General features: G+C 58.4%; 52 protein-coding genes, 1 tRNA gene and 1 pseudogene (2 of these 54 cut by a window edge). 33 read left to right on the top strand and 21 right to left on the bottom strand.

Annotated features, from left to right (window positions below; all coding sequences use genetic code 11):
- Together tpiA and secG are read left to right on the top strand one after the other, a co-directional pair.
- A protein-coding gene (gene tpiA, locus ACKFRX_RS07050) for a triose-phosphate isomerase (RefSeq protein ID WP_204608978.1) crosses the window boundary here: on the top strand, positions 1-149 show its end. It extends 634 nt beyond the left edge of the window; only the last 149 of its 783 coding nucleotides appear in the window; its start codon lies beyond the left edge, outside the window; the stop codon is at positions 147-149.
- Positions 150-333: 184 nt separating this feature from the next.
- On the top strand, positions 334-567 hold the full coding sequence (secG, locus tag ACKFRX_RS07045; RefSeq protein WP_005324856.1) for a preprotein translocase subunit SecG: 234 nt from the start codon (positions 334-336) through the stop codon (positions 565-567).
- Between the two features lie 145 nt (positions 568-712).
- Here secG and pgl read toward each other — a convergent pair whose 3' ends face one another.
- The 5 genes from pgl to tkt all read right to left on the bottom strand — a co-directional run bounded on the left by pgl (position 713) and on the right by tkt (position 7,284).
- Positions 713-1,474 carry a 6-phosphogluconolactonase gene (pgl, locus tag ACKFRX_RS07040; RefSeq protein WP_408927579.1) on the bottom strand — a complete coding sequence of 254 codons (762 nt, stop codon included), beginning with the start codon at positions 1,472-1,474 and terminating at the stop codon, positions 713-715.
- A 42-nt stretch (positions 1,475-1,516) separates the two neighbouring features.
- Positions 1,517-2,452 (bottom strand): glucose-6-phosphate dehydrogenase assembly protein OpcA, encoded by a 936-nt coding sequence (locus ACKFRX_RS07035; protein ID WP_179386532.1) that lies wholly within the window; start codon positions 2,450-2,452, stop codon positions 1,517-1,519.
- Positions 2,453-2,466: 14 nt separating this feature from the next.
- Positions 2,467-3,999, bottom strand: a complete 1,533-nt coding sequence (zwf, locus tag ACKFRX_RS07030) for a glucose-6-phosphate dehydrogenase (protein WP_005328410.1) — start codon at positions 3,997-3,999, stop codon at positions 2,467-2,469.
- A gap of 99 nt (positions 4,000-4,098) precedes the next feature.
- Complete coding sequence (gene tal, locus ACKFRX_RS07025) at positions 4,099-5,184, bottom strand: transaldolase (RefSeq protein WP_408927578.1); 1,086 nt, start codon at positions 5,182-5,184, stop codon at positions 4,099-4,101.
- 27 nt (positions 5,185-5,211) lie between these two features.
- Positions 5,212-7,284, bottom strand: a complete 2,073-nt coding sequence (tkt, locus tag ACKFRX_RS07020; RefSeq protein WP_408928273.1) for a transketolase — start codon at positions 7,282-7,284, stop codon at positions 5,212-5,214.
- Between the two features lie 348 nt (positions 7,285-7,632).
- Here tkt and ACKFRX_RS07015 point away from each other — a divergent pair, with 348 nt between their 5' ends.
- On the top strand, positions 7,633-8,577 hold the full coding sequence (locus ACKFRX_RS07015) for a heme o synthase (RefSeq protein WP_316980696.1): 945 nt from the start codon (positions 7,633-7,635) through the stop codon (positions 8,575-8,577).
- 87 nt (positions 8,578-8,664) lie between these two features.
- Here ACKFRX_RS07015 and ACKFRX_RS07010 read toward each other — a convergent pair whose 3' ends face one another.
- The 5 genes from ACKFRX_RS07010 to mptB form a co-directional block, all read right to left on the bottom strand.
- Positions 8,665-9,642 carry a quinone oxidoreductase gene (locus ACKFRX_RS07010; RefSeq protein WP_005328406.1) on the bottom strand — a complete coding sequence of 326 codons (978 nt, stop codon included), beginning with the start codon at positions 9,640-9,642 and terminating at the stop codon, positions 8,665-8,667.
- 64 nt (positions 9,643-9,706) lie between these two features.
- Positions 9,707-10,735, bottom strand: coding sequence for a heme A synthase (locus ACKFRX_RS07005; RefSeq protein WP_034668402.1), 1,029 nt, complete (start codon positions 10,733-10,735; stop codon positions 9,707-9,709).
- A gap of 69 nt (positions 10,736-10,804) precedes the next feature.
- Complete coding sequence (locus ACKFRX_RS07000; protein WP_200435645.1) at positions 10,805-11,569, bottom strand: ABC transporter permease; 765 nt, start codon at positions 11,567-11,569, stop codon at positions 10,805-10,807.
- Between the two features lie 57 nt (positions 11,570-11,626).
- Positions 11,627-12,556 (bottom strand): ABC transporter ATP-binding protein, encoded by a 930-nt coding sequence (locus tag ACKFRX_RS06995; protein WP_408922186.1) that lies wholly within the window; start codon positions 12,554-12,556, stop codon positions 11,627-11,629.
- A gap of 6 nt (positions 12,557-12,562) precedes the next feature.
- Positions 12,563-14,287 (bottom strand): polyprenol phosphomannose-dependent alpha 1,6 mannosyltransferase MptB, encoded by a 1,725-nt coding sequence (mptB, locus tag ACKFRX_RS06990; RefSeq protein ID WP_408922187.1) that lies wholly within the window; start codon positions 14,285-14,287, stop codon positions 12,563-12,565.
- 269 nt (positions 14,288-14,556) lie between these two features.
- On the opposite strand from mptB, the pseudogene ACKFRX_RS06985 reads away from it, so the two are divergent.
- The 9 genes and pseudogenes from ACKFRX_RS06985 (at position 14,557) to ACKFRX_RS06945 (ending at position 23,905) form a co-directional block, all read left to right on the top strand.
- Positions 14,557-15,295: pseudogene (locus tag ACKFRX_RS06985) on the top strand (helix-turn-helix transcriptional regulator).
- Complete coding sequence (gene sufB, locus ACKFRX_RS06980; protein ID WP_005324837.1) at positions 15,292-16,731, top strand: Fe-S cluster assembly protein SufB; 1,440 nt, start codon at positions 15,292-15,294, stop codon at positions 16,729-16,731. The pseudogene ACKFRX_RS06985 and the gene sufB overlap by 4 nt, the downstream one beginning before the upstream one ends.
- 5 nt (positions 16,732-16,736) lie before the next feature.
- Positions 16,737-17,891, top strand: coding sequence for a Fe-S cluster assembly protein SufD (gene sufD, locus ACKFRX_RS06975; protein WP_005328395.1), 1,155 nt, complete (start codon positions 16,737-16,739; stop codon positions 17,889-17,891).
- A 30-nt stretch (positions 17,892-17,921) separates the two neighbouring features.
- Positions 17,922-18,680 carry a Fe-S cluster assembly ATPase SufC gene (gene sufC, locus ACKFRX_RS06970; RefSeq protein WP_005324834.1) on the top strand — a complete coding sequence of 253 codons (759 nt, stop codon included), beginning with the start codon at positions 17,922-17,924 and terminating at the stop codon, positions 18,678-18,680.
- 45 nt (positions 18,681-18,725) lie between these two features.
- Positions 18,726-19,973, top strand: a complete 1,248-nt coding sequence (locus tag ACKFRX_RS06965; RefSeq protein WP_250412714.1) for a cysteine desulfurase — start codon at positions 18,726-18,728, stop codon at positions 19,971-19,973.
- Entirely contained in the window at positions 19,970-20,422 is a 453-nt protein-coding gene (gene sufU, locus ACKFRX_RS06960; protein ID WP_005324831.1) for a Fe-S cluster assembly sulfur transfer protein SufU, read from the top strand. Before ACKFRX_RS06965 ends, sufU begins: the two co-directional genes overlap by 4 nt.
- Positions 20,423-20,830, top strand: a complete 408-nt coding sequence (locus ACKFRX_RS06955) for a metal-sulfur cluster assembly factor (protein WP_005324830.1) — start codon at positions 20,423-20,425, stop codon at positions 20,828-20,830.
- A gap of 114 nt (positions 20,831-20,944) precedes the next feature.
- Positions 20,945-22,576, top strand: coding sequence for an ABC-F family ATP-binding cassette domain-containing protein (locus ACKFRX_RS06950; protein WP_005328391.1), 1,632 nt, complete (start codon positions 20,945-20,947; stop codon positions 22,574-22,576).
- Between the two features lie 6 nt (positions 22,577-22,582).
- On the top strand, positions 22,583-23,905 hold the full coding sequence (locus tag ACKFRX_RS06945; RefSeq protein WP_408927577.1) for a DUF2254 domain-containing protein: 1,323 nt from the start codon (positions 22,583-22,585) through the stop codon (positions 23,903-23,905).
- A 24-nt stretch (positions 23,906-23,929) separates the two neighbouring features.
- On the opposite strand, the gene ACKFRX_RS06940 is transcribed toward ACKFRX_RS06945, so the two are convergent.
- A complete protein-coding gene (locus ACKFRX_RS06940; RefSeq protein ID WP_408927576.1) occupies positions 23,930-25,294 on the bottom strand; it encodes a PFL family protein in 1,365 nt (454 codons plus the stop codon).
- Between the two features lies 1 nt (position 25,295).
- Positions 25,296-25,565, bottom strand: coding sequence for an ACT domain-containing protein (locus ACKFRX_RS06935; protein ID WP_179386521.1), 270 nt, complete (start codon positions 25,563-25,565; stop codon positions 25,296-25,298).
- Between the two features lie 104 nt (positions 25,566-25,669).
- Here ACKFRX_RS06935 and ACKFRX_RS06930 point away from each other — a divergent pair, with 104 nt between their 5' ends.
- The 5 genes from ACKFRX_RS06930 to ACKFRX_RS06910 all read left to right on the top strand — a co-directional run bounded on the left by ACKFRX_RS06930 (position 25,670) and on the right by ACKFRX_RS06910 (position 30,049).
- Positions 25,670-26,344, top strand: a complete 675-nt coding sequence (locus tag ACKFRX_RS06930) for an NAD(P)H-binding protein (RefSeq protein ID WP_005324825.1) — start codon at positions 25,670-25,672, stop codon at positions 26,342-26,344.
- Between the two features lie 21 nt (positions 26,345-26,365).
- Positions 26,366-27,337: a nucleoside hydrolase gene (locus ACKFRX_RS06925; RefSeq protein WP_200435642.1), complete on the top strand. Its 972-nt coding sequence runs from the start codon at positions 26,366-26,368 to the stop codon at positions 27,335-27,337.
- Positions 27,338-27,519: 182 nt separating this feature from the next.
- On the top strand, positions 27,520-28,230 hold the full coding sequence (locus ACKFRX_RS06920; RefSeq protein WP_179387566.1) for an ECF transporter S component: 711 nt from the start codon (positions 27,520-27,522) through the stop codon (positions 28,228-28,230).
- A complete protein-coding gene (locus ACKFRX_RS06915) occupies positions 28,230-28,922 on the top strand; it encodes an energy-coupling factor transporter transmembrane protein EcfT (protein WP_200435641.1) in 693 nt (230 codons plus the stop codon). Before ACKFRX_RS06920 ends, ACKFRX_RS06915 begins: the two co-directional genes overlap by 1 nt.
- Positions 28,913-30,049 carry an ATP-binding cassette domain-containing protein gene (locus ACKFRX_RS06910; RefSeq protein WP_408927575.1) on the top strand — a complete coding sequence of 379 codons (1,137 nt, stop codon included), beginning with the start codon at positions 28,913-28,915 and terminating at the stop codon, positions 30,047-30,049. The genes ACKFRX_RS06915 and ACKFRX_RS06910 overlap by 10 nt, the downstream gene beginning before the upstream one ends.
- A 77-nt stretch (positions 30,050-30,126) precedes the next feature.
- On the opposite strand, the gene ACKFRX_RS06905 is transcribed toward ACKFRX_RS06910, so the two are convergent.
- Together ACKFRX_RS06905 and can are read right to left on the bottom strand one after the other, a co-directional pair.
- Positions 30,127-30,702 carry a TetR/AcrR family transcriptional regulator gene (locus ACKFRX_RS06905; protein ID WP_005324819.1) on the bottom strand — a complete coding sequence of 192 codons (576 nt, stop codon included), beginning with the start codon at positions 30,700-30,702 and terminating at the stop codon, positions 30,127-30,129.
- Between the two features lie 191 nt (positions 30,703-30,893).
- Complete coding sequence (can, locus tag ACKFRX_RS06900) at positions 30,894-33,707, bottom strand: aconitate hydratase (RefSeq protein ID WP_005328384.1); 2,814 nt, start codon at positions 33,705-33,707, stop codon at positions 30,894-30,896.
- A gap of 328 nt (positions 33,708-34,035) precedes the next feature.
- On the opposite strand from can, the gene ACKFRX_RS06895 reads away from it, so the two are divergent.
- The 3 genes from ACKFRX_RS06895 (at position 34,036) to ACKFRX_RS06885 (ending at position 38,777) form a co-directional block, all read left to right on the top strand.
- The gene (locus ACKFRX_RS06895; protein ID WP_040425242.1) at positions 34,036-34,500 is read left to right on the top strand and encodes a DUF6676 family protein; all 465 of its coding nucleotides are present in this window, start codon (positions 34,036-34,038) and stop codon (positions 34,498-34,500) included.
- 1,717 nt (positions 34,501-36,217) lie between these two features.
- A complete protein-coding gene (locus tag ACKFRX_RS06890; RefSeq protein ID WP_408927574.1) occupies positions 36,218-37,672 on the top strand; it encodes an NlpC/P60 family protein in 1,455 nt (484 codons plus the stop codon).
- Positions 37,673-37,703: 31 nt separating this feature from the next.
- On the top strand, positions 37,704-38,777 hold the full coding sequence (locus ACKFRX_RS06885) for a ferrochelatase (protein WP_408927573.1): 1,074 nt from the start codon (positions 37,704-37,706) through the stop codon (positions 38,775-38,777).
- On the opposite strand, the gene ACKFRX_RS06880 is transcribed toward ACKFRX_RS06885, so the two are convergent.
- A complete protein-coding gene (locus tag ACKFRX_RS06880) occupies positions 38,774-39,547 on the bottom strand; it encodes a hypothetical protein (RefSeq protein ID WP_200435637.1) in 774 nt (257 codons plus the stop codon). The genes ACKFRX_RS06885 and ACKFRX_RS06880 overlap by 4 nt on opposite strands.
- A 33-nt stretch (positions 39,548-39,580) precedes the next feature.
- On the opposite strand from ACKFRX_RS06880, the gene ACKFRX_RS06875 reads away from it, so the two are divergent.
- A complete protein-coding gene (locus ACKFRX_RS06875; RefSeq protein ID WP_200435636.1) occupies positions 39,581-40,420 on the top strand; it encodes a DUF3097 domain-containing protein in 840 nt (279 codons plus the stop codon).
- Here the strand turns inward: ACKFRX_RS06875 and ACKFRX_RS06870 are convergent.
- Positions 40,417-40,995, bottom strand: a complete 579-nt coding sequence (locus ACKFRX_RS06870) for a MarR family transcriptional regulator (protein WP_198493063.1) — start codon at positions 40,993-40,995, stop codon at positions 40,417-40,419. The two genes, ACKFRX_RS06875 and ACKFRX_RS06870, sit on opposite strands and share 4 nt — an antisense overlap.
- Before the next feature lie 53 nt (positions 40,996-41,048).
- The gene (locus tag ACKFRX_RS06865; RefSeq protein WP_005324807.1) at positions 41,049-41,765 is read right to left on the bottom strand and encodes a TVP38/TMEM64 family protein; all 717 of its coding nucleotides are present in this window, start codon (positions 41,763-41,765) and stop codon (positions 41,049-41,051) included.
- Between the two features lie 252 nt (positions 41,766-42,017).
- On the opposite strand from ACKFRX_RS06865, the gene ACKFRX_RS06860 reads away from it, so the two are divergent.
- Positions 42,018-43,220 (top strand): IS481 family transposase, encoded by a 1,203-nt coding sequence (locus ACKFRX_RS06860; RefSeq protein ID WP_408921372.1) that lies wholly within the window; start codon positions 42,018-42,020, stop codon positions 43,218-43,220.
- 995 nt (positions 43,221-44,215) lie between these two features.
- On the opposite strand, the gene ACKFRX_RS06855 is transcribed toward ACKFRX_RS06860, so the two are convergent.
- Positions 44,216-44,301, bottom strand: a tRNA-Leu gene (locus tag ACKFRX_RS06855).
- Positions 44,302-44,528: 227 nt separating this feature from the next.
- Between ACKFRX_RS06855 and ACKFRX_RS06850 the strand changes: the two genes are divergently transcribed.
- Positions 44,529-45,068, top strand: coding sequence for a YbhB/YbcL family Raf kinase inhibitor-like protein (locus ACKFRX_RS06850; protein WP_005324806.1), 540 nt, complete (start codon positions 44,529-44,531; stop codon positions 45,066-45,068).
- Positions 45,068-45,460, top strand: a complete 393-nt coding sequence (locus ACKFRX_RS06845) for a hypothetical protein (RefSeq protein ID WP_408927572.1) — start codon at positions 45,068-45,070, stop codon at positions 45,458-45,460. Before ACKFRX_RS06850 ends, ACKFRX_RS06845 begins: the two co-directional genes overlap by 1 nt.
- Positions 45,461-45,550: 90 nt before the next feature.
- Here ACKFRX_RS06845 and ACKFRX_RS06840 read toward each other — a convergent pair whose 3' ends face one another.
- Together ACKFRX_RS06840 and ACKFRX_RS06835 are read right to left on the bottom strand one after the other, a co-directional pair.
- On the bottom strand, positions 45,551-46,666 hold the full coding sequence (locus ACKFRX_RS06840; protein ID WP_200436120.1) for a quinone-dependent dihydroorotate dehydrogenase: 1,116 nt from the start codon (positions 46,664-46,666) through the stop codon (positions 45,551-45,553).
- A gap of 4 nt (positions 46,667-46,670) precedes the next feature.
- Positions 46,671-47,717: a hypothetical protein gene (locus tag ACKFRX_RS06835; RefSeq protein WP_200436121.1), complete on the bottom strand. Its 1,047-nt coding sequence runs from the start codon at positions 47,715-47,717 to the stop codon at positions 46,671-46,673.
- A gap of 66 nt (positions 47,718-47,783) precedes the next feature.
- Between ACKFRX_RS06835 and ACKFRX_RS06830 the strand changes: the two genes are divergently transcribed.
- From ACKFRX_RS06830 to ACKFRX_RS06790, 9 genes are all read left to right on the top strand, one after another.
- On the top strand, positions 47,784-48,638 hold the full coding sequence (locus ACKFRX_RS06830; RefSeq protein WP_200436122.1) for an undecaprenyl-diphosphate phosphatase: 855 nt from the start codon (positions 47,784-47,786) through the stop codon (positions 48,636-48,638).
- A 25-nt stretch (positions 48,639-48,663) separates the two neighbouring features.
- Positions 48,664-49,902, top strand: a complete 1,239-nt coding sequence (gene mshC, locus ACKFRX_RS06825) for a cysteine--1-D-myo-inosityl 2-amino-2-deoxy-alpha-D-glucopyranoside ligase (protein ID WP_408927571.1) — start codon at positions 48,664-48,666, stop codon at positions 49,900-49,902.
- A 24-nt stretch (positions 49,903-49,926) separates the two neighbouring features.
- Complete coding sequence (locus ACKFRX_RS06820) at positions 49,927-50,310, top strand: hypothetical protein (protein WP_408927570.1); 384 nt, start codon at positions 49,927-49,929, stop codon at positions 50,308-50,310.
- 124 nt (positions 50,311-50,434) lie between these two features.
- A complete protein-coding gene (locus ACKFRX_RS06815; RefSeq protein WP_408927569.1) occupies positions 50,435-51,157 on the top strand; it encodes an HAD family hydrolase in 723 nt (240 codons plus the stop codon).
- A gap of 52 nt (positions 51,158-51,209) precedes the next feature.
- Entirely contained in the window at positions 51,210-51,473 is a 264-nt protein-coding gene (locus ACKFRX_RS06810; protein WP_005324793.1) for a phosphoribosyl-ATP diphosphatase, read from the top strand.
- A gap of 29 nt (positions 51,474-51,502) precedes the next feature.
- Entirely contained in the window at positions 51,503-52,348 is an 846-nt protein-coding gene (gene hisG, locus ACKFRX_RS06805; RefSeq protein WP_408927568.1) for an ATP phosphoribosyltransferase, read from the top strand.
- A gap of 110 nt (positions 52,349-52,458) precedes the next feature.
- Positions 52,459-54,018, top strand: a complete 1,560-nt coding sequence (aspA, locus tag ACKFRX_RS06800; protein WP_005329649.1) for an aspartate ammonia-lyase — start codon at positions 52,459-52,461, stop codon at positions 54,016-54,018.
- Positions 54,019-54,371: 353 nt separating this feature from the next.
- On the top strand, positions 54,372-55,679 hold the full coding sequence (locus ACKFRX_RS06795) for an anaerobic C4-dicarboxylate transporter (protein WP_408927567.1): 1,308 nt from the start codon (positions 54,372-54,374) through the stop codon (positions 55,677-55,679).
- 138 nt (positions 55,680-55,817) lie between these two features.
- The gene (locus ACKFRX_RS06790) at positions 55,818-57,485 is read left to right on the top strand and encodes a formate--tetrahydrofolate ligase (protein ID WP_408927566.1); all 1,668 of its coding nucleotides are present in this window, start codon (positions 55,818-55,820) and stop codon (positions 57,483-57,485) included.
- Positions 57,486-57,497: 12 nt separating this feature from the next.
- Here the strand turns inward: ACKFRX_RS06790 and ACKFRX_RS06785 are convergent, their stop codons facing one another.
- On the bottom strand, positions 57,498-57,671 hold the end of the coding sequence (locus ACKFRX_RS06785) for a RecB family exonuclease (RefSeq protein ID WP_408927565.1). 657 nt of this gene lie beyond the right edge of the window; the window shows 174 of its 831 coding nt (coding positions 658-831); the start codon falls outside the window, past its right edge; the stop codon is at positions 57,498-57,500.

Below are 57,671 nucleotides of genomic sequence, written 5' to 3'. Positions count from 1 at the left end.
GTATTCTCTACGGCGGTTCCGTCAAGGTTGATTCCGTTGCAGAGATCGTCAGCAAGCCTGACGTCGACGGCGGCCTTATCGGTGGCGCTTCCTTGGTCGGCGAGGAGTTTGCCAAGTTGGCTGCCAACGCAGCTAATGCCCTGAGCTAACAGGAGTTATCACCTATCACAGGTTCGCGCAAAGGCGCGGGTTGGAATGGTTCCAGCCCGCGCCATCGTGTACAGTGGGCCGATGTGATTGCTTTGCTGTACGCGAAGTCTAAAAGTACGATTCCGCGCTAGCGGGTGGCGAGAGTTACCCACAGGGCGCACGTTAGAAATAAGGATTATCCTCATGGTCTTGGCACTGGAAATCATCTTGGTCATCGCAGCTATTTTGATGTCCATCTTCGTGCTGCTGCACAAGGGCAAAGGTGGCGGCCTGTCCAGCCTCTTCGGCGGCGGCGTGCAGTCTAACCTTTCCGGCTCGACCGTCGTGGAAAAGAACCTGGACCGTTACACCGTGGTCATGGTAATTATCTGGCTTGCGTGCATCGTAGGCCTCAACCTCATCCAGGCATTCGCTTAAGCTACCAGCTGGAATAGCGAAAGCGCCGGTATCGGCTTCCAACTTCCTGGTTCCCTGTGGGAACTGGGGTGGGGAAGCGGTACCGGCGCTTTTTGCGTGGCGCCGAGCCACAAGTTCAGCTCGGCTGCGCGTTAGGCAGCCGTGCCTAGAGCTCGGAGGCAGCGTCATCGGCAAGGAAGAGGATGGTCTCTTCCTTCCCGTGCACGCCTGCAGCCGGCCATTCTTCGGGCTCAGCGCCTTCAACGACATGCTTGGCAGCTTCCGCCTTGGCCTCGCCTGCAACAAGAAGCCAAATACGAGCAGACTTGTTTACCGCGGGAAGAGTAAGGGTAATGCGCTCGCTCGGCGGCTTGGGAGAGTCATGGACGGGAACAGCTAGCTCTTCTTGTTCCCGAACCGCCTCAGAATGGGGGAACAAGGAATTGATATGGCCCTCTTCGCCCATGCCCAGCAGATGCAGGTCGAATCCGTTCGGGGCGAATTCCTTTAGCTCTGGCTCATACGCACTCGCTGCGGCTTCCATGGACACCGCGCCCAGATCAAAGCCGTGAATATTCTGGTCCGGAATATCTACGTGATTGAGCAGGGCACTGCGTGCTTGACCTTCATTAGAATCTGCGTCAGAGACGGGCACATTACGCTCGTCGCCGAAAAAGACGTGAACGCGCGACCAATCGATGCGCTGGGCTGGAAAATTCTCGCCTTGCTGCTGTGCCGCGAAATCCAAACGAGCCAGCTCGTGAAGAACGCCAATTCCAGCGCCACCGCCGGTTAGGACAACTCGCGCGACCCCATCGTGGTGGAGCCCGCCACCGGCGGCCTGGATACGCGCTACGGTATCCACGAATTTCAGCGCGGCCTGGGAGATAAGGTCATCCACATCGCTTACGCGGTGAAGAGTTACCATGAGGTATCGCTATCCTTTGCAAAGAATCAGAGTTAAGCCGTTTTACTGCTTACTGTAGTCTACTTGCGCGAGTGCACGGAGTGCTTGCGCATAAGTCTTATCGGCATCTAGATGGCGCAATTCTTCAGAGAGAACCTCAGCTTGGGAGCGCTTGCTAAGGCTCACCAGGGAATCCGGGGAACCTGGAACGCATACACGCACCGTGCGCTCGTCGATGACATCAACGTCGACGTGGCTCGTTTCCCGATTAAACCGCAAGTGGGTCACCGGGAAGTGCGGCTCCTGAGAGTCGGTCACGGTGCGGTGGACGGGGACTGCAAGGCGATCGAGGAGCCATCCGGCCGCGAAGTCTGGGGCTGGGTGGCCCGCAGGTCCCGCCACTTCGACGGACTGCACGGGCTCGTGAGGATGGCGGTCCAATGCGGAGGCCACGACGCCGCGCCACAAAGTGATGGCGGCCCAGGACATATCGGAATCGCCCGGCGTGTAGCCGGCGGATAATGTGCGCAGATCTTCGCCAGTGACGCGTCCGTCATGGGCAACGTTGGTAATGCGGCGTTGAGCCAGCTTGCCCACCGAGCTGGAAGCTGGGTCGGGCGGGCACAAGGTAGGCCACCAAGCGACCAAGGGGGTATCGGGAAGCAGCAGTGGGGTAACGACCGCCTCGTCTTGGTTTGCCAAAGCGCCGTGCAACTTCATGATGACCATCTCAGAAGCACCCGCTTCACCGCCCACGCGCAGCTGCGCGTCCAGGTGGGTATCTGCCTGCGGGTCACCCGTCACGACGACCAGAACGCGCGACGGGTGCTCGTGGGAGGCATCACGCACGGAGGCCAGGATGTTTTCCAGATCATCGTCCTCGCGGGCAGCCACGATTAGGGTGAGTACTCGGCCGGTAGTAAGGGTGTAATGCTCCTGGGCCTCTACTAGCTTTTTGGAGATTTCACGCGTAGTGGTGTTGGGCAATGGAATAATCATTGTCTGCGTCCCTCCTATGGGCGGCGCCAGGAGTGGCCCCGGCGGCGCAACATTCTATCGGCGGATTCAGGGCCCCATGTGCCGGCGCGGTATTCCTCCGGCTGACCAGCTTCGGCCCAGTAATCGATGATGGGATCCAAAATCGACCAGGAAAGTTCCACCTCTTCGTTGGTGGGGAAGAGCGAGGATTCATCGAGGAGGGCATCCAAAATCAAGCGCTCGTATGCTTCCGGAGATTCCTCGGTAAAGGCCTCGGCATAAGCAAAGTCCATATTGACGTCGCGAACCTCCATGGTGGAGCCGGGAACCTTGGAACCAAAGCGCATGGTGACACCTTCATCCGGCTGTACGCGGATGACGACGGCGTTTCGGCCCAGCGCATCGGTCTGGCCGTCAACGAATGGTTGATTTGGCGCAGCCTTGAATACCAGCGCAATCTCGGTCACGCGGCGGCCCAAGCGCTTGCCCGTGCGCAGGTAGAAGGGTACTCCTCCCCAGCGGCGGGAGTTTACTTCCAAGGTGCAGGCTGCATAGGTCTCCGTCGTGGACTCCGGATCGAAGCCTTCTTCTTCGCGCAGGCCCTTGACAAACTCGGAGCCTTGCCAGCCGGCGGAGTACTGGCCGCGAGCAGTCGTCTTATTGAGTGGGTGCACGGCGTGGGTAGCGCGTAACACCTTGACCTTTTCTGCCTGCAGGGCCTCGGGCTCAAAGGAGGACGGTTCTTCCATCGCAACCAGAGCCAAAAGCTGCAGCAGGTGGTTCTGGATGACGTCGCGAGCCGCACCGATGCCGTCATAGTATCCGGCACGGCCGCCCAAGCCAATATCTTCGGCCATGGTGATTTGGACGTGATCGATGTAGTGGGCGTTCCACATGGGCTCAAAAATTTGATTGGCAAAGCGCAAAGCCATGATGTTTTGCACCGTTTCCTTGCCCAAGTAATGGTCGATGCGGAAGACCGCGGACTCGGGGAAGACGGCGTTGACAATCTCATTGAGCTTGCGGGCAGACTCTTGATCGTGGCCGAAAGGCTTCTCAATGATTACTCGGCGCCACGAGTCCTCGACGGAGTTGGCCATGCCCACCCGCTCCAGCTGGTGGCAGATATTGGAGAAGAACTCCGGTGGAACCGAAAGGTAGTATGCCCAGTTGCTGCCGGTGCCGCGCTCGCGATCTAGCTCGCCCAAACGCGCCGAGAGGCGATCGAATCCAGCATCGTCGAAAGAGCCTTGGACAAATTCGATGCCCTGGGATAAATGCTGCCAGACATCTTCATTGAACTCGGTACGTGAGCCAGCGATGACGGCTGAGCGAACGTAGTCACAGAATGCGACCTTGTCCCAGTCACGGCGACCATAACCCACAAGGGTAAAGCCAGCGGGGAGGAGACCACGGCTCGCTAGGTCGTAGATGGCGGGCAGTAGCTTTTTATATGCTAGGTCACCGGTAACGCCGAAGATGACCATGCCCGCGGGTCCTGCGATTCGCGGCAATCGCTTGTCGCTGGCATTGCGCAAGGGGTTGACCCAAGCGGCTGAGTCGGTCACGAAGAATCCTTCCTGAGTTTATGGGCTTTAAGCTCGCTAATATTCTAGCGGCAGAATGCCCCGCCGAATTCTCGGCGGGGCACAAGTCACACGGCTAGTTTACGCGAGTCGCTCCTCAATGGAGGCAAGCAGTTCCTCCCACGCGGAGACAAACTTATCTACGCCCTCGCGCTCCAGCACTGCAAAGACATCATCGAAATCAATGCCGACCTCTTCTAGCTGGGCAAAGACGCCTTCTGCGGCCTCGCGGCTATCAGACAGGGCATCGCCGTGGAGGTTGCCCTCGGAGAGAACCGCATCGATGGTCTTTTCCGGCATGGTGTTGACCGTATGCGGGCCAGCCAGCTCCGATACGTACAAGGTGGCTGGGTACTCCGGATTCTTTACGCCGGTAGAAGCCCACAGTGGACGCTGGAGGTGGGCGCCTTCGGGCAAGTCGGCGTCGTCAAGCAAGGCGTCCTGGAAGAGGGCATAGGCGCGCTGCGCATTGGCGACGCCCGCCTTGCCCCGCAGTGCCAGAGCAATCTCGCTGCCAATGGCTTCCAAGCGCTTATCTACTTCGGTATCCAAACGGGAAACAAAGAAGGAAGCCACGGAGTGAATGGTAGAGACGTCCTTGCCTGCTTCGGCGGCACGCTTGAGGCCAGTACGGAAAGCCTCAATGACATCGCGGTAGCGATCCACGGAGAAAATAAGAGTGACGTTGACGCTGATTCCCTCTGCTAGGGCATCTTCGATGGCTGGGAGGGATGCGGTGGTGGCCGGAATCTTGATCATGACATTGGGACGATCAACCTTGGACCAGAGCTCACGCGCCTGTTCAAGGGTGGCGTTAGCGTCATCAGAAATGCGCGGGTCGACCTCGATGGACACGCGGCCATCTGCGCCGTTGGTAGAGGAGTAGATATCTGCAAAGAGGTCGCAGGCATTCTTGACGTCCTCAATAGCCAATGCGTACACCGCCTCATCCGCGGAAGCCTTGGCTTCCTTCAACGTGGAAAGCTCGGCGTCGTAGGCGGTGCCGTTGGTCATCGCTGCGGCGAAAATAGCCGGGTTGGTGGTAACTCCCACGATGGACTTCGTGGAAATTATCTCCTCGAGATTGCCCGATACTAGGCGCTCGCGAGAAAGGTCATCGAGCCAGGTTGAGGTTCCCAGCTGGGCAAGTTCGGAAATGTGGTTCATGATTACTCCTTATCCAGTCCTGGAGGTTTACTTCTTCGCGGCGGCGAGCGATTCCTGCGCCGCTTCAACAACCGCTGCGGTGGTGAAGCCAAAGTTCTCAAAGAGCTCGCCCGCAGGAGCGGAGGCGCCGTAGTGCTCGATGGAGATGGTCCGGCCGAAGGAACCGGTGTATTTGTGCCACGGCATAGCGATGCCGGCTTCGATGGACACGCGGGCCTGTACTTCGCTAGGCAGCACGGACTCGCGGTATGCGTCATCCTGCTCATCAAACCACTCGAGGCACGGTGCGGAGACAACGCGGGTGGCTGTTCCGGCGGCCTCCAGTTCCTTAGCAGCGGCGACGGCAAGCTGCACCTCAGAGCCGGTAGCGAGGAGGATTACGTCTGGCGTTTCCTTGGATGCTTCCACCAGAACATAAGCGCCGCGGCGCACGCCATCATGTGCCTTTTCCTTGGTGCCTTCCAGTACCGGCAGTCCCTGGCGGCTCAGTGCCAGGCCCTTTGGTGCGGCCTTGTACTCGAGCGCTGCGGCCCAAGCCTGAGCGGTTTCGTTGGCATCGGCCGGGCGAATAACGGACAGGTTCGGGATAGCGCGAAGGGCGGAAAGGGTCTCTACCGGCTGGTGGGTCGGGCCATCCTCGCCCAAGCCGATGGAGTCGTGGGTCCAGACATAGTAGGTATCGGTAGACATCAACGAGCCCAGGCGGACAGCGGGGTACTGGTACTCGGAGAAAATAAGGAAGGTGCCGCCGTAAACGCGGGTGTTGCCGTGCAGAGCAATACCGTTCATGATCGCAGACATCGCGTGCTCGCGAATGCCGAAGTGGAGGTTGCGGCCATACGGCTGAGCCGACCACATATCGGTGGTAATGGCCGCAGGTCCGAAGGAGTCCGCGCCCTTAATCACGGTGTTATTGGAGCCGGCAAGGTCAGCAGAGCCACCCCACATCTCAGGAAGGGAAGCGGCCAAGGCTTGGATGGTGGCCTCAGAAGCCTTGCGGGTGGCCAAGGACTTACCCGGTTCCCAGACCGGCAATTCAGCGTCGAAATCTTGCGGCAGTTCGCGCGCGTGCATGCGGTCAAAGAGTGCCTTGTTCTCCGGATTAGCCGCAGCCCACTTGTCGAACTTCTTCTGCCACGCGGCGTGCTTCTCGGCGCCGCGCTCGCGCAGCTTGCGGGTGTGTGCAATGACCTCCTCGTCGATGTGGAAACTGCGCTCCGGATCGAAGCCTAAGACCTCCTTGGTGGCAGCAACTTCGTCATCGCCCAGTGCAGCGCCATGAACGCCGCCGGTGTTCATCTTATTCGGGGCCGGGTAGCCGATGACGGTCTTCACGCGGATGAAGGACGGGCGCTCGGTCTCTGCCTGAGCGGCCTTAACAGCCTCCTCAATGGCTACGACGTCTTCGCCGGATTCGACCGTTTGGACATGCCAGCCGTAGGCCTCGTAGCGGGCGACCACGTTTTCGTTGAAAGCAATATTCGTATCGTCCTCAATAGAGACGCGGTTATCGTCCCAGAAGACAATCAAGTTGCCGAGCTTTTGCGTACCCGCCAGGGAAGAAGCCTCAGCGGTAACGCCCTCCTGCAGGTCACCATCGGAAGCGATGGTGTAGACGTAGTGGTCGAAGGGAGACTCGCCGGCCGGTGCCTTAGGATCGAAAAGGCCGCGCTCCTTCCGTGCCGCCATGGCCATGCCAACGGAGGAAGCAAGGCCTTGGCCAAGGGGGCCAGTGGTGATTTCCACGCCATCGGTGTGGTGCACCTCAGGGTGGCCGGGCGTGCGCGATCCCCATGTGCGCAGCTGCTTGAGGTCGTCCATCTCCAAGCCAAAGCCGCCCAGGTAGAGCTGGATGTACTGGGTGAGGGAGGAGTGACCAACCGAAAGAACAAACCGGTCGCGGCCGGCCCAGTGCACATCGGCGGGATCATGGTTAATGACGCGCTGATACAAGGTGTAGGCGAGGGGAGCGAGGGACATTGCCGTGCCTGGGTGGCCGGAACCGCACTTTTGTACAGCATCTGCGGCTAGTACTCGCACGGTGTCGACGGCGCGGGTGTCAAACTCCGACCAATCCTCCGGGTAACGGCGCTCGACCATAGTTTGGAGTTCTGGGGACAACTTATCTTTCGACACTGGAAAGCCTCGCTTACGTCTAGGCAAAAAGTACTTAACTTTATTCAGTCTAGTAATTTTTTAACCGGCGGTGCGCAATTATAGAAAGCTAGGCATAAACGGTATGCTGGCATGGCTAAGTGGAGTGCGCGTAGGCGCTAGAGCGCGCACTGAATCTAGCGGCCATAGGTCTGTAGTCTTTCGCCCCGGCGCCGAAAACTGTGAGTGAGAGAACTGGAACTTTTTCACGGGCATGTGCGACCGCTAGGGGTGACCGCGCGCAGTAAGTGCGCGGGGCACAGTTCACCAACGTTCAGATAGTGGAGGAATCCCTTGGAGACCATCAAGGCCTATTTTGCGCTAACGAAACCGAGGATCATTGAACTCCTCCTCGTGGCCGCAATCCCGGCGATGCTCCAAGCGCAACGCGGCGTGGAGGCCGTTTCAGACAATATCTGGCTTATCGTGTCGACCATTTTCGGCGGTTGGATGGGCGCTGCCGCTGCCCACACGTTTAATAACGTCGTGGACTACGAGCTGGATCAAAAAATGCAGCGCACGAGGGCCCGACCGCTGGTAAGGGCCAAGATTGCCAAGCGTAATGCAGCAATTTTTGCCTGGGTAATGCTCATCATCTCCGTGCTGTGGTTGGGCGTCCTTGCCCATTCCTGGCTGGCGGCCTTCTTCGTGGTTTTGACGAACTTCTTCTACGTCTTCGTCTACACCAAGTTTTTGAAGATGCGCAATGCCCAAAATATCGTCTGGGGCGGTTTGGCAGGCTGCATGCCGGCGATGGTCGGCTGGGCGGTTATCCGGGATAACGCTCCTGCTGGAGAGCCTGACCGCTGGTGGCAGGCAATCGTGCTCTTCCTCATCATCTTCTTCTGGACTCCGCCACACACGTGGGCGCTGGCCATGAAGTACAAGGAAGACTACCGCAAGGCCGGCGTGCCGATGCTGCCCGTAGTGGCTGATGAGAAGGAAGTCACTCGACAGATCGTGTGGTATACCGTGGGCACGGTTATCGTGACCCTACTTATCGTCCCCGCTGCCTCGTGGATCTACTTGGTCGCAGCGCTTGCCTCCGGAGCGGTATTCCTGTGGATGGCTATCCGCCTGCATAAAGGAGTCAAGAACGGCGCCAAGGTTAAGCCGATGCGCCTGTTCATTTACTCAAATAACTATCTGTCGGTGCTCTTTATCGGGTTGTCCATCGACGCAGTATTGGGCTGGGAGCCACTAGGCCGGATGCTCGGCTGGTCGGCCACGTTATTTTAACTGTGTCCAAATACCTAGGATAGGAACCAGAAAGCGCGGGAAGGCAAGGCAAATGCTTTCCTGCGCTTTTGGTGTTTGTGGGTGGGTTTAGGCTTTATCGCCAGCTTGGACGCGCAGCACGATGGAACCGGTAGTCTTGCGCTCTTGGAGATCGCGGTGGGCTGCAGCGGCATCTTCCAGTGGATAAGACGCCGTGACGTTGAAGCTCAGATCGCCGTCGATAACAGCTTGGACGACCGCCTGGGCACGCATTTGGAATTCGCCTTCCTGGGCTGTCCATGCGCCGAGGGAAGGCCGGGTGAGGAAGATAGACCCATGCTTGTTCAGTAGCTGCGGGTCGATAGGCTCAACTGGGCCAGAGGCGGCGCCGAAGAGCGCGACGGTGCCACGGGGGCGCACCGCTTCGAGTGACTCGTGGAAGGTCGCCTTGCCGACGCCGTCGTAAACCACGTCAACACCCCTATCACCGTTGTAGCGACGAACCTGCTCGGCGAGTCCGTCGCCATAGCGAAATACCTTATCCGCACCGGCCGCGTAGGAGAGTTCTTCCTTTTCGTCCGTGGAAACCACCGTATAGACGGTAGCGCCGAGCGACGATGCCATTTGGGTGAGGATCTGGCCGACACCGCCGGCGCCGGCGGTAATCAGGCAGGAAGCGCCTTCACCTAGTTGATAGACGCCATGCGCCAAATAGTGTGCAGTAATGCCTTGCAGCAACATGGAAGCAGCGACTTCTGGCTGGAAATCATCCGGGACCGCCACTAGTCCCTCGCGTGGGACGCACACCTGCTCGGCGTAGGAGCCGAAAGCCTGGTTCCAGGCCACCATCGTGCCCTCGGCAATTTCCCCCTTGGGGTCGTGGACTACGCGTCCGGTGCCTTCGAATCCGGGAATGAACGGGGTGGCCGCGTTATAGATACCCTCACGATAATAGGTATCGATGTAGTTGACGCCAGCCATGATGACGTCCACCAAAACCTCGTCGTCATTAGGGGTGGGGGCGGGTACTTCGGTATAGCGAAGTACTTCTGGTCCGCCGGTTTCTGTGACCTGAATTGCGTGCATATAGCCAGGCTAGCGCAAAAAGCCGGCCGAGTGCAGTACCTCGGCCGGCCGTGAGCGTTATGGGTTAAGCGTTCGCGCGCTCCCGTTCGAGAGAGGCTTGGCGCGCGGCGTACTTTTCATCGCCGCTGGGAGAGCCGGTGATGAGATCTGCGGTGCCGTCGGTGCGGCGTACACCGTGCGCCCACAGCAGGGCGGTATACGCGGTGACGAAGGAGGAGAGCGCAATGTGGAAAGGGACAGTCCAGCGCGGAATGCTCATGTAGAACTGGTAAACGCCTACTGCCCACTGAATGAGGATGCATACAACGAGGACCCAGCCAGCCTTCTTGGCATCTTGTGGCGCCCGGTTCTTGTAAAGCAGGAAGACGGTAACAACCGTTAGCGTCAGGTAGACGTACATGCACATGGCGTGGGTGACGGCCATGGCTTCGGTATCTACCTGCAGGCGGCCTTCCATTCCCACCCCGGAATCGCCAGAGTGAACGCCCGAACCGGTAACCATCGTGCCGGTGATGAGCACAATGCTCAGGGCAACGGTAGCGACCGCTGCAAGGAGGCGGATCGCCTGAGGGAAGCGAGCGCGCGGCGTCCCGTCATCGGGTTCCAGAATGCGGGAATAAAGCATTGCCGCCAGCCATACCAAGAGCATGGAAGGCAGGAAGTGCAGAGCCACGGACCACCAGCGAAGGTCCAGATGGACAGAAATGCCGCCAATGACCGCCTGCAGGACGATGCCGGCGACGTTGAGCCATGCGTACACCTTGAGCTCTGCGCGGCGACGCGCCATACGCATAGCAATGACAGCGGCGACTGCCGCTGCGGATACGACGAAAGTAAGCAGGCGGTTACCAAACTCGATGGCCTGGTGAAGAGCAGGCGCAGCGCCTTCCATAGGGACAAGGGAGCCTGGTTGGCATTCCGGCCAGGTGGGACAGCCCAATCCCGAGCCGGTCACGCGGACAATGGAACCAGACACGGTGATGCCACCCTGGCACAAGAGGAGGATGAGCGCGATGAGGCGCTGCTGTTGCAGTGTAGGGGCGGCTTCCTTAAAGAAGCGCTTGATCTTCGTCCAGTAATTCACGCATTGCATCCTACTAGTCGGGAGATTTTGGGCATAAAAATTCCTCTCGTTTCGAAAGGAACCGGACAAAAGTCACATTTAGCCATCGAAGCGGAACCAACGGACCGCAGCGAACGACGCCACCGCTAGCCACGCCAACAAGGATAGGAGCTCGAGGCCGGGAAAGGTGGAATTAGAGGCGTCGGTAAGCGCGCCTGCTAGGGCGACGGTCGGCACCGCGTTGAGGATGCCATTATCGCCAAGGCCCTGGGAGTAGAGGGTCCAGCCGACTACGCCGAGGAGCAGAAACCAGATGAGGTTGGCCAGCGCGAGCACTACCTCAGAACTGAGGGTGCCGCCGAGCAACAGCCCCATGGCGGTAAAAGCCGCAACGCCAAAAAATAGCGAAAGAATCATGAGCAGCACCCCGCCCAGGCTGATGCGGAGGCCCAGAATATAGGCCGCTATACCCAGGACGAGGATTTGGAATACCACCATGGTGAGTACGCCGAGGATCTTGCCGCCAATAATGGCCCAAGCCGGCACGCCGGACGCGCCAGTGCGTTTAAGGGCCCCGTAGCGCCGGTCAAAGGCAAGTGAAATGGCCTGACCGGTAAAGCCTGCGGAGGTGGCCGCTACTGCAAGTACCATGGGAAATACCTCGTGCAAGCCATGTCCGGTGAGTGACTCCAGGTGGGCCGCGCCTATGAGCAGGGCCAGCGGAATGATGACGCTGAGCAATTGCTGCTCGCCGTGGCGCAGCATGAGTTTTGCTTCCATCTTTCCTTGCGCAAGCAACATGGCGCCGGCGCTGGCCCGTTTGGGGGCGGGGGTAAAGGTTCCAGTGTTAAAGGTAGTGCTCATGTGGTGGCTTCTTTCCGCAACGCAGTTGATTGAATTCGATCTTGGCGGAGGGCGCAGCTAGCTGCGCAAATGTCGCCCGGTGAGGTCAAGGAAGACCTCCTCCAAGTTGCGGTGGGCTGCGTCTAAGCGCCGCAGCAGAACTCCTTGGCGGGCAAGTTCGGCGGTAAGCGTAGCGATGGTCTCGGGCATGCCGGCCTGGGTCAAGCGGTAATGCAGCGGACGGGATTTGGTCGCTTGAATGCCAGCCTTGGCTAAAGCCTCCACATCAACGTCGATATCGGTGCTGAAGCTAAGGCCTGCCGAGTCTGACCGCGCGGTAAGTTCCGCGGGGGTGCCGTGGGCTACCAGCTGACCATGATCCATGATGGCCACTCGGTCCGCTAGTGACTCCGCTTCATCCATGAGGTGGGTAGTAAGAACAATGGTGACGCCATCGCGCCGGAGGGCTCGAACCAGGTCCCAGACCGCCAGACGGGACTGTGCATCCATTCCAGCGGTGGGCTCATCCAGGAAAACTAGCTCGGGCCGACCGATGATTGCTAGGGCTAGGGAAAGGCGTTGCTGCTGCCCGCCGGAGAGTCTGCGATAGGGAGTCCGGGCTACTCCTTCCAGCCCGAGCGTTTCCAGTAGCCAATGCGGGGAGAGGGGATGGGCACTGTAGCTAGCGGAAAGTTCAAGCATTTCCAGAACACGGATACCGGAATAGGAACCACCACCCTGCAACATGATGCCGACCTTTTCGCGCACCTTGTCCGGTGCGGAACTCGGGTCTAGCCCGAGGACGTCGATTGTGCCGCTGGTGGGGTGGATAAACCCCTCTGACATCTCAATCGTCGTGGACTTTCCGGCGCCATTGGGACCAAGGAGGCAAAAGACCTCACCTGTGGCAACGCTAAGGCTTAGACCGTTAACGGCGGTGGTGGCGCCATATTTTTTCACCACGTTGTCCACGGTGAGGGCTGGGCGATCGGCTGAAATGGAATTCACGTGGGATTAGTTTAGGACACGGATTCCGCTGCGCCGCACTGCAACCCACCACAGGGTGGCGATGACTGCGAAAGTGCAGGCTGCCGACACATAGATGACGATGATGGTGCTGGGCGGTAACCCGAGCCCGCGCGGCAGCACAAAGAAGCTCATAGCTGCCGAATAAGCCACGACGCAGAACCGGAAGATAAGCCGGTTGGCCCATGCAGCCAAAGGCAGTACCGCCCACAGGATGTACCACGGATGGACCACGGGAAAGAAGATAACCAGCACTAAGGAGGCGGTGCCGAGTCCTCCCACAGGGTGGATGCGGCCGCGCAACGTTGCAAAGAGCATGCGGGCCATGAAAGCTACTGCCACCAGCACGCCAAAGGTGCGGGTTACGGTGAGAATAGCTTCGGTGTGGTCACCTAGACCCAGCAGCATTCCGATGAAGCCGGTGCCCACGCCTACGGCGGTGGAGGTAGAAAGCCACGAGCGGATGGAGGCCGCCCCGCCTTGTCCTGTGATCCACCCCAGGCCAATGCCGGTCAGGGCGCTAATAAGGGCGATGGTTGCAATTAAAATAACTAGCTGCAGGGCAATGGCGTAGGCTAAGGCCTTCCAGCGTGTTGCACCGTCCTTGTCTATCAGGTGGCGAGCATATGCCATCCCTACAAAGCCGAGTCCAATAAAGCCGGTAACCTTGACCATTCCGGCGCAGGACAGGAAAACTCCAGAAGCAATGAGTGCTAGGTAGGCGCTGCGCGTGGACTTTTCTAGCTTGTCGACGCCCCGCAGGCCCAGCTCCATACCCACTAGGAGCAGGCCCAACATGATGGACTCATTATGGATTCCGCCCACCAGGTGCAAGATGGTCAGTGGGTTGAGAATGCCGAGCCATAGGGCAGATTCTGGAGATACCCGGCAGCGCCGCGCGAGGCAGCTAATTGCCCACCCAGCAACCATGATGCCGGCGATGGATAAGAGCCGGTGGGCGATTACTCCCAAGAGGATGGAGTTTGAGGTAACTGCGCTCACCACTCCAGCGAGCCCGAGTGCTACGGGGCCATAAGGGGAGGGGGAGTTGGCCCAGATAAACGGTACGGATCGGGCGAGCTCATCACCCGCGCCAAGCAATTGCACCGGTCCTGCAGAATAGGGATCCATGCCTTGCATCACGATGGAACCGTTGGCCAAGTAGGAGTAGATGTCCTGGGTAAAGAGCGGGGCTGTAAATATCAGCGGGATGACCCAGCCGGCCCACGTGCGCCACAGTTGGTGGGTGGTGACGAGCCGGCGGGCGCGCTTAGGGGTGAGGGCACCTTCCTGGGGTTGGCGCAGCGGAGTGCCTACAAAAGGGGCCAGGAAAACCCAGGCGGCCACCAACAGGCCTACTCCCACCATGACTATGGCAGAAGAGGTCTGCAGCATGCGGGACATGAGGGAGCCAAAAGGCACGTTGTCATAAGGGTTTCCCACTACTGGGAGGGCACCGGCGCCCAACGCGCCGAAGGCGATAAGCAGGGATCCAACTGTGCCCACCCAGCGCAGGATAAAAAATGTCCGCCACTGTGCGGTGGTGGTGCGCTTTAGGCCATCTTCTTTGGCGGGGACAAAATCAAAACGAGAATCAGGCTCCGCGGCTCCGGTGTCCTCGGCGTGTAGTCGCGCAGACCGAGAACCAGCGGTGCCCAGCTGCGGCAGCTCGGCCTTGACGCCGGAAAGGAAGCCGCGGAATTTGCCTGTCATGGGTTAAGACCTTACGCGAATCCTCCGCCCCAACCCCAGCAGGCCCGCCCTTTTAACGCGCGCAGCACCGCCAGTTGTGGCGATGAGGGGAGTTAGCCACCCCCGTGCCACGCCGAAGAAAGGCCAATGGTGGCATTCCGGAATGAATTAAGGAACACTAGTGTTGTCTAATAAAGGAGGCGCAGTTGGACTGCGGCGCGACTCTCGGAATTACGGGAGCCGGCTGCAGGGCGGCTGTAAGTGAGCGAAGCACGAAGGGAGGTCCCGGCATGAGCACACCTCAGCGCGTAGAAACTACGCACAAGGCGGCTAAGGAATCCCGCACTACGGATGGCGATACCCGCCGGCAAGTGATGCTGTTGCTGCTGAAGGACGGGCCCGTTACCGCTTCCCACTTGGGTGAACGCCTTGGCCTTTCTGCTGCCGGAATCCGCCGGCACTTAGACAATTTGGTGGAAGAGGAATTGACGGAGGTTGTGCGCCGCCGCCCAGTTACCCGCGGTTCAGCGGGTAGCGGCTCTGGTCGCGGGCGACCAGCCAAACATTTCCGCCTCACCGATCGTGGCCGAGCGCAATTCGGCCACGCCTACGATGATTTGGCCTCTGATGCCTTGACGGCGCTTCGCGACGTCGGCGGGTCTGAGGCCGTTAAGCGCTTTGCTAAGGTCCGCTTCGAGCGACTCGTTGCAGATGTGCGCCCCCTCGTAGAAGAGGGCGAATCTGTAGAGGATGTGGCCCGTAAGCTGGCCGAGGTCTTGGACGAGCACGGGTATGCCGCCACGGTGGACCGCGCTGGTCAGGGAGTGCAAATCTGTCAGCATCATTGTCCGGTCTCCCATGTGGCGGCCGAGCACCCAGAGCTGTGTGAGGCGGAACAAGAAGTCTTTTCTGCTCTATTAGGCAAACACGTACAGCCTTTGGCCTCCATCGCCGGAGGCCACGGGATTCTGTACCACAAACATCCCCTTGACACCCGTTAATACAAATACTGAAAGGAGCGAGTCATGACCCAGGCACAATCGGCACCCGAGAACAAGATGACCGATGATGAAATCATTGATTCCATTGGTGCATATGAGTACGGCTGGCACGACTCGGACGCGGCTGGTGCTTCTGCTCGCCGCGGCTTGAATGAAGATGTAGTACGCGATATTTCCGCCAAGAAGGGCGAGCCGGAATGGATGCTTAACCAGCGTCTGAAGGCACTCAACATCTTTGATAAGAAGCCCGTTCCCACCTGGGGCGCGGATTTGTCTGGCATCGACTTCGACCAGATTAAGTACTACGTGAAGTCCACTGAGGAGCAGGCCCAGACCTGGGAAGACCTCCCGGACGACATCAAGGCCACCTACGATAAGTTGGGCATTCCAGAGGCTGAGAAGCAGCGCCTCGTTGCCGGTGTGGCAGCCCAGTACGAGTCCGAGGTTGTCTACCACCAGATCCGTGAGGACCTGGAAAGCCAGGGCGTCATCTTCGTCGATACTGATACCGCACTGCGTGACTACCCTGAGCTTTTCAAGGAGTACTTCGGCACCGTTATCCCGGCCGGTGACAATAAGTTTTCTGCGCTGAACTCCGCTGTGTGGTCCGGTGGCTCCTTTATCTACGTGCCCAAGGGCGTGCACGTAGATATTCCACTGCAGGCTTACTTCCGCATCAACACGGAAAATATGGGCCAATTCGAGCGCACCCTCATCATCGTCGACGAGGACGCTTATGTTCACTACGTCGAGGGCTGTACCGCTCCTATCTACAAGTCTGATTCCCTGCACTCCGCAGTAGTGGAGATCATCGTGAAGAAGGGCGGCCGCTGCCGCTATACCACCATTCAGAACTGGTCCAGCAACGTCTACAACTTGGTGACCAAGCGCACCAAGGTAGAAGAAGGCGGTACCATGGAATGGGTCGACGGCAACATTGGCTCCAAGGTCACCATGAAGTACCCGGCCGTATGGATGACCGGTCCTTACGCCAAGGGTGAGGTTCTTTCCGTTGCTTTTGCTGGTGAGAACCAGTTCCAGGACACGGGCGCCAAGATGACTCACATGGCCCCGCACACTTCTTCCAATATTGTGTCCAAGTCGGTTGCCCGTGCCGGCGGCCGCGCCGCGTACCGCGGCTTGGTGCAGGTTAATCAGAACGCGCACCATTCCACCTCTAACGTCGAGTGCGACGCGTTGCTGGTGGACAATATCTCGCGTTCGGATACATACCCGTATAACGACATCCGCAATGACCACGTCACGCTGGGCCATGAGGCAACCGTTTCCCAGGTTTCTGAGGAGCAGCTGTTCTACCTGATGTCCCGCGGTATTGCGGAAGAAGAAGCAATGGCGATGATCGTGCGTGGCTTCGTTGAGCCGATTGCTAAGGAGCTGCCGATGGAGTACGCCCTCGAGCTCAACCGCCTCATCGAACTGCAAATGGAAGGATCGGTCGGCTAAAGAAAATGGTCGCTTCGAACGAATTCAATCCGGATAAGATCACCAAGGGTGACGTCTTTACCTCCACCAACGTGGAGGACTTCCCGGTGCCGCACGGCCGCGATGAGGTGTGGCGCTTTGTCTCCCTGCGCAAGCTCCGTGGACTCCACAATGGCGAGTTCGCTGAGGCAGTGGCACAGGACGTCACCGTGAGCGAACATCCAGGCGTAAGCTCCGAGACCGTCGCTCGCGATGACGAGCGCTTGGGCCGCGTTGGTACCCCGTCTGACCGCGTCGCGGCACAGGCGTGGACTTCTATGCCTGAGGGCCAGGTTGTCACCATTGACGCTGAGGCTCAGGTGGAAGAGCCCGTGGTCATTACCTACACCGGCAAGGGCGAGGGCGTAACTTCCTTTGGCGCTACCTCCATCGAGGTAGGCCACCACGCGGAAGCCACCGTCATCCTGAAGTACGTCGGCTCTGGCACCCACGCAGATAACGTCGAGTTCATCGTGGGCGATGGCGCTCACCTGACCGTCGTCGTTGACGTTGATTGGGAAGACGATGCCGTACACCTGTCTAACCACGTGGCACAGCTCGGCCGAGATTCTGTGCTGCGCCACAACTCCGCCATCTTTGGCGGCGAGGTGGTACGCATCGTGCCTCGCGTGAACTTCACCGAGCAGGGCGGCGACGCAGAGCTGCTGGGCGTCTACTTCGCTGATGAAGGCCAGTACTTTGAAAACCGCATGTTGGTGGATCACTCCGTCCCTAATTGCCGCTCCCACGTCCTTTATAAGGGCGCGCTGCAGGGCACCAAGGACAATGAGGCCCGCACCTGCTGGGTAGGCGATGTCCTTATCCGTTCCAATGCACAGGGCACCGATACCTACGAGACCAACAACAACCTGATCCTGACTGAGGGCGCTCGCGCGGACGCAATCCCTAACCTGGAGATTGAGACCGGTGAAATTACCGGTGCAGGCCACGCGGCCACCGTTGGTCGCTTCGATGACATCGAGTTGTTCTACCTGATGTCTCGCGGCATTCCAGAGGCTGAAGCACGCCGCCTCATCATCCGTGGCTTCTTCAATGAGGTCATCCACCGTATTCCGGTGCAGTCCCTGTCCGAGGAATTGGAAAACCGCATTTCCGAAGAACTGGAAAAGATCTCCGCCTAAAGCTTTCATAGAAGGAAACCCACACACATTATGTCTACTCTGGAAATTAAGAACCTCCACGCCCAGGTGCTGCCGACGGAAGAAGGCGGCGAGCCGAAGGAAATCCTTAAGGGCGTTAACCTGACCATCAACTCCGGCGAGATCCACGCCATCATGGGTCCGAACGGTTCCGGCAAGTCCACCCTGTCCTACACCATCGCCGGCCACCCAAAGTATGAGGTCACCGAGGGCGAGGTCCTACTCGACGGCGAAAATCTGCTGGAGATGCCCGTCGATGAGCGCGCTCGCGCCGGCCTCTTCCTGGCGATGCAGTACCCAACTGAGGTACCGGGCGTAAAGGTCTCCCAGTTCATGCGCTCCGCAGTCACCTCCATTCGCGGCGAGGCACCGAAGCTGCGTGAATGGAACAAGGAGCTTACCCAGGCCCGCGAGAACCTGAAGATTGATAAGTCCTTCATCTCCCGCTCCGTAAACGAAGGCTTCTCCGGCGGTGAGAAGAAGCGCCACGAGGTTATGCAGCTGGATATCCTGAAGCCGAAGTTCGCAGTCATGGACGAGACCGACTCCGGCCTGGACGTTGACGCTCTGCGCATCGTGTCTGAGGGCATCAATAGCTACCAGAAGGAAACCAATGGTGGCATCTTGATGATTACCCACTACAAGCGCATCCTGAACTATGTGAAGCCGGACTTCGTCCACGTCTTCGCTGACGGCCACGTCATCAAGACCGGTGGCGCTGAATTGGCGGACCAGCTCGAGTCTGACGGCTACGACCAGTTCCTCAAGTAAGGACCGACCCTCGGCCGGTCAACCGCGACTATCCAAAGAAGATTCATGTCTGGATTTGATGTAAACGCAATTAGGGAACAGTTCCCGATTCTCCAGCGCACGGTGCGTGGTGATAAGCCACTGGTGTATCTGGATTCGGGTGCTACCTCCCAGCGCCCGCTGCCGGTATGGAAGGCGGAAGAGGAGTTTGTGCTGCACACGAACGCCCCCGTTCACCGCGGTTCCTATCAGCTGGCGGAAGAGGCCGATGATGCCTACGAGTCGGCGCGCCAAGCTATCGCCGCATTTGTGGGCGCGGACCGCGACGAAATCGCCTTTACCAAAAACGCCACTGAGGCCCTGAACGAAGTTGCCTATGTGCTTGGCGACGAGCGCGCGGGGGACCTCTACGTGGGCGAGGGCGATACCGTTGTTATCACCGAATTGGAGCACCACGCCAACTTGGTGCCGTGGCAGGAGCTGTGTGCTCGCACCGGCGCTACGTTGAAGTGGTATTCCATGACCGAAGACGGACGCATCGATCTCGATTCGCTCGAGCTTGATGACTCCGTCAAGGTAGTTGCGTTTACTCACCAATCCAATGTCACGGGTGCTGTGGCAGACGTGGATGAGCTGGTGCGCCGCGCCCGCGCGGTCGACGCCATGGTCGTCCTCGATGCCTGCCAGTCGGTGCCACACATGGCGGTTGATTTCCACGCTTTGGACGTGGATTTTGCGGCCTTTTCCGGCCATAAGATGTGCGGCCCCAGCGGCGTGGGTGTGCTCTACGGCAAGGATGAGCTGCTCAAGAAGCTGCCACCTTTCCTGACCGGTGGCTCCATGATTGAGATCGTCAAGATGGAAGAAACCACCTTTGCCGAGCCGCCGACGCGCTTTGAGGCGGGCACGCAGATGACCAGCCAGGTGGTTGGCCTTGGCGCAGCAGTGAAGTTCTTGGAAGAAGTGGGCATGGACAATATCCACGCGCACGAAAAGAAGCTCACCGAGCGCGCATTGCGCCAGCTCAAGGAAATCCCTGGTCTGCGCATCATCGGTCCAGACACTACCGAAAATCGCGGTGGCGCCATTTCCTTCACTGTGGAAGGCGTTCACCCGCACGACTTGGGCCAGGTCCTCGATGACCACGGTGTGTCCATTCGCGTTGGCCACCACTGTGCGTGGCCACTGCACCGTGCCTGCGGCGCACAGTCCACCGCCCGCGCTAGCTTCTACCTTTATAACACCGAGGAAGAAGTAGATAAGCTGGTGGACGCAATCAAGGCTGCCCGCGAATTCTTTGGAGTTGCCTCATGAACCTAGATTCCATGTACCAGGACGTCATCCTGGATCACTATAAGAACCCCCAACACGCCGGCTTGAGGGAGCCGTATCAGGCAGAGGTTCACCACGTGAACCCGTCCTGCGGCGATGAGCTGACCCTGCGCGTGCGCCTTTCCGATGACGGCAAGACCGTCGAGGACGTCTCCTATGACGCGGAAGGTTGCTCCATTTCGCAGGCTTCTACCTCGGTTATGGCTGAAGAGATCGTTGGACTGCCGCTCGCGGAAGCCAATGAGAAGCTGGCCGAGTTTGAAAAGATGATTACCTCTCGCGGCCAAGAAGAGGGCGATGAAGACCTCATCGGTGACGGCGTTGCCTTCGCCGGCGTGTCCCAGTACCCAGCGCGCGTCAAGTGTGCGCTCCTCGGATGGAAGGCCTTCCAGGCTGCTTCCGCCGATGCACTAACTGAAGTGGAGAACTAGATGACCGAACCCGTAGATCCTTATCAGAACGAGAACTCTTCATTCTCCGGCAGCGGCGAGCGCCCGGAGCAGACCGAAGAGCAGATCTCTAAGGCCTTTGACGTCACCGAATTCATGCGCGATGTCATCGACCCCGAGCTCGGCATTAACGTCGTCGACCTGGGCCTTGTCTATGACCTCTGGTTTGAAGAGGACAATGGCAAGGAAATCGTCATGATCAATATGACGCTGACCTCGCCGGCCTGCCCGCTGACCGATGTCATTGCGGAGCAGGTCGAAGACATCGTCAAGGCCAATAAGCTGGCCGATGCCGTCCGCATCAACTGGGTATGGATGCCGCCATGGGGACCGCAAATGATTACTGAGGAGGGCCGCGAGCAGCTTCAGGCCCTCGGTTTCGCGGTTTAAAATCGCGTATTAATCACACGCCCCCAGCAGCGCATTTCTCGGATTCGGGAAGTGGCTGTTGGGGGCGTTAGTGCGTCTTAGCGTTGGCCGCGTCAATTGCTAGACTATTTCTTCGTGATTGTAACCAATGATTTCGAAGTCAGGGTAGGAGCGCGCACGCTTCTCGACGCCCCCGGGCAGCACCTCCGCGTGCAGCCCGGCGACCGCATTGGCCTCATCGGCCGCAACGGCGCGGGCAAGACGACGACCATGCGCATTTTGGCAGGGGAGACGGAGCCTTATGGTGGTTCTGTGACTCGCTCGGGCCCCATTGGTTATCTGCCCCAGGATTCCCGCGAGGGAAATATCGAGCAAACAGCGCGCGAGCGCGTTCTCTCCGCACGCGGCCTGGATGATCTTAAGCGCCGCATGGCGAAGCAACAAGAGCTCATGGAATCGGCCACGGACGATAAGTTCCGGGATAAGGCTATCCGTAAGTATTCCCGCTTGGAGGAGCAGTTCGAGTCGCTCGGCGGCTATGAAGCCGATTCCGAGTGTGCGCAGATTTGCGATAATTTGGGCCTGCCACAGCGTGTCCTAGACCAGAAGCTCAAGACCCTCTCAGGCGGCCAGCGTCGCCGCGTGGAGCTGGCACAGATCCTCTTTGCAGCTACTGAAGGCTCCGGCAAATCCCAGACCACGCTGCTCTTGGATGAGCCGACTAACCACTTGGATGCCGACTCTATTACGTGGCTGCGCCAATTCCTGTCCAAGCATGAGGGCGGGCTCATTATGATTTCCCACGACGTCGAACTGCTGGAGGCCGTGTGCAACAAGGTGTGGTTCCTTGACGCGGTCCGCGGCGAGGCCGACGTCTACAACATGGGCTATAAGAAGTACCTCGATGCCCGTGCTACCGATGAAGCGCGGCGTCGCCGAGAGCGTGCCAATGCGGAAAAGAAGGCGTCTGCACTGCAAAAGCAGGCTGCCAAGCTCGGTGCCAAGGCAACCAAGGCCGCCGCGGCAAAGCAGATGCTCCACCGTGCTGAACGCATGATGAGCGAGCTCGACGAGGTCCGCGTGGCCGATAAGGTGGCCAATATTAAGTTCCCCGAGCCGGCGCCGTGCGGCAAGACGCCCATGAATGCCAAGGGTCTGACCAAGATGTACGGCTCGCTGGAGGTTTTCGTGGGCGTAGACCTCGCTATCGACAAAGGCTCTAGGGTGGTTGTTCTCGGCTACAACGGTGCAGGTAAGACCACCCTGTTGAAATTGCTTGCCGGCGTGGAACGCACCGATGGTGAAGGTGGCATCGTCAGCGGCCACGGCCTGCGCATCGGCTACTTCGCGCAGGAGCATGACACCATCGACCCGGATAAGTCCGTGTGGCAAAACACTATCGATGCCTGCCCAGACGCGGATCAGCAGGAGTTGCGCAGCCTGCTTGGCGCCTTCATGTTCTCCGGTGAGAAGCTGGAGCAGCCTGCGGGTACCCTCTCCGGCGGTGAGAAGACGCGCCTTGCGCTAGCCGCCTTGGTCTCCAGCCGCGCGAACGTCCTGTTGCTAGACGAGCCGACCAATAACCTGGATCCGATTTCGCGCGAGCAGGTGCTTGATGCACTGAAAACGTATACGGGCGCTGTGGTGCTGGTGACGCACGATCCGGGTGCGGTTAAGGCACTGGATCCGGAACGCGTGATCATCATGCCCGATGGTGATGAGGACCTGTGGTCCGATGACTATATGGAGATCGTGGAGCTAGCTTAGGGATTTATGAAGACACTGCTGGAGAGGATGCCCGCTTGGCGGGAGAAGTTTTGGCTGATCCCCGCCGTGGCGGTGGCCATCGCCGCGATCGGCGCGGAATTGCTCATTGCGGTTGGTAGCAATTTTGACGTGTCGGACACGCCCTTTTATGACGGCAGCGCCGATAGCGCGCAAGGGATTTTAAGCGCGGTAGCAACCTCGTCACTCTCCTTGGCCGGCACCGTCTTTTTCATCACGCTGACCGCGCTATCCGGTGTCGTCACGGTGATGGGCCCGCGCCTCCTGCACGAGTTTTTAAAGGATCGCTCCATTCAATCCACGTTGGCGATCTACCTGGCAACCTTTATTTTTGCGCTCCTATCCCTGCGCGCGGTTCGTACCGGCGGCGGTGGGGTAGAAGAATACGTTCCTTCCCTCAATGTAGCCGTCACAGTGCTGCTGGCCATCGCCTGCGTTGTCTTCCTCATCTACTTCATCGTGCACATTGCGCAATCCATCAGCATGTCCCACGTGGTGCACGTGGTTGCCCAAGACGTAGAAAGCCACATGCGCCGGCTCATCCGCCGCGGTGAGGAGGAGGAGAAAGTAAAAGCGCCGGGGCCAGAGTTCTACACGAACGCGCAAAAGCGCCGCAGTAGTGAGACTGGCTATCTCAAATTCGTGGACTATGACGCCATCGCGCAGGCTGCAGCGCAAGAGGATTGCGCGGTGCACCTCGGCGTGGCACCGGGAGACCTCGTATTGGAAGGCGAGGTCATTGCCCACGGCGTGCCACGTTTGCCGGAAGATATTGAGCGTCATATCGTGCTCACGCAACACCGCGAAAACGCCTCTGCCCACGATCCTCGGTTTACCGCTCGGCACCTTGCAGAAATTGCTGCCCGCGCTTTGAGCACCGGCGTTAATGACCCATTTACGGTAATTGACATCATTGACCGCTTTACCCAGATTCTCACCGTGATTGGGGATAAGCGGCTTCCGCAGGGCATTGTGCATGTGGGCGGCGAGTTTCGGCTGGATTATCAGACCTTTAGCTATGCCGAAATCGTCGAGGCGATGTTTACACAGATTCGGCGCGACGCGGCCGATAATGCGGAGATTTACCTCAGCATGCTGGATAACCTCGCTAAGGTGGTTGCCCTCCTTCGCACAGCGGATCGCCGGCGCGTGCTTGACGACACCGCCCGGGCCATCTACTCCGATGCCCGCCGCCAGGTAGGCGGCGAGGTGGAGCTGAAACAGTTGGAGGCTTCCTACCAGCACTTCCAGGACAACCTAGCTGCGTGGGCGGAATCCGATAAGCCGGGCGAAGAGCACGCCGCGGAGTAGCCCGCGGCGCGGTTGTCGATGGCGCTAGTTGCGGAATCCATGCACCGGCGCGGGGATGAATCCGCCGCGGTTAATGAACTGCGCATTGCCCACTTGATTGACCGGGATGACAGGGGCGTAGCCAAGAAGCCCGCCGAAGCTGACCTCGTCGCCTACCTGGGCGCCAGGTACCGGAATGACGCGCACTGCGGTGGTCTTATGGTTCATTACGCCGATGGCTGCTTCATCAGCAATCATGCCCGAGATAGTCGCGGCCGAGGTATCGCCCGGCAGGGCAATCATGTCGAAGCCAACCGAGCAAATAGCGGTCATGGCCTCCAGCTTGTCCATGGAAATGGAGCCGGACTTGACCGCATCGATCATTCCTTTGTCCTCGGAAACGGGGATGAAGGAACCAGACAATCCGCCCACGCGGGAACACGCCATCATGCCGCCTTTCTTAACGGCGTCGTTAAGCAAAGCCAAGGCTGCGGTGGTGCCGTGGGTACCCACCTGGTCTAGGCCCATGTGCTCCAAGATGTGCGCAACCGAATCGCCCAATTCGGCGGTGGGGGCAAGCGAAAGGTCGATGATGCCGAAAGGAACGCCCAGGCGCTCCGAGGCCATGGTGCCTACCAGCTGCCCGGCGCGAGTGATCTTGAAAGCAGCCTTCTTCACCTCTTCTGCAACCTGGTCTAAGCTGGCCCCCTCGAGCGAGCCCAAAGCGCGGTCGACGACGCCCGGGCCAGATACGCCCACGGAGACCACGCAATCGGGTTCTTCAATGCCGTGGAAGGCGCCGGCCATGAAGGGGTTATCTCCCACGGAGTTGGCAAAGACCACGAGCTTGGCGCACGCAATGGCGGAATCATCCTTAGTGAGCTCGGCCGCTTCCTTGATGACCTCGCCCATCTTCTTGGCTGCATCCATGTTGATGCCGGCGCGGGAGCTGGCGATATTCACGGAGGAACAGACGACGTCGGTAGTAGCTAGCGCCTCCGGAATGGAGCTGATGAGTTTCTGTTCCGCGGTAGTAGCACCCTTTTCTACCAAGGCGGAATAGCCGCCCACGAAGTTGACGCCAACCTCTTTTGCTGCCTTGTCCAGCGCCTTTGCCGCATCAACGGGGTTTCCCTCTACGCCGGCCACCACTAACGAGATGGGGGTTACGGAGATGCGCTTATTAACGATGGGGATACCGAGTTCGCCCTCGATGCCTTCGCAAACCTCGACGAGGCGCGCTGCCTGCTGGGTGACGCGGTCATAGATGGCCTGGCACGTAGCCTCCATGGTGGAGCGGGTGCATCCGAGAAGCGAGATCCCCATGGTCACGGTGCGGATATCGAGACGATAGTTCTCAATCATCTCGATGGTGTCCAAGATATTGGTGGTATTAAAACGCGTGCTCATATTAAATTTCGTTCATGGCGGTGAAGAGGTCTTCGGACTGAATGCGGATGGACTGGTGCTTTTCTTCCGCAACGGGGCGCATGCGCTCCTTGATGGTCTGGATGGAGACCTTGTCCGCATCGAATTCGACGCGCAGGATCATGGTGAAGTATCCGCCCATGAGCGTCTGGGAGACGTCAATGACGTTGATATCGAGTTCTGCAAGGGTAGTGGTCACCGCGGCGATGATGCCGGTGCTATCGGCTCCGGTGACGGTCATAATGGCATACATGCGTGCAATTCTATCTGCTTGCCGAGCGCGCCGCGGTGGTTTGTGCGTGCCGGAGTAAGGAGGCCGTCTGCACGCCGGCCGCGCCGTTGTTACGGTGGGGCGGTATGACTGATAAGAAGAAGATTCTGTACATCGGTGGACACGGCAAGGTCGGGCTGCTGACCGCCCCTAAGCTGGTTGACGCCGGCCATGAGGTCCACTCCCTCATCCGCAACCCAGAGCAGAAGGCCGAGATTGAAAAGCTCGGCGCGACCCCGGTTATGGCTGATATTACTGAACAAACCGTGGATCAGTGGGCAGAGCTTTTCGCCGCTTATGACGCTGTAGTCTGGGGCGCTGGCAATGGCGGCCGCGGTGGGGCAGACCTCACCTGGGCCGTCGACCGCGATGGCGCCCTCGCTACCCTCGACGCCATGGACAAGTTGCAGCAGGAGGGCAAGAATGTGCCTGCCTATGTGATGATCTCTTATGTCGGCTCCCAGGTAGCAACCACGGATCCTGCCGATGAGAAGTGGTATGCCTACGTGGAGTCCAAGAAGGAAGTAGACAACCGCCTTGTACAGGCCAGCTACCCGCACCTCATCCTCAAGCCAGCGATGCTGACCGAGGAACCAGCCAAGGGCATTGAGCAGATTGAGGATAAGAAGCTGAAGGAGTCTCTGACTTCTTCTCGCGAGCTGGTTGCGGACGTCATCGTCGAGTCCCTTGGCCGTGAAAACCTGCCGGGATCCCCGCTTGCCTTCGTTGATGGCGACAATCCGGTGAGCTCCATCAAGTAAGGCGCTAGACTGGCTGGCATTATGACTGCTAAGCCACCAGCTGTACTTATTGATTGCGATCCCGGCATCGATGATTGCCTCGCCCTTATGTACCTGGCGGGGCTGCATCATGCTGGGGAGATCGAGCTGGTGGGGGTTACCACCACGGCCGGCAACGTCGAGGTCCACCGGACCGCGGATAATGCCCGCTGGATTCTGGACCTGTGCTCGCTTTCCGACGTCCCCGTAGCCCCCGGCCTACCCCAACCCCTCAAGGTAGATCTCACCACCACCCCTGAGACCCATGGCCCGACAGGGCTGGGCTACGCACACGCCCCCGCTGCCGCCGCCAAGCTACAACAGCGCGATTGGCAGCAGGTATGGGAAGAAGCATTAGCCACCCATGACGATCTGCAGCTGATCGTTACTGGACCGGTCACCAACCTTGCGGCCTTCGAAGCAACCCATAGCGAGGCTGCTGCGCGCTTCGGTGCCATCACCATCATGGGCGGCGCGGTCAATTACCGCGGAAACACCACGCCAACTGCCGAATGGAACTTTTGGGTGGATCCGCACGCCGCCGCCCAACATTTTCATTCAAACGCCCCACGCGTTCTCACCACGCTGTGTTCCCTCGAAGTAACGGAACAGTTTCTCATTACTCCGCAGCGCCTAGACGAGGCCTTGGAATTGTTGGGGGAGCACCCCACGGCACAAATCCTGCCGGACGTGCTGCGTTTTTATTTTGAATTCCACCAGGCGCAAGGAGAGGGCTATCAAGCCCAGATCCACGACCTTTTGACCTGCATGATTGCCCTGGGGCGCATCCCTTATGAAGCGATAGAAACCACCATGGACGTCGAGGCGGAATCGACACTGCTGCGTGGCACGAGCGTCGCAGATTTGCGCAACCATTGGGGCCGCGCCCACAACGCGCGGCTGGTAACAAGCGCAGACATGGAGGCCGCACACCACGAATGCGCGCGGGGATTGACGCTATTGGCTTCGCATTAGTGGCTTTTAGCACGCAGAGCCTCTACTATTATCCGCGGCGCACGTGCCGTGCGAGCTCGCTTTCCGAGGTGACATAGGAAAGCAGCACCATCCGCGGTCGGCGTTTACTTTGCCCATTTTTCGGTATATGGATTTGGACTTTTACTGTGTCACAGCTTTCTCTCACCCCCGTCCGCAAGGCTATGGTCATCGCGGGTGCACTCATCGTCGCCGCAACCTGGATTTATCTGGTTCTTCTGCGTCCTACTGATTGGGAATCCGTTGCCGGCTCGACCGAGGCGCTCATTACCCTCGCCGGCTACCTCGTTGGCGCCGCGCTCCTTCTCACCGGCACCGTTCCGGCATTACCGGCGCGAACCATCGCCATCATCCCGGTAGCACTAGTGCTCAATATTGTTGTCGGCGAAATCATCGGTTCTATCGGTGTTCCGCTGTATATCGACTCCGTGGGAACGATCCTGGTAGCCGCGCTCGCGGGACCCATCGCCGGATTGGCTACTGGTACCTTGTCCTCCGTCGTATGGGGACTGTTGAACCCCGCCGCTTTGCCCTTCGCCGCCGTGTCCGCCGCCACGGGGTTCCTCTCCGGACTGGTAATCAAGAAGGGCGCTTTCACTAAGGTGTGGTGGGTCATTCTCAGCGGCGCCATCATTGGAATCATTTCCGGCATGCTCGCCGCACCAGTGGCTGCCTTTGTTTATGGCGGTACCGCAGGTCTTGGTACGGGCGCGGTTGTTTCGCTGTTCCGAGAACTGGGCAATTCCCTCATCGCCTCGGTTACGCTGCAGTCCTTTATTTCGGATCCCCTGGATAAGGCACTGGTCTTCCTCATTGTCTGGGCAGCGGTCAAGGCACTGCCGCAGCGCACCCGAGAATCCCTTCAGCCACGTTAATGCACGGCCTTCATCCCGCCACCGTTGTCACCATCGCGGCCTGCGGCTGGATCCTTACTTTGGCGCTGAATAACCCGGTGGCGTCGGCAAGCGTAGCGCTCATCGCCCTAGCCTGCGGTACTGCCGCTACCCGCAACGCTTCCGTGATTTTGACAACATTGGCGCTAAGCGCCCCAGCGGCCCTTTCCATGCTGGTCATTCACGCCCCCTACGGTGATGACCCAGTGCTGCCGCTGCTAACAAGCGACGGCCTGGTTCTCGCCGCCACCCTCACCCTCCGATTCTGCGCCCTCATGGCCTGCTTCATCGCGGCCATGGCAGCCCTGCGCATTGCTGATATCGCCAAGTGGCTGCAAGTGTCGCGCGCTGGCCACAAGGTCGCGTATATCGTGGGAGCCTCCCTACAAACCCTGCCCCAAGGCGCGCACGCTTGGCGTTGCGTGCGTGAAGCCAACCAGCTCGCCGGCATCACCGTGACCTGGCGCAATACCATCTCGCGCGTCATTATTCCCGTTATCGCTCGCCTCCTTACCCAAGGAACCCAACGTGGCCAGGCCCTCGCCGCCGTCGGATTCGACCAAGAAGGGCAACGCACCCTACTGCGCCCCGTTGCCGATTCCAGGGTCTCCCGCGTCTTACGCTTCGTCATTCCGCTAGTTAGCCTTGCGGTGGTGATTGCTACATGGATCTAGCCCGCATTAAGCCCAATCCTGGGGCCATATATCAAGTACTTGTCGAGCCCGACACAGCCGTCGAAGACGTTGCCGTGGAACTAGCCGAGCACCTATCTACCGAAGCCATCATCGGCACGGATGCCTCAGCACAGATTAGCTTCCTGCGGGAAACCTGTATCGAAGAAGTAGTTTTAGGCCTCGAAAATGCCGGCGTGCCTGCCCCTGAAATGCAGCGGCGTGGGGAGCGAATGCTTCGCGCTGTAGGACTGTCTGACTATTGCGAACATGACCCAACGCAGCTATCCGGTGGCCAAACACGCAGGCTTGCGGCTGCCTGTGTCGCCATTCGCGAGCCAGAAATCATGATTGTGTGCGAGCCCGCAGCCGGGCTTGATGCTGATTCGCGCACGCAAGTGGTTCGCCTCTTGCAGTCGATGCCGGAGACTTGCGTCATTTCCGTTTCTAGTTCCTCCTGGCCAGAATTGGGTGGCGACATCATTGGCACAGACCCACTCGTAGCGGCCGTCGACTTACCGCGTGTTTCTGCAAGCCCCCGGACAGGGAGTATCGGTCCGCTAACGGCACGCCGGGGTGCAGCAAAGAAGAAATGGTGGCACTTTTCTCAGCCCCGTGGCACTTCCTTCAGCGTCGGACCGGTGGAAATCCCTATCACGGAATCCGCGGTTACGTGGCTGCGTGGCGATAACGGCAGTGGCAAGACCACGCTCCTGCGCGCCGCGGCTGGGCTCGATGGCGCCGGAGCTGTCCCGAATCCACCCGCTCTTGCCCTGCAATCGCCATTTGATCAGGCAGTGTTCCCAACAGTGGAGGAATTCGTCCCCAATGACACCTTGCGCAACCTGTTGGGACTAAATCCGGCGGATCATCCTCTCGATCTATCATCGTCTCGCCTGCGGCTTGCGCAGATTGCCCACGTGATCGGGCAGCAGCGACCGGTGGTTCTGCTCGACGAACCAGACACCTTGCTTTCAGCTGCCGACCGCTGGCTCATGCACCAACTCATCCACTACGCACTGCAGTCCGGCAGCGCCCTCGTAGTTACCTGCCACGATTCTAAGTTTGTGGCAGAAATAGAAACCTATGCTGAAGTAACGGAAAAAACACTGCTGGCGCCGCAGCTATAAGCGCATACAAAACTGCTCCCGGCTCTCTCCAATATCAGTTAAGAAGCAGCCGGGAGCAGGATTGGATGTACGGGGGATTACTGTGGGCTCGCCTGAGCACCGCGGATGGATTGCTCTACTAAGTCAAGAACATTTTCTAGTTCCGCGGTATCGCCCAAGGCAAGCCGATTAATGAATCCATCCATAAATACCTCAAGATAGATGGCCAAGGTATCGATTTCTACATCATCCCGAAGGCGGCCCTTATCCGCATTAGATGCCAAGCGTGCGCGAACGGCTTCATCACGAACCGACTGGTTTTCCTTCCACCGAGCGGCGAACGAGGGGTCAGTGCGTAGCAGGGAGGTGATTTCCAAGCGTGTGGCCAGCCAATCGTGGCGCTCAGGATGTTGGAGCATTTCCCGCATGACTTCTACCAAGCCATTTTGAGCCACGACTTCGGCCTGACGAGCGGCATCTTCTTGCGCCAAGGCAAGGAATAGTGACTCTTTGTCACCGAAGTGGTGAAAAATTGCGCCACGTGACTTACCCGTAGCTTGCTCGAGTAGCCGAACAGTCGCTCCCTCGTACCCGTGCTCTGCAAAGCAGCGGCGGGCACCTACGAGAATGTCGTGCCGGCGGCGACTAAGTTCAGATTCGCTCACGATGGGCATAGTAGGGAACTCTCCTTAATGGGGGATATCTAAAGATTGTTTAATCAGTAATTTTAAATAAGAAATAAAATCGACGTGACGAAACGCGGGGCCGCATTGCCCTTCCTGAGAGAGGGCGGTGCAACCCCGCGTTGTCGACTGAACTTAGTCCTTTAACCCATCGGTTGGGCTAAAGGACTGCGCGAAGACGCTTAGTTCTTGACCATCTGACGCAGAACGTACTGCAAGATGCCGCCGTGGCGGAAGTAGTCAGCCTCACCCGGGGTGTCGATGCGGACGTCGGCATCGAACTCGACGGCCTCGCCGGACTCCTTGGTAGCGGTGACGTGGACGGTCTTCGGGATGGAGCCATCGTTGAAGGCGGAGATGCCCTCGATGTCGAAGGTTTCCGTACCATCCAGGCCCAAGGACTCGTGGGACTCGCCCTGTGGGAACTGCAGTGGGATAACGCCCATACCAATCAGGTTGGAGCGGTGGATGCGCTCGAAGGACTCAGTAATAACAGCCTTCACGCCAAGCAGGTTGGTGCCCTTGGCTGCCCAGTCACGGGAAGAGCCAGTGCCGTACTCCTTGCCGGCGATGACAACGAGCGGGATGCCGGCTTCCTTATAGTTCTGGCAAGCATCGAAGATGAAGGCCTGCGGGCCGCCTTCCTGGGTGAAGTCACGGGTGTAGCCACCGGTGACGTCGACCAACTGGTTGGCCAGGCGAATATTCGCGAAGGTACCGCGCATCATAACCTCGTGGTTACCGCGACGGGAACCCAAGGAGTTGTAGTCCTGGCGGGCAACGCCGTTTTCATCGAGGTACTGCGCGGCCGGGGTGCCCGGCTTAATAGCGGAAGCAGGGGAGATGTGGTCAGTGGTGACGGAATCGCCCAGCTTTGCCAGAACGCGTGCGCCCTTGATGTCCTCAACCGGGTTCGGCTCGGTTGGCATGCCATCGAAGTAAGGAGCCTTGCGGATGTAGGTGGAATCCTCATCCCACTTGAAGGTCTCACCCTCCGGCACGTCCAGGTTGCGCCAAGCATCGTCGCCCTTGAAGACGTCGGCGTAGTCAGCCTCGTACATCTCGCGAGAGATAGCGGACTGGATGGTGTCCTCAATCTCCTGCGGGGATGGCCAAATGTCCTTCAGGAAGACATCGTTGCCTTCCTTATCCTGACCCAGCGGCTGTGCATCAAAGTCAAAGTCCATGGTGCCGGCGATGGCGTAGGCGATGACCATGATTGGAGAAGCCAAGTAGTTCATCTTGACATCCGGGGAGATACGACCCTCGAAGTTGCGGTTACCGGAAAGGACCGCGGTGGCAGCGAGGTCGTTCTCGTTGATGGCTGCGGAAACCTCGTCCGGCAGTGGGCCGGAGTTACCAATACAGGTGGTGCAACCAAAGCCGGAGAGGTAGAAGCCCATGGCTTCGAGATCCTTCCACAGGTCTGCACGCTGGAAGTAGCCATCAACAACCTGGGAGCCAGGAGCACAGATGGTCTTAACCCATGGCTTGGACTGCAGACCCTTTTCTGCTGCCTTACGGGCGATAAGGCCTGCGCCCACCATAACGGATGGGTTAGAGGTGTTGGTACAGGAAGTGATGGAGGCAATGGCAACCATGCCGTGGTCCAAGGTGAACTCGCCACCGTTTTGGGACTCAACGGTAATTGGGTTGGAGTGACGGCCCTTCGCGCCAGTAGCCGAGGACTCGCCGTGACCCTCACGAGCCTTGTTCAAGCCGCCAGTGACGTCCTCCATAACTGGAGCGCCGCCTTCTGCGGACATGCGCTTTGCCTCGACAGAGGATTCGTCAACGCAAACCTCGTCGGTGGTGTAGTTAGCGAGATCCTTGCGGAACTGCTCCTTGGCCTCGGTCAGCAGGATGCGGTCCTGCGGGCGCTTCGGGCCGGCAATGGAAGGAACAACGGTGGACAGGTCCAGCTCGAGGTACTCGGAGTACTTTGCCTCTGGAGCGTCCTCTTCCAGCCACATTCCCTGTGCCTTGGCGTAGGCCTCGACGCGGTCGATCTGCTCCTGCGGGCGGCCGGTGAGCTCGAGGTACTTGGTGGTCTCCTCGTCAATCGGGAAGATCGCAGCGGTGGAACCGAACTCAGGGGACATGTTGCCGATGGTGGCGCGGTTTGCCAGCGGGACAGACTTAACGCCGTTGCCATAGAACTCAACGAACTTCTGAACAACGCCGTGCTCGCGCAGCATCTCGGTGATGGTAAGAACGACGTCGGTTGCAGTGACGCCGGTAGGAATCTCACCGGTCAGCTTGAAGCCTACGACCTTCGGGATAAGCATGGATACCGGCTGGCCGAGCATGGCAGCCTCTGCTTCGATGCCGCCGACGCCCCAGCCCAGAATGCCCAGGCCGTTTTCCATGGTGGTGTGGGAGTCAGTACCGATACAGGTATCCGGGTAAGCGAGGCCCTCGTTGTCGAATACAACGCGGGACAGGTACTCGATGTTTACCTGGTGGACGATGCCGGTTCCTGGAGGAACAACGCGGAAGTTGGAGAAGTTCTCAGCACCCCAGCGGAGGAACTGGTAGCGCTCTTCGTTGCGCTGGTACTCAATTTCAACGTTCTTTTCCAGCGCATCGGTAGAGCCGAAAGCCTCAACGATGACGGAGTGGTCAATGACCATTTCGGCCGGGTTGAGAGGGTTAACCTGATCCGGGGTGCCACCCAGTGCGGAGACGGCCTCACGCATGGTAGCGAGGTCAACAACGCAAGGAACACCGGTAAAGTCCTGCATGAGGACGCGTGCTGGGGTGAACTGGATTTCGGTGTCCGGCTCTGCCTCCGGATCCCAGTTTGCCAAGGCGTTGATGTGGTCCTTGGTTACGTTCTTGCCGTCCTCGTTACGCAGCAGGTTTTCTGCCAGCACCTTGAGGGAGTAAGGCAACTTCTCCAAGCCGGAGACGGTGTTGATGTCAAAGTAGTCATAAGACTTGCCGTTGACGTCAAGGGTCTTCTTGGCCTCGAAGGAGTTCAAGCTTTCAGTCACAGGGAGCTCCATTCCTTGTTAATAAACAGTGTGTTCTGTTTGGTACTCGCCGCCAGTCGTCACCGCGGGGCAGTGCTCGGCATCATTGGTCACTGGTGTGACGCGACGCGACCATGGGGCCCGCTGTGTTGAAGGCGACAAAGAACGCGATGGTTCACCTAGATATTGTAGAGGCTAAAACCTTCGGTCGCTGCCATTGTAACAGTACAAGCGTTCTGTTTTCACCTTTTCGAGAAATTCGGCGAGTTGAGGGGAAGGACGTCTGTGGCCCGCCCGTATCTTGGGGGAGAAGAAGTTTAGGAGCCCTATATATAAGGAAGAGATACACATGGTTCCCGCGGGCGTAGATGTAGCTGATTTGGCAGGCCAGCTGGAAGAGGATGGCGTGGCCTACACGTCCCCAACGCTCAGCCAAGATGCACAGCTCAACGCGGAGGTAGCTCAAGGCTTGCGAGACGGTGACGGAGTGGCCGTGGTTGATGTGGTGGCTGATCGGGCACCTGATGTCCGTGACATTGCCCAAGAGCTCCAGGATGCGACAGGCTTGAATACCGTCATCGTACAAACCCCTCGCCATGTTTCTTCCGTTAGTGACACTTATAGCCGTGCCGACATTGAGTCGGTGCAGGCACAGATCCCGCCTGGGGTTGAACAAGTAGACCTTCTGTCTGAGTACTACAGGGGGCTAGACCAAATCAGCTTCCCGGTCGGCGCAGTGGTGGGGGCAGTTGCCGTAATCGCCGTGATTGTATTGGTTGGCTCTTTCCTAGCGGCCGGCCGTCGCACGCTCTAATAGTTGAAAAGAACCTACGGAAGCTGGGCGTGCGAGACGGGCTAGTGATGAAAGCCGGGCGAGAAACGTGGAACTTGGCTTTTCAGAATTCGACAAATAGTCCCTGAAAATTAAGTTTGTTCGAGAAAGTATCACGTTAGAGGGTGAAACTTTTGCGGGCCTTTGATGCGCGGAAAATTCGGGCAACTGACCCGAAGGCGTGTACTGAAGGACTCCGGGCGAATGTGGATGACGCAGTTTCGTTCACTCACGGGGTGCCGGGAGAGTCGGTTGCGGATTGGGGAGGCAGAAGTTCGGCCTGGACTTAACGTGAGCCGGATACCTAATTGGGGATCGTGGATGGGGCGGGGGAGTGGTCAAAGTAAACCCTTAGGGGTTGACATCCGGTGGGGGAGTGGTTGAGTTGTCCTGGTTATGGTCAGACTCGGGGCTAGTAGGGCGTATGGGGCTCCGGTTGTCTAGTGATTAAAGTCACAATAACGGGATGGTAACAAAATCATTGCAGGTTAGGTGCACATGTTGAGTCATGTGAATTAACTTGACTCACGTGAATTGCGGGAAAATTGTGCGAAACGGGCGTGTCGTGACGTAAGGTTCGATTGTCGACTCAGGAGACATTTCTTGCTTCCTGGGTTCATGGGCTTAGCCTTGACTGTCACGAGAGAACTCGCACGGGTATGTGGGGAAGCACGCCTCGAGCGAAAGTTAGAACGTCGAGTGGCCGTTCTTGGAAGTCAATGAACCGGGACCTTTCGATAGCGATTGGGAACGCAGGCAAAGAACTTGAGCGATTACAATGTTCGAAAAATTACACATCAACCCACCTTCCGTTTATGAGGTGAGACGGGTTCATTAGAACTCCACCGTGTGGAAATTTTGGTGCGAACCTTTATATGGCTAAGGCTAAAAGCCTGTTGTTACAGAAGGTGCGTACGGAGAGGTCCATAGGGATAGGGTCCGGGAACGCCGAATCACTCCACAAGGGTCAGCTTCGTGCGGCCTGTTCATGGTTTGTGGCTGCTTGCCCTCGACGGCTCGGTAGTGCTCAAAAGGTTAGACCTTTTGGACTCCAGTTGGCGCCGCGGCGAGGTCTGCCAGAACCCGTAGAGCAGTTCTCACGGTGCTCAGTGCAACGAAGACGTGATCGGGGCATACGGAATCGCGGGTTGTAAAACGCACCCTGGAGCGTATGTCGCGCGCAGCGCAAGAATAGAAGTGGATTTCACAGTCGTGGGACTTTGTTTGAACAGAGGATAGTTGTAGACCATCTGTGTCCGGCTTGGCGGACTCGCGCAAGTAGACCTTTAGGCTCTCTTGCCAGAGTGCAAATTGTCTGGATATCGCTGTTGTGGGGAAACAGTAGCGGTTAGAGTCGTCCAGTATCGGCGCAGCAATCGTCCTCAACTGTCTCTAGTTCCAACATGAAAGCCCTAAGTCTGCTGAGCGTCCACAGAATGTGCACACCCGGAGTGAAGTCTCAGCCGAAGTAGGCAGTCTATCAACAATTACCGCTCTAGTGTCTGCGGGCACCAGGGGGTTAGCTTCGCGTATCTATTGATATCTACCCAAGGCGAACCTCTAGGCCGCCCAATAAGGCATGCGATAACGCCTGTGTTTGTGCGAAATATACAGGCGGGGATCCCGGGCATACCTATGTCCGGAGTCTTCATGGACTCTCACTAAACGAGCAGCGTGGGCCCAAACTAGGAGTATTTCAGTGGCCACCATTCGCCTTCCGCGCATTCGACATGTTCGCGCTTTCATTGCTGCAGTAGCAGGTACCGCAGCTATTTCAACGCTTTCCACCGTAGCCCCAGCGGGCGCCGATGAAGTATCGACGCCAAACCCAGGTACGGTCCAGGACCAAAACTCAGACCACGTAGCAATTGACCGTGCGGTTGCCAATGCAGATTCGCTGCAGGCCGCTGTAGAGGAGTCCCGGGCAGAGCTAGGTCGCGCGGAAGCGGATGTTTCCGGAGCGGAAGACCGTATTGCTCAGATTCGAACCCAATTGGAACAAGTGAACGGCGAGCCGGGCACTAATGAAGAGTATGTTGCCAGCTTGGAAGATGAGCTGCGCCAGGCGGGGGAGGAAAAGCGAGAAGCCGAGAGTCGGGTCGCGCAGGAGCGTCGAGAGCTGGCCCAGAATGAAGCTCGACTAAACGCTACCCAAAGGTTTGCGGAGGCCACTTTTGCCCGCCAGCAGCAGGCTGCGCGCCAAGAGGGGGCAGCAAGCGGGATACAGCTCTCGCAGCAGGATTCTCTTCCAACCTCGCCAAATCAAGTTGATAATCTTGATTCTGCAGCTTCGACTAACGCCTTTACGGTCAACTCTGAAGACTTGACTTCCGAGGACAAGTCTCAGGGCTTTACAGATGAGGTAGTAGATTGGGGCTCGCTTGAGGCTCCTGGCAGTGCGGACGTTGCCGATAATCCGGAGGCTCCATCCGTTGCTGAGCAGGAGAAGACTACTCCAGAAGCGGACTTCGGAAACGCCCTCAACAAGGGTACAACGCCGACGTTCCAGAACGTCGATTTTGGCACTGGATCCTCCGTGAACGATGCGCTCGGACTTGCGAATGATATCGCCGCAGCCGTTGATGAGGACGATGTGCGCACCCTCATGCAAGGTTCATCTGACTTGCTTGGTTTGGGCAGTCCGAACACTGCACCTGCCGCCAGTGTTGACGCTCCCGAGGTGGATGAGGTAACTGAGTCCGAGGAAACCACCACTGGTGCAGATGCGGGCCGAGACGCTCAGATCGAGGCCGTCATTTCTCGCGCCGAGTCTCAGGTCGGCGTCCCTTATGTGTGGGGTGGCGGCGATAATAATGGTCCTACCGGTGGGCTTCGCGATGGTGGCGTGGCTGATTCCTTCGGGGACTTTGGACAGTCTGGCTTCGATTGCTCGGGGCTAGTCAAGTACGCCTACGCGGCAGCCGGCCTGGACCTTCCTCACTACACTGGTGCGCAGTACCAGCAGGGCACGAAGGTTCCCCGCGAGAACGCACAGCGCGGTGACCTTATCTTCTACGGAGCTGGTGGAAGCCAGCACGTAGCTATCTACCTAGGCGACGGCCAAATGATTGAAGCGCCACAGTCGGGTCAGACTGTTTCAGTAGTTCCGGTTCGCTGGGGTGGCGCTACTCCCGATGTCGTGCGCCTTCTCTAATCTCCAACTTTTGGTTGGTATGGTTTAGGGCATGACTGACGCACAACAGAATGCCCAAAACTTCGACGCCCTCCTCGTTCTTTCTTTCGGTGGCCCGGAAGGAAACGAGGAGGTCGTTCCTTTTTTGGAGAATGTTACCCGAGGTCGAGGCATCCCTCGCGAGCGGCTAGAAGTGGTGGGCGAGCATTATTACCACTTCGGAGGGGTAAGCCCGCTCAATGCGCTTAACCGCGAAATCATCGATCATGTCCAAGGCGAGTTGAGAAAACGCGGACATAATCTACCGGTCTACTTTGGCAATCGAAATTGGCATCCCTTTGCCAGCGAGACTGCGGAGAAGATGTCTCAGGACGGGGTGCGCAAGGTAGCTGTCTTCGCTACCTCTGCATGGGGTGGGTACTCCGCATGCCGGCAATATGATGAGGATATTCAGCGGATGCGCGAGCATCTGGCGGAGCAGGGTCTGCCGGACATTGAATTTACTAAGATTCGCCAATTCTTCGACCATCCGAAGTTCGTGGCCGAAATGGCAGCCGCTGTCACGGAGGTCTGGGGACAGGTTCCGGAAGAAAAGAAGGAATCCACTCGCTTGCTATTTACCGCCCATTCGGTTCCCGTCGCGCACGATAACGTGGGCGGAGCGGAAGGCGATAAAAACCTTTACTCCCGCCAGGTGGCAGAGGCGTCGCGGTTGGTGGCCGCACAAGCCGGTATTTCTGGCTATGACCTTGTATGGCAGTCACGTTCGGGCAATCCACGCACTCCGTGGCTCGAGACAGACATTGTTGATAAAACCACTGATATCCACCACAACGAAGGCATCGACACGGTAGTGGTGTGTCCGATTGGCTTCATCTCCGATCATATGGAGGTTATCTGGGATCTCGATTCCGAGCTGCAGAAGGCAGCCGAAGAGATGGGCGTCAAGGTCCTGCGCACTCGTACAGCGGGTCCGACTCCACGGTTTGCGGAGATGGTCGTTGATCTCATCGATGAGCTAGAGCAGGGCCGCGAGTGGGAGACCAGCGGGAGCGTCACGGTGCAAGGGTGCACAGTCAATGGTGAGCCGTGCGCGGCGGGGTGCTGCGATATCTGGTCGCGTTAACGGGCAAACTCTCCAAGCGCATAAGACACGCCCGTCATGCGGGCCTGGCGGATGTGGCGCCACAAGCGAAGCAATTGTGGATCAAGGCTGTGGTCATTGATGCGGTCAGTGACGGTTTCGATGATCGCGGCCACTCGGTCGGCACGGGCAAAGAGCTTGGCTGCTCGAGCTGGCGTTGAACGGGGAAGTCCGGGTGTGTCATAGAAGTCGCTCAGGGTTCCCACGGTGAGGCGTGGGTTGGGCAATGCCTCGGTGCTATACCCGGTTGCCGCGATGAGCTGGGCGGACTCATTGGTTGCTTGAGAAAGGAGTGCGTCGGCTTCACCGGGGCTTAGCCAGGCGGGTGCGGGGAGCTGCTGCTTTTCGACGACCACTTGCCACGCTGTATGGCTGTGGCGAATGTGGGGGATGAGGACTAAGTTACGCAGGGGATCATTGGTGCGAACTATGATTGCTCCGGCGGAACTTTGTGTAGCCGCGCGATAGGACTCCGATCCCGCCGGCAATGCAGGCGGCTCGCCTGGCCCGGACAGTGCGAGGCGCACGATAGGTTCTGCACGTACACCGCGATGAGCGGTAAGCTCGGAGGTCTCCGCGCGCAGCATGGCTAACACATCGACGAAGGGGGATTCGTCCAAGCATTCTGGACGTCCGCCTAGTTCAGTAAGCGCGTCCAGCAAGTCATCGGTGGTTTCATGTCCCCACAGCCACGAGCCAAGCCAGACGGCGGTGTTTTGTAAAGGTGACCATACTTCGGCGCGCATATCCATGGCGAGCCAGTCTAGTAGATAGACTAACGGGCCATGAGTTTTGATCCTTATGGCGGAGATATTTTTGCTGGCCACTCGCGGTCGAAGCCGCGCCAGTACCCGGAAGTACCAGCCGAGCCCGGAATGGTAGTGGAAGTGCGCGGCGATGACTTTGTGGGGGCTGTTATGGGCGTGGATAAGACCGTTTTCGGTGAGGTGGTACGCCTTGAGGATCGCCATGGCGTAGAACGGGTCTTTAACCTGGTTAAAGGCGGGTTCCTAGTGGAAGGCAAACCAGTAACGCTTACCCGGTACGTCGAAAAGCAGGCTCCCCGCAAATCCAACTCCGGCTCCCGCCGCGTAGAAAACGTGGAGGCAAAGGTTGCCGCGCCATCGCGCATTTGGGTGGAGGGCGTGCATGATGCCGCCATTGTGGAGAAAGTGTGGGGTCACGACCTGCGTGTGGAAGGCGTGGTCGTCGAATACCTCGAGGGTTTGGACAACTTGGAGGCGCGCCTCGCAGAATTTCAGCCAGGGCCGGGCCGCAGGGTCGGCGTATTGGCCGATCACTTGGTTCAAGGCTCCAAGGAAACCCGATTAACGGAAACCGTGGGAGAGCATGTCCTGGTCACTGGACACCCCTTCATCGATATCTGGGCGGCGGTAAAGCCGCAGCGCGTAGGCCTGCGCGAATGGCCAGATGTGCCCTACGGCGAGGATTGGAAAACCGGTATTTGCCGCCGCGTAGGGTGGAGCGACCCGAAGGATGGGTGGCGTCATGTCTATAACGCCGTGCATTCCTTCCGTGACCTGGACTCCAGCCTGATCGGTGCCGTGGAGCGCCTCGTGGACTTCGTTACTACACCTGAGTTGAGCAAGTCCGACTTGCTCTAGGGGTGGGCAAGGTTGGCGCGTTCAATGAGGTTGACGGCCAACTGCCACCCCGCCATCTCCGCGCTCCATCCGGCCGCCTGGAGGCGTTGCGACATGGCTTGCTTGGAAATTCCTAGCTCTTCGGCGGCCTCATTCTGGTTGAGTCCTGCGCGGACGAGCGAGGTTGCTTCGCGCCCTTCGATGGTGCGCTTGTGCAGAACGTACCCAAGCAGGGCAAAGGTAGCTGCGATATCGCTCGCCTCCGAGGCACGGCCGCGCTTATTGAGTTTGGCGTAAACCTGCCCCATGCGGGCGGACTTCCGCAATGCGGCGGTTGCTACCTGGCGCGCGCCTTCCTCATCTTCCTGGTTGCCGGGGCTAATGCCGATGCCGATAGCCCAGTCGCCGTCGGCAAGCAAGGCCATGACCACGTCGCACACGGCAGTTGCTGAATCTACTACGGCGCAAATATCTTCCACGCCGAGCACGTGGAACTCGCCCACACCATTGAGGGTGGATAGCGCCGTTGCAGAGCGTTGGACCAACTCTGCGCGACGCACGGAGCGGCCCCGGTAGCGAGCGTGGACAGCAAGCACAGAAATCCTCCTTAAGGAACCAATTGCGAAATAGTCTACCGCTCGTACTTGACTTATGGGCGAGTGGGTAGGCGCGAATCCATATACAGCCCGCCCATACCGATGGCGGCAAAAGCTACCATGGCGACAATGATGCTGGGCGAGGTGTGGCCGGTGAGGGCATCGCCGAAGAAGACGCCGAGGGCAGTAGTCGGGATGGAACCGAGGAGGGTGGCCACGGTGAAATGGCTAAGCTTCACGGGTGTTAGTGCGGCAACATAATTCAGGAGACTGAAGGGGACGCCGGCTACCATTCGCAGCGAAGCGATGGCCAGCCAGCCGCGTCGCTCCAAGTGGGCATTGATTTTAAACACTGCGGGGTGGGTTAGGTGCGGCCGGATCCAGTCTCCAAGGAGCGTGCGGACGATGAGGAGCGACAGGGCCGCAGACACCGTCAAGGCGCACAAGGAGAGGGCGAGGCCCTTCCATGGGCCAAAAAGTATTCCTGCGGCTACCGTCCAAAACGTTCGGGGGAATGGAAGCTGCGTAAATATGACATAACCTAGGGTGAAAAGGAGGGGGAACCAGGCGCCATAGCGGGTGGAGGCCTCGCGAAGTTGAGCCACGTCCGGCAGATCAAAGAAATAAAGGAGGGCCACGACGGTGAGGATGGCCGCGAAGAACGCCAGCCAACGCCGTATCGACCACTGGAGGATTGACCGCCAAGCGGACCGGGCGAGCGACATGAGGAAATGGCCGAAGCTGCGCGCCCAACTCAAAAGTGTGGTCATGGGGGAGATCGTAGTCCTTGTGGGAGTACTGAATAGAAAAATCCGGCGGCTACCTTAGTGGTAACCGCCGGTCCGTTGTGCCCGAGGGGGTGTCTGGTTCGGAGACATCGTTCCGCATGTCTTATGAGATAGTTCCGGTCTAACCAGCACTAATGTCTCATTACATCGATCCGGTAGAAAACTCTGAAGTTAAATTTGCCCGGCCGCGACAAAAAGTGATGTCTCGAGACATCGATCCTCCATGCTTTAAAAATGGAGCAGAAATCAAAACCAAGCCCAAAAATCATCATCGAAACCATGCTTGCTACCGGCATGACTCAAGCCGAAGCAGCTGACCATTTCGGCGTCAGCACCAGATGGATCCGAACACTTCAAGCCCGCTACCGAGAAGGCGGAATCAACCGCCTAGAACCACGCTCTAAACGCCCGCGCACTAATCCCCGAGCGCTCAACCCCAGCACTGTCGACCGCATACTTAAACTGCGCCAGGACCTCACAGAACGCGGCACTAACGCCGGAGCCCATACAATTCGCTGGCACTTGCAGCAAGAGGGAATCGACCCACCACCAGCACCATCCACAATCCACCGAGTGCTCGCAAACAACGGTCACGTCATCGCCCAACCACAAAAGCGTCCTCGCAGCTCATGGATACGATTTCAAGCAGATCAACCCAACGAAACATGGCAAATGGACTACAGTGACTGGACCATCGCAGGTCACAAGCGAGTAGCTATCCTCACCATCTTGGACGACCATTCCCGGTTCATCATCTCCTGCTGTGCCTACAACAATGCCACCGTGGGAAACGTCATAGAAAGCTTCATTAATGCAGGCCAGACACACGGCTACCCCCAGTCCACCCTCACCGACAACGGCCGAGCATTCACAACCAGCACAGACCGGACAAACCCCGCGCGAAACGGCTTCGAGCAACTGCTCATAGACCTAGGAATCAAGCAGAAAAACGGTAAACCCTACCACCCCCAAACACAAGGAAAAGTTGAACGCTTCCACTACACCCTTAAACTAGCCCTAGCAAGCAAAATACCAGCTCAAAGTCTCGATGAACTCAACGCTCAGCTAAAAGAAATCATCGAATACTACAACCACAAACGCCCCCATAGAGCCCTAAACAGAACCACCCCCGCAGAAGCCTACACAGCACTGCCCAAAGCTCTCCCAGCAGACATCAAACCAGACCACGACTACCGCCTACGCACTGACAAAGTAGGCACCAACGGCAAGACAACCCTGCGATGGGGTGGCAAACTACGCCGCCTCTACATCGGGCGCCGATGGGGCGGCGAACCAATCACCATGGTCTGCATCGACAACCGCGTAAGCATCAAAATAACCACCACTGGGGCACAAATCGCCGCCTACACACTCACCGAAGAAAAAATCTATTACAACAAGAAAGACAACGAACTTGACCCCCAACAGGGCAACTGAAAACGAAAAATCTCGAGGCATCGACCGGAACGATGTCTCGAGACTTCACATTGTGCCCGAGGGGGTGTCTGGTTCGGAGACATCGTTCCGCATGTCTCATGAGATCGTTCCGGTCCTACCAGCTCAGATGTCTCACCACATCGATCCGGTTGAAAACCCTGAAGCTAAAACTGCCCAGACACGACGAAAAGCGATGTCTCGAGACATCGATCCTCTGTGGCTTTCTGCTCCGAAGTGGGGGATTCTGAGAGTATGTCCGTGCTAGGCCCAGCGCTGGTACTTCTAGCGCCTTCAGGAGCAGTTCTAGGTGTGTGTCGCTAACAACTAACGACAACTGAAGCCAGAACCAGGTCCCGGTTATCGTGTTGAAAACCCGCAAACGGGGCACAATCTTGGCCCGCACAGTCGCCTGACTCTCGCAGTACTCGCGACGTTGCGAATGCCTGGTTTTCGGGAGTCTGGGGCAACCAAAAGCAGAAAATCTCGAGACACCGACCGGAACGATGTCTCGAGACTTCACATTGTGCCCGAGGGGGTGTCTGGTTCGGAGACATCGTTCCGCATGTCTCATGAGATCGTTCCGGTCCTACCAGCTCAGATGTCTCACCACATCGATCCGGTTGAAAACCCTGAAGCTAAAACTGCCCAGACACGACGAAAAGCGATGTCTCGAGACATCGATCCTCTGTGGCTTTCTGCTCCGAAGTGGGGGATTCTGAGAGTATGTCCGTGCTAGGCCCAGCGCTGGTACTTCTAGCGCCTTCAGGAGCAGTTCTAGGTGTGTGTCGCTAACAACTAACGACAACTGAAGCCAGAACCAGGTCCCGGTTATCGTGTTGAAAACCCGCAAACGGGGCACAATCTTGGCCCGCACAGTCGCCTGACTCTCGCAGTACTCGCGACGTTGCGAATGCCTGGTTTTCGGGAGTCTGGGGCAACCAAAAGCAGAAAATCTCGAGACACCGACCGGAACGATGTCTCGAGACTTCACATTGTGCCCGAGGGGGGACTTGAACCCCCACGTCCGTTAATAGGACACTAGCACCTCAAGCTAGCGCGTCTGCCATTCCGCCACCCGGGCAGGGTGTTTATCAGCCTCTCGGCTGGGCACTCCGATACTGTATCCTGCTCGAGGCTTGCTTTACAAATCGCCAGCGTAAGGCGTGAAAAAGCTACCGTTTACGGCGTGTGGAAATACATGGTTGTAAGTCTGGGTGGGGGCTTTCCGCGTGTGCGGCAAATAATATGCAGGGTGCGGCGGTTACACCACATCGACAGCGGCTTGTGAGGTGGGGTACAAAGGGGTCTATGACTTCTTATGCAGATGATTCCCGCTTTCCTGGACCAGATCCTTACGCGCCGCTACGCGATGTTCCTTCCTTCGTTCTCTCGTCTACCGATGTGGTGGAAGGAGACGAGCTGCAGGAAAAGCTCCGCGCCCCGGAGAGTGTATCGCCTCAGCTAGCGTGGTCCGGACTGCCGGAAGGCACTAAGTCCCTGGCCGTGACCTGTTTCGACCCAGATGCACCAACGGCTTCTGGTTTCTGGCACTGGGCGGCGTTCAATATCCCCGTCGAGGTAAGCGAGCTGCCTACCAATGCCGGCGCCGCGGAGGACTTGGGCATTGACGGCGTCATCAGCTTGCGCAACGATTCGGGCGAGCGCACCTACTTCGGCGCTAACCCGCCTGCCGGACACGCTCCGCACCGCTACCTCTATGCCGTCCACGCAGTTGACGTAGAAAAGCTCGACATCGACCCAGATGCTTCGCCGACCGTGCTTGGGTTCAACCTGCATTTCCACGCCCTTGGCCGCGCCATTTTGTGGGGCTGGTACGAGGCGAAGTAATGGCGAGTAGCTCTACTTCATCGCAGCCTAGCCCGCCGACGGCGCTGCGGGTGGGCGGCGCCTTCATGGTGGTCGCATTCGTGCTGGTGCTCTTTGCGTTAATCTCCGTCTTCACGGATGGTTGGGGTGCCGATTTCGAATGGACGTATTCCAAAGTGGCGATTATTGTCGCCGCTGTCATCGCCGGGGCCTTCAGCACCATGAGCAAAAGTCAGGCGGGAAGTCGCGCGCAGGTTGCCGCATTGGTCATCGCCATTGTGATCATTGCAGCCAGCCGCTTTGTACCCGGCGATATCCTATTCACTCAACCACAGTATTGGGTCGTTTTCTACGCCGGCTTTGCGGTGTTGTGCGCACTGGTTCTCAGGCGCAGCGTTATGGCGCAGACCTAGTCAGCACAGCAAAGACAAAGGGTCCGCCTACTTTCTCTGCGTGCAGCAGGAGAAGTAGGCGGACCTTGTGTTGAAAAGCCTTGGGCTGGACTAATCCAAGGGCTTCCAGGGGAGGCCGGAGCCTACGGCCTGGGAAATATTGCTCAAACCGTGGGCACGGATTTGGGCGGCAATGCCGCGGTGGATATCGCGGATCCAGTCCGGTCCGCCGTAGATGAGACCGGTGTAGCCCTGCAGTAGGGAAGCACCGGAAGTGATGCGCTCCCATGCCTGTTCTGGCGTGGAGATGCCGCCCACGGAGATGAGGGTGAGCTGGCCGCCGACTCGCTCATTGAGGCGGCGCAGTACCTCTAGGGAGCGCTCGGCTACCGGAGGGCCGGATACGCCACCGGCGCCCATGTCCTTTACCTCGGCGGCTGGGGTCTTGAGCCCCTCGCGGGAAATGGTGGTATTTGTCGCTACGATTCCGTCGAGCCCGAGTTCAAGGGCTAGGTCTGCCACGGCGTCAACGTCGGCATCGGAAAGGTCTGGGGCAATTTTCACCAGCACCGGAACCGCGGTGCATTCTTGCACGGCGGAGAGAATGGGGCGCAGCGATTCCACTGCTTGCAGGTCGCGCAGGCCCGGGGTGTTCGGCGAGGAAACGTTGACCACCAAGAAATCTGCCAAATCGCCCAACACCGACGCGGAGCGGCGGTAGTCTTCTACAGCATGCTCGGCAGGGGTGACTTTGGTTTTGCCAATATTGATGCCAATGACATCGCTGTAGCGACGCTTGCGCAGGTTTTCCGCGGCGGCCGCTGCACCTTGATTGTTAAAGCCCATCCGGTTCAAGATGGCCTTATCGGCCTTCAGGCGGAAGAGTCGCGGAGCAGGATTGCCGGGCTGTGCTTGGGCGGTGACGGTGCCCAACTCTGCATAACCAAAGCCAATGGGAGTCCACGTATCAGCAGCCGCGGCGTTTTTATCAAACCCGGCGGCAAGTCCCAGCGGGCGGGGGAATTCTACTCCGAAGACCTCTTGGCGCAGCACTGGATCGTTGACCGGCAGGATCTTTGCCAGGGCTCGGTTGGCTGGCCCGGCGGCTTGGAGTCCGCTGAGCGCAGTGTTGATAATCTCGTGGATACGCTCCGGGCTGAGTTTGAACATGCCCCGCAAGGCAAGCTGGTAAGCCTGCGCGCGCAATTGGTCAATAGTGCTGGTCATAGTGTTAAGACTCCTTCTTCAGGTGCGGGGCGTCCACGAACTGCAGCCCGTGGCCGGTGGCGGAGGCGGCGACAAAGGTGCCGTCGCCAAGCAGGGCAATATTCTGCGCATCCGGCACGGTGGAGAGATCTCCGCGCAGCTCTGGTACGCCTTTGCCAATTTCATAGGCATAAGCCTTATTGGTATCGGTGGCGCTCACCCACGCCAGATTGCGCTTATTATCCCAGGCTACGCCCCATGGGGTGCCCTCAACGTTGCCGTATTGATGCAGGCGGACGACGTCATCTGAGGTGTAGACGGCCAAGCGGCCGCCCTCGGTATCGGAGGCGAGGACCACGCCGTTATCGCCCACCGCGATGCTGCCGACTCCCTGGCCAACGCGCAGTCGGCCGCCCGCGCGATCATTCGTCCAGTCCACGTTCTGGATGGTGGAATCCTCTCGGTGGATGCGCACCACTCCGTCATCGCCTGAGGAATTGGGCACGGCCAATAGCTGCTCCGAGCCGGCCTCTACCTCGATATCTCCGTCGCGCTTTCCGTCTTTATAGATGCCTACCGTGGTGGAATCGGCCGAGGTGGCAAAGATCTCGCCGCTGGATAGCTGGGTGGCGGCGGTAACGGGGGAGTCCTCCTCCATGTGGACCTCCTGGGGAGAATCCGGGGATGCAGGATCGATGAGGAGAACCTTATCCGGGCAGGCGAGGACAAAGCCCGACTCCGAAGAACTGAGGTCACCACACTCCGCAGAAATGTCTAGCGAGGTAGCCTTCTTCCCCTCAAAATCCTTCTGACTACCGATGAGAAGCTCGTCCTTGGTGCGCACTGCCAGCGAGTCATCAAAGGCGACAAGGTCAGTGATGTCTGCCTTAAGGTCGACCACAGTGCCTCCCGCATCCGCCTTAGCCGGGGAGGCCGCTGGGGTGGCATTGCCCTTGACCGCGGTCTCTGGATCGGCGCCCACGCCCACGTCGGGCTGGCAGGCGGCCAACGCGGTGGCGCTCAGCGCCAGCAAACTGGAAAGGATAAGTGCGGAGCCAGATTGAGATTTCACGGCTACTAATCCTAACAGCGCGCGTTGTAAAAACTCGAAGCCCAGCGCGGCTGTAGTGTGAAGCGGGTGATTTCTAATACCGCAACTGACGCTGTTTCTTGGGCGCAGGTCATTGTTTTGTCCATCGTGCAGGGGCTTACCGAGTTTCTTCCGGTAAGTTCCTCCGGTCACCTGCGCATTGTTTCCGAACTTTTTTGGGGCAACGACGCCGGCGCGTCCTTCACCGCAGTTATCCAGCTGGGCACGGAGCTGGCTGTGCTGGTGTATTTCGCCCCAATGATTTGGCAGATTCTCTCCGGCTGGTTCCGCGGCTGGGCCGATAAGTCCTCTCGCGGCCAGGACTGGCGCATGGGGTGGATGGTCATCGTGGGTTCCATTCCTATCGGCATCATCGGCTTCGCATTCGAGGACGCTATCCGCGGCGCCCTGCGCAACCTGTGGATTACCGCTGCCATGCTCATCCTATTCTCCTTTGTCTTTATCGCTGCAGAAAAGATGGGTAAGAAGGAGCGCAGTTTTGACCAATTGACCATGAAAGACGCCATTATTATGGGCCTGTGCCAATGCTTGGCGCTCATCCCGGGTGTCTCCCGCTCCGGCGGCACCATTTCCGGTGGTCTATTCCTGGGTCTGGACCGCGAGGTGGCCACTCGCTTTAGCTTCTTGCTCGCCATTCCAGCCGTGCTGGCTTCGGGCCTTTTCTCGCTTCCCGACGCCTTTTCTCCCGAATCCGGCCAAGCAGCCTCCGGCCTGCAGCTTCTCGTCGGCACCGGCATCGCCTTTGTACTGGGCTACGCCTCCATTGCGTGGCTACTAAAGTTCGTGGGCAACCACTCCTTCTCATGGTTTGCCGCTTACCGCATCCCGGTCGGCGTGCTCGTCATGATCCTCCTTGCATTGGGAGTCCTGCAGCCGCTCTAAGGCACACCGCGTTAGGATGGTGGCTATGCATTCTTGGCCAATACCTTCCTTCCGCCCTGTGCCGGGTGATGCGGCACAGCTGCGCTTGTACGATTCCGCGAACCAAACCATCGCTCCCGTAGAGGTCGCAGGGGATACCGCCACCATGTACGTGTGTGGCATCACGCCCTATGACTCCACCCACTTGGGCCATGCCGCCACGTACCTGACCTTTGACCTCATCTACCGTGCATTCCTGGATGCCGGGAAGAAGGTTCACTACGTCCAAAACATCACCGACGTCGATGATCCGCTATTCGAACGTGCTGAACGCGACGGTGTAGATTGGCGTGAGCTCGGCACTTCTCAAATTGATCTCTTCCGTTCCGATATGGAGCTGCTCTCCGTTTTCCCGCCGCAGGACTATATCGGCGCCATGGAAGCCGTCGATGAGGTTGTGGAGATGGTGCAAAAGCTGCTTGATGTCGGGGCGGCCTACGTCGTAGACGACCCTGAGCACCCAGATATCTACGCCTCCATCGAGGCCACCGAGCGCTTTGGTTATGAGTCCAATTACTCTGCCGAAGAGATGCGCACCTTCTTTGCCGAGCGCGGCGGCGACCCCGACCGCCCAGGGAAGAAGAATCCGCTCGACGCACTCATCTGGCGTGCCCACCGCGAGGGCGAGCCGGCATGGGATTCGCCCTTTGGGCCTGGTCGCCCGGGTTGGCATATTGAATGTTCCGCCATCGCTACCAACCGCTTGGGATCAACCTTTGATATCCAGGGTGGCGGCAGCGACCTGAAGTTCCCACATCATGAGTTTTCCGCTGCCCACGCCGAGGCCGCCCTCAACGTTGAGCGCATGGCACAGTTCTACGTGCATACCGGCATGATCGGCCTCGACGGGGTCAAGATGTCTAAGTCCTTGGGCAACCTCGTCTTCGTCCACAAGCTCGTAGGAGCGGGTGAAGATCCCTCCGCTATCCGCTTGGGCGTCTTCGCAGGCCATTACCGCGACGAGCGCGACTGGTCCGACGAGGTGCTCGACGCCGCTAAGCGCCGCCTCGCCGCGTGGCGGGAGGCTCTTGAGCAGCCGGGAAGCATGGCAGGGGCCGAAGAGGTCGTCGCCAAGCTGCGTGCCGCAATCGCCAACGACCTTGATACCCCGGCCGCGCTCGCTGCCGTGGATGACTGGGTAGAGGCCGACCGTGGCACGGACGAGGACGGCGCGGCCGATTTGGTTCACACCGCACTAAATTCGCTCCTCGGCGTGCAGGCTTAGGCAAGATAGGGCAGTATCTACAGCATGAGCATTCGCGCCGATTTCCAGCCCACCGTAGATGAGTTCATTAGTGACCTGAAGTCCTTCGCCACCGGCGATTACCTCAAGGAAGAGGAAAAGGAGTTTTGGGAGGCACCGTTTGACGCCAACGTCCTCCCAGAGCTGCGCGGCCACCTTGAGCAGATGCTCGATGGGCTGGATGCTCTTCCGGACGATCCCGACGGACCACAGTTGGTCGCCGTCTTGTCCAAGACCGTTCGTAAGTTGGCAGATTTTAATCGCGCTCAGCACGATGCCGTTCTCGAGCCAGAGGAAAAGGAAGAGCTCTCTGAGCTTATCTATAACGCCAGCGCGGCCACCGGAGCAGACGACGAAGCCCTGTCGCAGATTCCGGAACTGGACTTCTAGGTCCTTTCCTTCCGCATTAGTGAGTGCTAGTTTGCGCCATCCGCGCAGCCTAGCGCTCACCGCCGTGTGCCTCCAACGTGGACGGTGCCACTTTTTCCTGATAGAGAAAGCTAGCTTTATTCCCGTGTCGAACTCCACCGCCGCTTCCAGCCGGACTAAGCCCGCCGCCATCTTCTGGGATATGGATGGTACCCTCACCAATTCGGAGCCCCTCTGGGCGGAGGCAACGTTTTATCTTTCAGAACTGCTGGGCAAACGGCTCACTCCCACCCAGCGCCTGGCTACTGTGGGCGCGACCTTTGATACCACCTTGGGAATCTGCGCGGATAATGCGGGAGTGACGCTGCAGCCCGGTGACAGCGAGCGTTACCGCACCCAGATGTTTGACTATGTCAAGGGTCTTTTTGCTCGCAAGTTGGAGATCTTTCCGGGAATTCCTGCCTTGCTCCAGGAGCTGAAAGCGGATGGGGTGCCCATGATGGTCACTACCAATACCGAGCGCAATGTCGCTGACGCTGCCATCACTGCGTTGGGGCGGCAGTATTTCGTCGATACTATCTGCGGGGATGAGGTTCCTGCCGGCAAACCAGCACCGGATATGTACCGCGAAGCCGCCCGCCGCATCGGAGCAGATCCCGCAGAGTGCTTAGTTTTCGAAGATTCCGCAACCGGCATGCGCGCTGCAGTTGATGCCGGCTGTAAGGTTATCGGTTTGCCCGAAGGTGATCAGGTTGAGGTACCGACCGAGGTCACCGAAATTTCTAGCCTCCGCGATTCGCGGCACCTCGCGGGAGCTAAGGCCACTGATGTCTACGAGTGGTTCGCTAAGATTTCGGTGCAGCAATAGAAATTGAGAGTTCCCTTACATTCTCTAACTACCTGTGGAACAATAGGTAGGCGTGAAGAACTTTGAGACTCTTTTTACCGAATTAGCCGAGAAGGCCGACCAGCGTCCAGCTGGTTCTGACACCGTTGCCGCGCTGGATAAAGGCGAGCATTTCATCGGTAAAAAGATCATCGAAGAAGCCGGGGAAGTATGGATCGCCGCCGAATATCAGTCCGACGATGAGCTGGCGGAAGAGATGTCCCAGCTGCTTTATTGGACTCAGGTCATGATGCTTAAGCGCGGACTTACCCCTGAAGACCTTTATAAGTACCTCTAGGTAACTCCCCACAGGATGGAAGGATCCGCATGATCAAGATTGCTGTACCGAATAAGGGCACGTTGTCAGAAGCTGCCGTGGAGATCCTTTCAGAGGCCGGTTACAAGGGCCGCGGGCATTCCAAGGCGCTCAACGTAGTGGATTCCGATAACGGGGTCGAGTTCTTTTTTCTGCGGCCGAAAGATATCGCCATCTATGTTGCCCGCGGGGTCTTAGACCTAGGCATCACTGGCCGAGACTTGGCGCTTGACTCTAAAGCGAGCTTTGATGAAGTGCTGCCTTTAGGCTTCGGCGGCTCCACGTTCCGGTACGCAGCCCCGCAGGGGGAGGAGTGGGATATCTCTCAACTGGTTGGGCGGCGGATCGCGACGTCGTACCCCAATCTCGTCCGCGCCAACCTCGCCGCACAGGGAATTGAGGCCGATGTTATTCGATTGGACGGGGCCGTAGAAATCTCCATCCGGCTAGGGGTTGCTGATGTTATTGCTGATGTCGTGTCAACTGGTACTACTTTGCGCCAGCAAGGATTAGCGCCGTTCGGGGAGCCGATCATTGAGTCCGAGGCGGTAGTTATTAAGCGCACGGGGGTTGAAGTTACGGAGCAAGAGCAGGTAGTGCTCGACCGCATTCAGGGAATTCTGCACGCTCGCACTTATTTAATGATCGACTACAACATCGCTCAATCGAACCTGGACGCGGCCGCTGGTATTACTCCAGGATTGACCGGTCCTACGGTGTCGCCGTTAGCGCGTGAGAACTGGGTGGCAGTGCGGGCGATGGTTCCGAAGAAGCAAGCTAACCAAGTCATGGACCGACTTTCCCAACTTGGCGCGGAAGCAATTTTGGCTTCTGATTTACGTATCGCCCGCTTTTAGGGGGAGTGATTTTTCTGGGTCGGCCCAAATAGATTCAGTCGTGGCTAACATTAGCGGTTGAGGTTACTCATTCGAATATAAGTCTCGACAGGCAAAGGAGCCGAGCCATCATGGCAAAGTCCTCTAAGAAAGAAGAAAAGGACACCAAGTCTGCAGCAAAGGACGTGAAGAAGAAGGAAGCTGACACTTCCACTCACGCCGCACAGCAGAAGGTGGCCGAACAAAAGGCACCTAAGAACTCCAGCAAGAAGACTCGTACCGAGACCGACCTTCTTGGCTCCTTGGAAGTTCCCGCTGACGCTTACTACGGTGTGCACACCGTACGCGCCATGGAGAACTTCCAGATCTCTTACGTGACCATCAACACCATCCCGCACTTCATCCGCGGCATGGTCCAGGTCAAGAAGGCGGCCGCCATGGCAAACCGCCGCCTGCACGTACTGCCCAAGAAGAAAGCTGAAGCCATCATCTGGGCCTGTGACCAGATCCTGGAAGAGGGTCGCTGCATGGATCAGTTCCCGCTGGACGTTTTCCAGGGTGGCGCTGGTACCTCGCTGAATATGAACACCAACGAGGTTGTTGCCAACCTCGCGCTGGAGTACCTCGGTGAGGAGAAGGGCTCCTATGACATCATCAACCCGAATGATGATGTGAACATGTCCCAGTCCACCAACGATGCTTACCCGACCGGCTTCCGCTTGGGCCTGCACGCAGCAGTTGATCACCTCATTGAGCGCATGGATGGCCTGCGTGCCGCATTCCAGGTCAAGGGCAATGAGTTCCAGGACATCCTGAAGATGGGTCGTACTCAGCTTCAGGACGCGGTTCCGATGACCTTGGGTGATGAGTTCAAGGGCTTTGCCAATAACCTGAACGAGGAGCAGGCATTGCTGCGCGATGCACAGCGCCGTCTGCTCGAGATCAACTTGGGCGCAACCGCAATCGGCACCGGCGTGAACACCCCGGCCGGCTACCGCCACCAGGTCACCGCAGCTCTGTCTGAGGTCACCGGCCTGGAGATGAAGACCGCCCGCGATCTCATTGAGGCAACCTCTGACTGTGGCGCTTACGTGCTGCTGCACGCCACCATCAAGCGCGCAGCGATGAAGCTCGCCAAGATCTGTAATGACCTGCGCCTGCTGTCTTCCGGTCCGCGCGCTGGCCTGGCTGAGATTAACCTGCCTGCGCGTCAGGCCGGCTCCTCCATCATGCCGGGTAAGGTTAACCCGGTTATCCCGGAGGTTGTGAACCAGACCTGCTTCAAGATCTTCGGCAATGACCACGTCGTCACCATGGCCGCTGAGGCTGGCCAGCTGCAGCTCAACGTCATGGAGCCGGTCATCGGCGAGGCACTGTTCCAGTCCATTCGCATCATGGGCAACGCCGTCGATGCCCTGCAGGAAAAGTGCGTTACCGGAATCACCGCCAACCCAGATGTCTGCCGTGCCTACGTGGAAAACTCCATCGGTATCGTCACCTACCTCAACCCGTTCATCGGCCACCACAACGGCGATCTGATTGCCAAGGAGTCCCTGGAGACCGGCAAGGGCGTCAAGGAACTCGTCCTGGAGAAGGGTCTGCTCGATGAGGCAACCTTGAACAAGGTTCTGTCCGTTGAAAACCTCATGCACCCAGAGTTCCGCGGTCAGCTCTTCATCGACGAGGACTAAAGTCGCGGCTTTTGAGAAGCAGTAGGGCATAGCGCCCCGCATCTTAGGCCCCCGCGGTCTTTGCCACTTTCACTTCATGAGAAGGAAAACTGGCGAAGGCTGTGGGGGTCTTTTGACTGCATGGAATTGGCGGTAGCTAGTTTCCTTTTACGTCCCTGTGCTGGGCGAATGCGGAGAAGGATACCGACCATCTTATAGCGAGACGCATAATACATGTGGGAATCAACACAAACGGACAATTCGAGTGAATAAATCGACGTGACAGGTGCAAAATAGAAGATGTTGAGGACGGCATGCACTCTGTGTGGAGATGCGTGCCCTTAGTTTGCATACAGAGCGTATGGAGTATGTCCATGGTTATTGTTCATATAGTCATCGTTCTCGCCGCCATTTTCTTGGGCGCGAGGATTGGTTCAATTGGTATCGGTATGGCGGGCGGCCTCGGTGTGTTGGCCCTTGGTCTCACCGGTGTCCCGGTTACTAGGGAAGACATCCCGTTCGACGTCATCGGTATCATCATGACCGTCATTGCCGCCATCGCCGCAATGCAGCGGGCTGGTGGCATGGACTACTTGGTGCACATCGCAGAAAGGTTTCTGCGCAAGAACCCGAAGCGGATTACTTTCTACGCGCCCATCGTTACGTGGTTGATGACGGTACTGGCTGGTACCGGCCACACTGCATTCTCCACGCTACCGGTCATTGTTGAGGTAGCTAAAGAAGGCAAGGTTCGCCCTTCACGCCCGCTTTCCATTGCGGTAGTTGCCTCTCAGATGGCAATTTGTGCCTCGCCTATTTCTGCCGCAGTGGTACTCCTAGCCAGCCTGTTGGAACCAGCTGGAGTGGGCTATTTGCAGGTGCTGGCGGTCGTCATTCCGGCAACGTTCCTGTCTATCTTCCCGGCTGCGTGGATTGCTAATAAGTTTGGCAAGGAACTAGAAGATGACCCGGTGTACCAGGAACGCAAAGCGCAGGGCTTGGTTAAGGAACCACTAGGCGCTGAAAACTTCGCGCCGCAGAAGGGTGCGAAGGCTTCTGTGCTGGTGTTCCTGGTAGCCATCGTCATCGTGATGGCCTGGGCTACGCTGACTTCGGAGCAGGTCGGCCTCATTGCAGAACCAACCCTGCCACGTAATGAGGCCATTATGACGGTTATGCTTACCGCGGCCACCATCATCGTCATGATGACGAAGGTCCCGGCCGGAGATGTTCTCAATACCCCGGTATTCAAGTCCGGTATGTCCGCATGTATTTGTGTGCTTGGCGTTGCATGGTTGGGCACCAGCCTTATCAACCACTACATGGACGATATTCAGTCCATGGCTGGCAGCGTTATTGAGTCCTCGCCGTGGCTGCTCGCGGTGGTCTTGTTCTTCGCCGCAGCGCTGCTGTACTCGCAGGCCGCTACGACGAAGGCCCTGATGCCAGCAGCCCTGGCTCTGGGCGTAAGCCCCCTTACCGCAGTCGCTGCTTTCCCAGCCGTCTCGGCACTATTTATCCTGCCGACCTACCCAACGCTGCTGGCAGCGGTGGAGATGGACGATACAGGCTCGACTCGAATCGGCAAGGCTGTATTCAACCACCCATTCCTTATCCCAGGCACGGTCAGCATCGTGGTTTCTGTCCTCTTGGGCTACGCATTCGGCTTGGTCATCCTTTAAGAGATAGACGACAAGTCCACCTGCAAGGCGCCCTGTAGGGCGCCTTTTTGGATCGCAGCGTGAATAGGAAGAGTGATTAACTTCACGTTCGTGGAAAAATGCGGGTTATTTAACTTGCGAGCTCGGTAGGCTAAGAACATGACTACTCAGCCATCCGATGTTGAAATTGCCCAAGCCCACCACCTGCAGCCAATCGCGGAGATCGCAGCCAAGGCAGGCATTCCTGCCGACGCCGTGATTCCCTACGGCACCACCAAAGCCAAAGTCGATATCACCAAGGTGGACTATTCCAAGGAAAATCAGGGCAAGCTGGTGCTTGTCACCGGCGTATCGCCCACACCTGCCGGCGAGGGCAAGTCCACCGTGCTCATCGGCCTTACCGACGCTCTAGATCAGTTGGGCAAGAAGTCCATCGTTGCCCTGCGTGAGCCCTCCCAAGGACCAGTGATGGGTATTAAGGGCGGCGCGGCTGGCGGCGGCTATGCACAGATCGTCCCCATGGAAGACATCAATCTTCACTTCACCGGCGATTTTCATGCCATTACCTCTGCAACCAACACCCTGGCCGCCATCATTGATAACCACATCCACCAAGGCAACGCCTTGGGCATCGACCCGCGACGAGTGACGTGGCAGCGGTGCATGGACGTCAACGACCGTGCCCTGCGCAACGTGGTGACCGGTCTGGGCGGGCCAGCTCACGGTGTGCCTGCAGAAACCGGTTTCACCATTACCGCGGCCTCCGAAATCATGGCCATCTTGTGCTTGGCCACGAACCTCGAGGACCTAAAGAAGCGCCTCGGCGATATCACCATCGGCTTCACCTATGATCAGCGCCCTGTTACTGCGCGCGACTTGAATGCGGAGGGGGCGCTCACGGCGCTCATGCGTGATGCCCTCAACCCCAACCTGGTACAGACCCTTGGCGGCGTGCCGGCCTTGGTACACGGTGGGCCATTCGCCAATATTGCGCACGGTTGCAACTCCCTGCTGGCAACCCAAACCGCGCTCCAATTCGGCGATATCGTCTTAAGTGAGGCCGGGTTCGGTTCCGACCTAGGCGGAGAAAAGTTCGTCGACATCAAGGCGCGCTTTGGCGACCTAGATGTTGCTGGCGCCGTGGTCGTTGCCACCATCCGCTCGCAGAAATACAACGGCGGTGTGGCCAAGGATAAGCTCACCGAGGAAAACCTGGATGCCCTCAAGGCGGGCATAGTCAACCTAGAGCGACACGTAGAAAACCTGCGCAAGTTCGGGATCAAGCCAGTTGTAGCGCTCAACCTCTTCTGGTCCGATACCGAAGCAGAACGCGAGTTCATGCAGCAGTGGGCTGAAGACTTCGGCGTGGCCTTGGAGGAAGCCAACGTGTGGGCCGAGGGCGGCGCGGGCGCTACCACGCTGGCAGAGACCTTGCTGGAGAACCTGCAGGGCGGCGCCAAGCAGCTCTACGATCCGCAGGCGGGAATCGAGGCTTCCATCGAGACCATCGCGCGCGAGATCTATCGCGCAGACCGTGTGGAATACGGGGCAAAGGCGCTCAAGGATCTTAAGTACATCCAGGACAATGGCTGGGACAAGCTGCCCGTGGTCATCTCCAAGACGCAGTACTCCTTCAGCGACGATGCCTCCGCCCTGGGGGCGCCGGAAGGCCATACGCTGCACGTGCGCGAATTGCTGCCGCGTACCGGTTCGGGATTTATCGTCGTGCTCACGGGCAATGTTATGACAATGCCGGGGCTGCCGAAGAAGCCGGCGGCCAATAACATCGACGTCGATGAGCAGGGCACCATTTCGGGCCTCTTCTAGGCTGGTGCGGCGCTAGTCCTTTGTATCCGCCGCGGAACCCGGCCAGCCCGGGTACTGCGGCGGAGTGCCGCCAAATTCGGGGCAGAGATCCTGGTGGGCGCACCAGCCGCAGAGCTTGGATGGCTTCGGACGGAAGTCCCCGGCGCGCCCATCGGCCTCAATTTTGGCCCACAGCTCGCCGAGATC

This window comes from Corynebacterium tuberculostearicum (assembly GCF_046097465.1).
Lineage (GTDB): Bacteria > Actinomycetota > Actinomycetes > Mycobacteriales > Mycobacteriaceae > Corynebacterium > Corynebacterium tuberculostearicum_I.
The sequence above is the reverse complement of the archived record's forward strand: the minus strand, read 5'-3'. Positions and strand labels throughout refer to the sequence as shown.

Bases quoted from the DNA above. Each gene is read 5' to 3' on its own strand.
- secG (WP_005324856.1), top strand. From the start codon at position 334: ATGGTCTTGGCACTGGAAATCATCTTGGTCATCGCAGCTATTTTGATG.
- pgl (WP_408927579.1), bottom strand. From the start codon at position 1,474: ATGGTAACTCTTCACCGCGTAAGCGATGTGGATGACCTTATCTCCCAG.
- ACKFRX_RS07035 (WP_179386532.1), bottom strand. From the start codon at position 2,452: ATGATTATTCCATTGCCCAACACCACTACGCGTGAAATCTCCAAAAAG.
- tal (WP_408927578.1), bottom strand. From the start codon at position 5,184: ATGAACCACATTTCCGAACTTGCCCAGCTGGGAACCTCAACCTGGCTC.
- tkt (WP_408928273.1), bottom strand. From the start codon at position 7,284: ATGGTCGAGCGCCGTTACCCGGAGGATTGGTCGGAGTTTGACACCCGC.
- ACKFRX_RS07010 (WP_005328406.1), bottom strand. From the start codon at position 9,642: ATGCACGCAATTCAGGTCACAGAAACCGGCGGACCAGAAGTACTTCGC.
- ACKFRX_RS07005 (WP_034668402.1), bottom strand. From the start codon at position 10,735: ATGCAATGCGTGAATTACTGGACGAAGATCAAGCGCTTCTTTAAGGAA.
- ACKFRX_RS07000 (WP_200435645.1), bottom strand. From the start codon at position 11,569: ATGAGCACTACCTTTAACACTGGAACCTTTACCCCCGCCCCCAAACGG.
- mptB (WP_408922187.1), bottom strand. From the start codon at position 14,287: ATGACAGGCAAATTCCGCGGCTTCCTTTCCGGCGTCAAGGCCGAGCTG.
- sufB (WP_005324837.1), top strand. From the start codon at position 15,292: ATGACCCAGGCACAATCGGCACCCGAGAACAAGATGACCGATGATGAA.
- sufD (WP_005328395.1), top strand. From the start codon at position 16,737: ATGGTCGCTTCGAACGAATTCAATCCGGATAAGATCACCAAGGGTGAC.
- sufC (WP_005324834.1), top strand. From the start codon at position 17,922: ATGTCTACTCTGGAAATTAAGAACCTCCACGCCCAGGTGCTGCCGACG.
- ACKFRX_RS06965 (WP_250412714.1), top strand. From the start codon at position 18,726: ATGTCTGGATTTGATGTAAACGCAATTAGGGAACAGTTCCCGATTCTC.
- sufU (WP_005324831.1), top strand. From the start codon at position 19,970: ATGAACCTAGATTCCATGTACCAGGACGTCATCCTGGATCACTATAAG.
- ACKFRX_RS06955 (WP_005324830.1), top strand. From the start codon at position 20,423: ATGACCGAACCCGTAGATCCTTATCAGAACGAGAACTCTTCATTCTCC.
- ACKFRX_RS06945 (WP_408927577.1), top strand. From the start codon at position 22,583: ATGAAGACACTGCTGGAGAGGATGCCCGCTTGGCGGGAGAAGTTTTGG.
- ACKFRX_RS06940 (WP_408927576.1), bottom strand. From the start codon at position 25,294: ATGAGCACGCGTTTTAATACCACCAATATCTTGGACACCATCGAGATG.
- ACKFRX_RS06935 (WP_179386521.1), bottom strand. From the start codon at position 25,565: ATGTATGCCATTATGACCGTCACCGGAGCCGATAGCACCGGCATCATC.
- ACKFRX_RS06930 (WP_005324825.1), top strand. From the start codon at position 25,670: ATGACTGATAAGAAGAAGATTCTGTACATCGGTGGACACGGCAAGGTC.
- ACKFRX_RS06925 (WP_200435642.1), top strand. From the start codon at position 26,366: ATGACTGCTAAGCCACCAGCTGTACTTATTGATTGCGATCCCGGCATC.
- ACKFRX_RS06920 (WP_179387566.1), top strand. From the start codon at position 27,520: ATGGTCATCGCGGGTGCACTCATCGTCGCCGCAACCTGGATTTATCTG.
- ACKFRX_RS06915 (WP_200435641.1), top strand. From the start codon at position 28,230: ATGCACGGCCTTCATCCCGCCACCGTTGTCACCATCGCGGCCTGCGGC.
- ACKFRX_RS06910 (WP_408927575.1), top strand. From the start codon at position 28,913: ATGGATCTAGCCCGCATTAAGCCCAATCCTGGGGCCATATATCAAGTA.
- ACKFRX_RS06905 (WP_005324819.1), bottom strand. From the start codon at position 30,702: ATGCCCATCGTGAGCGAATCTGAACTTAGTCGCCGCCGGCACGACATT.
- ACKFRX_RS06895 (WP_040425242.1), top strand. From the start codon at position 34,036: ATGGTTCCCGCGGGCGTAGATGTAGCTGATTTGGCAGGCCAGCTGGAA.
- ACKFRX_RS06885 (WP_408927573.1), top strand. From the start codon at position 37,704: ATGACTGACGCACAACAGAATGCCCAAAACTTCGACGCCCTCCTCGTT.
- ACKFRX_RS06880 (WP_200435637.1), bottom strand. From the start codon at position 39,547: ATGGATATGCGCGCCGAAGTATGGTCACCTTTACAAAACACCGCCGTC.
- ACKFRX_RS06875 (WP_200435636.1), top strand. From the start codon at position 39,581: ATGAGTTTTGATCCTTATGGCGGAGATATTTTTGCTGGCCACTCGCGG.
- ACKFRX_RS06865 (WP_005324807.1), bottom strand. From the start codon at position 41,765: ATGACCACACTTTTGAGTTGGGCGCGCAGCTTCGGCCATTTCCTCATG.
- ACKFRX_RS06860 (WP_408921372.1), top strand. From the start codon at position 42,018: ATGGAGCAGAAATCAAAACCAAGCCCAAAAATCATCATCGAAACCATG.
- ACKFRX_RS06850 (WP_005324806.1), top strand. From the start codon at position 44,529: ATGACTTCTTATGCAGATGATTCCCGCTTTCCTGGACCAGATCCTTAC.
- ACKFRX_RS06845 (WP_408927572.1), top strand. From the start codon at position 45,068: ATGGCGAGTAGCTCTACTTCATCGCAGCCTAGCCCGCCGACGGCGCTG.
- ACKFRX_RS06840 (WP_200436120.1), bottom strand. From the start codon at position 46,666: ATGACCAGCACTATTGACCAATTGCGCGCGCAGGCTTACCAGCTTGCC.
- mshC (WP_408927571.1), top strand. From the start codon at position 48,664: ATGCATTCTTGGCCAATACCTTCCTTCCGCCCTGTGCCGGGTGATGCG.
- ACKFRX_RS06820 (WP_408927570.1), top strand. From the start codon at position 49,927: ATGAGCATTCGCGCCGATTTCCAGCCCACCGTAGATGAGTTCATTAGT.
- hisG (WP_408927568.1), top strand. From the start codon at position 51,503: ATGATCAAGATTGCTGTACCGAATAAGGGCACGTTGTCAGAAGCTGCC.
- aspA (WP_005329649.1), top strand. From the start codon at position 52,459: ATGGCAAAGTCCTCTAAGAAAGAAGAAAAGGACACCAAGTCTGCAGCA.
- ACKFRX_RS06795 (WP_408927567.1), top strand. From the start codon at position 54,372: ATGGTTATTGTTCATATAGTCATCGTTCTCGCCGCCATTTTCTTGGGC.
- ACKFRX_RS06790 (WP_408927566.1), top strand. From the start codon at position 55,818: ATGACTACTCAGCCATCCGATGTTGAAATTGCCCAAGCCCACCACCTG.